Raw genomic sequence first — 57,029 nt, 5'->3', positions numbered from 1 at the left:
AATCGTTCATTGAGCATAAAGTGCTCCCATCTCATTCGACTTTGTTTAATCGGAGCCAGCATGTTTTTCTCAAAACGCTTTTTTCCTTACTTTGTGACGCAGTGTCTTGGCGCACTCAATGATAACATCTACAAAAACGTTCTGTTATTGATGGTGACATACAGCCAAATTGATAACTTACCAATATCCGTTAATCTATTTGTTAATTTGGCGGCAGGCTTATTCATCCTACCTTTCTTTCTATTCTCTGCGCATGCTGGCGCCGTCGCTGACAGCATGGACAAAGCCAAATTAATCCGACGTCTAAAGCTCATCGAGCTGGCTATCATGTCTTGCGCAGCAACCGCTATTGCTACCCAAAGTGCTATGCTGATGCTGGTTCTGCTGTTTATGACAGGCACTCAATCGGCCTATTTTGGTCCCGTAAAATACGCCTTACTACCACAAGCGCTCAAACCAAATGAGCTTGTTAAAGGAAATGCTTGGGTTGAAATGGGCACGTTCCTTTCGATTCTTATAGGTACGCTTAGCGCAGGCCTCCTGCTAGCCATTCCTAATGGTACCTTGATTGCTTCTTGTATCGTGATTGCCTTGTCTTTGCTTGGGTTTATGAGCAGTGTGAACATTCCAGCGATGCCTAGCCAATCGAATGACAAAGCGAAATTTGAACCGATTTCTGGTTTAAAGAACACGTTAAAAGTGGCAAAAAAACAGAGAGGCATTTGGATGTCTATTCTAGCCATCAGTTGGTTTTGGTTCATGGGTGCGACTTACCTGACTCAATTCCCTAACTTTGCGCGTGAACATTTGTTTGCAGACAGTACTGTCGTTTCTTTACTGTTGGCATTATTTTCCATTGGTATCGCGACAGGCTCTTGGTTGTGTGAAAAACTTTCTTTCAACCACGTTGAGCTTGGTATTTTGCCATTCGGTATCCTTGGTCTGACAGTCTTTGGCGTCGACTTGCTATGGGCAGTCCCAAGTTATCCATCACTTCCGGTGCACTTTTATGATGTGCAAAGCTTCGTTGCTGAATCCAAACATCTGCGCGTCATGATTGACCTGTTCCTTGTTGGTGTAAGCGGCGGTGTCTTTATTGTTCCTCTTTATGCGTTCATCCAATCGCGTTCAAACAAATGGGAATGTGCACGTGCCATTGCTGCTAACAACATCATGAATGCGTTGTTTATGGTGGTGTCTGCTTTGGTTTCGATCGTTGTACTCAGCGTACTAGAGCTTTCTATTGTGGAACTGTTTGCCATGATGGCAATAGGTAACTTCTTCGTGGCAATCTATGTCTATCGTCAAGTTCCAGAATTTACACAACGCTTTATCAGTTATTTACTCAGCCATTGTATGTATCGTGTGTCTGTAAAGGGGCGCCAACATATTCCTGAACAAGGTGCTGCGTTAATTGTGGCTAACCATGTTAGCTATGTCGATGCGTTGATTTTGATGGGAACCTCTACTCGCCCGGTTCGTTTTGTGATGGACAAATCCATCAGCGAGCTGCCTGTTCTTAAATATGTTTTCCGTCATGCCGGTGTTATCCCGATCTGTTCTCCACGTAAGTGTGCCGACACTTACCGTCGAGCATTTGAACAGATTGAACAAGCGCTTAACGACGGTGAGGTTGTCTGTATCTTCCCTGAGGGTCGTTTAACGTCTAACGGTGAATTGGGTGAGTTTCGCCCTGGAGTGGAAAAAATCCTTGAACGTAATCCTGTTCCTGTCATCCCTATGGCGTTAAAAGGGCTTTGGGGTTCTTTTTTCAGCCACAAAGACGGACATGCTCTCACAAAACGACCGACTCGTTTTTGGTCAAAAGTGGATGTTGTAATCGGTGAAGTGTTAAGCCCAGCTCCTTTAAATCGTCATCAATTGCAACAACAAGTACAGGATTTACTAGGCTGATACGCTTGCTATACCGATCAAACTTTGCAGCAAAACGTAAATATGCACCACAAAGCACAAGTAGTTCTTTGTTAATTAGAGTAGGATATCTACGACGTCATAAATCTAGGAGGTATTATGAAAATCATCATCTTACATGGTCTTTATATGCATGGGCTGGTCATGCAGCCTCTTAGCCAAAAGCTGCGAAAGCTCGGATACGAAACGCAAGTGCTCAGCTATAACACTGTTGCTATCGATGAGTCTTCACTGTTTGATTCTATTGACCATTCGCTTAATCCACTGACCGCAAACGTGCTCGTGGGGCACAGCTTGGGAGGTTTAATGATTAAGCGCTATCTCGCCAACAGAAAACCAACCACTAGCTTAATCTCTCATGTTGTCGCTATCGGTTCACCTCTTAAAGGCGCGTCCATAGTAGGTCGGATTCAAGATCTCGGATTGGGTGCAATTTTAGGAAACTCACCACATCACGGATTAAACAAACATGATGATGCGTGGGCTTTTCCGCAAAAACTCGGCAGTATCGCAGGAACAGTGCCGATTGGTGCCCGCCCATTGTTGATCCGTAATGACAACACCATGTCGGACGGTACGGTTACCGTAGAAGAGACAAGACTGGACGGTATGCAAGATCATATCGAAGTGAAGCAAACGCATACGAGTCTGATTTACAACACCTTCGTGCCGCAGCAGATTGATCACTTTATTCGCACAGATTATTTCCGTCGATAGCACACTTTTCCATCATACAGATGGAATCGACTTTCCAAGCTATTCAGTTCGCAGTACTATCCTAGCTCCACTTCTTCACAACTTGAATGAAGTGGCACATTTTTAATTGTTCTCAGGGCGGGGCGAAATTCCCCACCGGCGGTATACTTTTTCAAGTGAGCCCGCGAGCGCTCGATTCGTCGAGGTCAGCAGATCTGGTGAGATGCCAGAGCCGACGGTTATAGTCCGGATGAAAGAGAATAAGAATACACCAGTATCGCGAGTAAGATCGCGTTGAATGCTGGTGCGCTTCTTTTTGATCGTATTTTACGACGATCTCTCATACCGCCCTGATTCTGGTGATATTTAGGAGTTAACCATGAATCAGTCATCACTACTTGCCGAATTTGGCGACCCAATTACTCGCGTTGAAAACGCACTTATCGCTCTAAAAGAAGGTCGTGGCGTACTTCTTCTTGATGATGAAGATCGCGAAAACGAAGGCGATATCATTTATTCAGTCGAGCACCTCACCAACGAGCAAATGGCGTTGATGATCCGCGAATGTAGCGGCATCGTTTGTTTATGTTTAACAGACGCTCAAGCAGACAAACTGGAACTGCCTCCAATGGTGGTAAACAACAACAGCGCGAACCAAACTGCATTTACGGTTTCTATTGAAGCGAAAGTTGGCGTAACAACGGGGGTTTCAGCAGCAGATCGCGTGACGACCATTAAAACGGCGGCAAACCCGCATGCGAAACCTGAAGATCTTGCTCGCCCGGGTCACGTATTCCCTCTTCGTGCACGTCCAGGTGGTGTAATGACTCGCCGTGGTCATACGGAAGGTACGATTGATCTGATGCAAATGGCAGGGCTTCAACCTGCTGGCGTACTGTGTGAAGTGACCAATCCAGATGGTACGATGGCAAAAGCACCGGATATCGTTGCCTTTGGTCGCCTGCACAACATGCCTGTACTGACTATCGAAGACATGGTCGCGTACCGTAATCAGTTCGATTTGAAGCTGGCATAAAAATTCAAAGCACATTAAAAAGCCGCGCATTTGAGCGGCTTTTTTTTGATCGATTCCCTTTACGTTTGAGTAGTTATACTTACTTCAAAACAAAAGGAACGACATCATGAAAGGATTACTGAAACTCGCCGCGTACCTTGGCATTATCTCCATGAGTTCGTTTGCTCTTGCGTCTGAGTGCCCCGACATTCTGCAAGGCAAACAGCGCATGTTAAATTCAACAGAAGAAATTGAGCTTTGTGAAGTATTCAAAGGGAAAACATTGCTCGTCGTAAACACTGCCAGCCAATGCGGTTTTACTCCTCAATATGAGCAACTAGAAACGCTATACCAAACTTACAAAGATAAAAACTTCGCAGTCATCGGTTTTCCCAGTAACGATTTTCGACAAGACAAAGGAAGCGAAGAAAATACCGCAAAGATCTGCTATCTCGACTACGGCGTGACGTTCCCTATGATGGCTCGAAGCTCTGTATTGGGCAACGATGCCAACCCTGTCTTTTCTGAAATCAGCACTCAAGCCGGTGTGACTCCGAAGTGGAACTTTTACAAGTTTCTCATCAGTAAAGAAGGCAAAGTCATCGCCACATTTCCAAGCTCAACCTCTCCGACGAGTACTACGCTTACTAATATGATTGAGCAACAACTGTAGGAGTGCAGTTATGGTCACGACACGTTTAACCATGTTACGCCTTGGGTACTTGGGCTTAGTGCCTTTTCTGTTCAGCTTGCTGCTTATCGTGTCTGACACCACCTTATTTAACCTAAGCGGACAACAATTTTTTATTGCCTACAGCGCCGTTATATTGAGTTTTCTATCGGGAGTGCTCTGGGGAAATGGTATCGACCATTACTACCACCGCTTGAGCCGTAATATCCTAGTTCTCAGTAATTTGTTTGTTTTGCTTGCGTGGGGTGCCTTCTTACAAGGGAATACACATTACATCGCGGCAATATTGTTGCTCGCAACCGGATACGCGGCCGTTTGGTATGCAGAAAAGCTTATACGGAATGTCGAACTGGAAGTTGATCCCAAAGGCTATCAAGGCATGAGGAATAAGCTCACCTGCGGCGTCATTTTGATGCATGGATTGATTTTGATTGCATAATCTGGTCTGTCCAGTACTCAGATCACAAAACCAATCAACCCATATAAAACATTGTTCATTTCGTGAATACACATACATTTTGAACACCGTTTTGTTTTAAAGTAGCGCAAACCTACATATATATGTCCGTAAACATTCACAAAGGATATGAATATGTTTTTCCGCAAACTACTGTTTAGTACTGCAATTATCAATGCGACTTCTGGCTGCGTTTCTTACCAAGCGCAACAAGCTGCCACTCAAACAGTAAACAACACGGGCATTGTTCTCACCAATGTGGTGAAAAACACCATCGCACAACCGTGCAATGTCGCTATCACCGTTGCTAGCTTGTTTTATCCGCACGCGATATTCATGACTAGCGTACCAACTCAAGCTTGTACAACCGTACTGAGATAACGAATTCAAAAAAATGGCGACCACTTGGCCGCCATTTTTCATTTCTTTTAATTTATAGCGTTAGCAGATAGTTCACCAATTCGCTGTACTCGGCATAGCTACGGACTTCATTAGGAATAACGATGTACTTGTTATTCACAACGACGCCAGGAACGCCGGTCAGAGTGCTCTCTTTGAACTGCTTATCGAAACGCTTTTGCATCGAACTAACCGCAAAGCTGTTGTACGCCGCGTCAAATTTGTTGCCATCGACACCGTTGTCCGTGAAGACTTTCTTTAACTCATCTTCGTTTTTCGGTGCTTGGCGCTTTTGATGAATTTGCGCGAACATCGCAGGCACCATTTTGTCTTCAACACCTAGCGATACCATGGCTGCGTAAGATTTTGCCATTGGCACTGCCATGTCTGCGCCCATAAACGCCACGTGCACTTTTTCAAAGCGTGCTTCTTTTGGCAAAGCCGGTTTTAAGTTTTCAATCACAGATTCAAACTTATAACAGTGTGGGCAGTAAAACGAAAAAAACTCTGTAACGGTTGGTTTAGTCGCTTTCTCAACGTCCAACACTTTGTAGTGTTTACCTTCTTCAAATTGAGCAGCGTGAGCGCTGAAAGCCAGTAAAAGTGTGCTGCATAGTGCAAGTAATTTCTTCATTGTTTGTTTTCCTTCGGGCACAACGGTGCCGTTTTAAATATAGCTAAGAGCCAGCTAGTGCTGGAGATAAATAAAGAAGAAATCAAACAATCGGAGGTCGGTAAGGCTTATAAACCACAACCACGGCTTTTTCAGTAGGAAGCTTATCAATGAGCGCCAAGCTGTAAGGCAGTAGCATCAATCCATTTTGCGACAAAGTCGTGGGAATTTTCACAATGCAAGAAGAACTGCAACTGGTGTGCGACTTTTGCCCTTTTTCCATCATGTGTTCTTTGTGGTGCGGCTCAACACAATCTGTATTTACGCCGAGTTTTTCTTGAAGTGCAGTTTGCTGCATGGGAAAGCTTTGTGCTTCTATTGATGCTGTCGATGCTTGAACGCTCGATGAAACACTGGTTAGCAGCATAGCCACCAAACAAACCAGAGTAGTCATCAATGTACGATTCAACTTCAACATATCAATTTCTTCACAACACACTGATTTTCATCATACAGAAAGATCATATTCATACAAGTTTGAAGCACGAAGAGTACACGGTTATTTCACTAGCTATACCAGCATGAATCCGATAACGCTTGAAATACTTATGAAACACGAGTAATAGTTAGAGCAGTTTTTGTACTAACAAGGAAAGATTCATGCTTAAAAAGAGATTTTTCAAAACTAAAGATGAAGTTGAAGTCACTTTTGAACTCGATAAAAACCAGTGGGAATCCATTAAAATCGCTGGAGATTTTAATGACTGGCAACCAGAGCCAATGAAACTGGTGAAAAAAAGCGGCCAATTTAAGTTCAAAACACGTCTACCCAAAGAGCAACACATCCAATTTCGTTATCTCCTCGATGAAGTTGAATGGGAGAACGATCCTCAAGCAGATGCTTACGTTCCAAATGGCTTTGGTAGCGACAACAGCGTTGTTTGCACCGTTGAATAAGTTGTAACTTTGATGGGTTGATTAGTGCGGATTTCACCGTATTAACAGCGCATTCTTCTCACTTAAGGCGCACGAGTTGCGCCTTTTTCCCACCAATAAGACAAACTCAAGCAGCAATTATTGTTGCTAATGAACAACAGTGTTTTACCTAAAGTGATATATATCAACAAAAGTTATTTCCTTAGTATGAGTTCATCGCAGCAGACCGCTGCTTTCAACGAAAACTGAGGAAGTAACAAATGAAAAAACTGGTTGTTATTACTGGTGCAAGTTCAGGTATTGGTGAAGCTATCGCACGTCGTTTTAGTGAAGAAGGCCACCCTCTCCTTCTTGTGGCTCGTCGCGTAGAACGTTTAGAAGCACTAAATTTACCAAACACCTTATGTGAAAAAGTCGATGTCACTGACCAAGCGAGTTTGATAACAGCGATTGAAAAAGCAGAAGCTCAATTTGGTCCAGCTGACGTGCTAGTCAACAATGCGGGTGTAATGTTGCTTGGTCAGATCGACACGCAGGACGCCGCTGAATGGAAGCGTATGTTCGACGTTAACGTGCTTGGTTTGCTTAATGGTATGCACTCCGTACTTGCATCAATGAAAGCGCGCAATAGTGGCACAATAATCAACATCAGCTCTATTGCAGGTAAAAAGACGTTCCCTGACCACGCTGCATATTGTGGGACTAAGTTCGCAGTTCATGCAATTTCAGAAAATGTGCGCGAAGAAGTAGCCGCATCAAATGTGCGTGTTACGACTATTGCACCGGGCGCAGTAGAGACGGAACTGCTTTCTCACACCACTTCACAAGACATTAAAGATGGATACGATGCTTGGAAAGTGGATATGGGTGGTGTACTCGCCGCAGACGATGTCGCGCGTGCAGTAATGTTCGCTTACCAACAACCACAAAATGTCTGTATCCGAGAAATTGCGCTCGCGCCGACCAAGCAGCAACCATAATCTGGTGACAACTTAATTTCCCATATACTAAGCAAACGATTTGTTCTATATCAAAACGTTTGCTTTTTTTATATTATTAACTCATCGGATAACCTTATTCTTTACAAGCTTTATTTGAAATAACTCGCAAATTTGTTTAACTTTCAGTGATATCAAATACAGCACACATCACTTACATGAACGAACAAGAAATCAAGCCATCCCTTATCATTGTCGAAGACGATCCAAAACTACAAGATATGCTCGGTGAGTACTTTGTAGAACAAGGCTTCGACGTCCGCTGTATTGATAACGGCACCGACGCGCCGAACGCCATTTTAGACACTCAACCCGATTTAGTTTTGTTAGATTTGATGCTGCCGGGCCAAGACGGTTTGAGCGTTTGTCGTCAAATCCGCGAATGTTACAAAGGCAAAGTTCTGATGCTTACCGCAAGCGATGACGATTTTGATCACGTCGCTGCGCTTGAAATTGGCGCCGATGACTTTGTCACGAAACCTATCAAACCGCGCGTGTTACTTGCTCGTATCCGTATGTTATTGCGCAGGAAAGAAAGCGCTGCTCCAGCGCCAGAAAACGGCTTACAAATTGGCGTGTTGTGTTTAAACCGACTACGTAAATCTTGTACTATGAACCAACAGCCTGTCGCATTAACCGACGGTGAGTTTGACTTGCTGTGGGTACTCGCCACTCATGCCGAGAAAACCTTGTCGCGTGAATGGCTCACCAAAACGTTACGCGGGATTGAGTACGACGGTACAGATAGAACCATTGACAACCGCATCGTAACGCTTAGAAAGAAATTGGGTGACGCGTCTTGCTCACCTCAAAAAATCATTACGGTACGCGGCAAAGGCTACCTACTAATGCCGGATGCATGGAACGCATAAATGAGAAGGATATATCTAGAGAGCTTTTTAGGTCTGATCATTCTTTTTCTCGCCAGTCTGAAAGGTTATGAGCTCATCGTGTATGAGCTCAATACTGATTATGACTACCTACTTCAAGAACACAGTTCGCAAGCTTTCTACGATTTACTCTCTCCTATCTATGAAGAAAAAGGGCTTGAATACACCAAAAGCGAGCTAGAAAAGTTTGCCACGGCAAGCCATCGATTGTTGCAACCTCACACCATGGATGAGCTCCCACCCGAGGTGAAGGAAGTGTTCAATGAAGATCCTACCGCCAACATCGCCTTTGATGATGAACGGGATTTTTGGTTTCGCTTCGACGAGAGCACTCCCTTTTTCAAAATTAGCGACAACCCGAATAGTCCTATCATTCAAGCCGTCAATTTCGACGACAACATGGTGTGGATATTCTTCATCGCTGGTTTCGCGCTTTACTGTGTTTTGCTGATCTGGTTTTTAAGCCGCAGAATTCGTGAACTAGAAAGAGTCACCATCGAATTTGCGTCTGGTAATTTTAAAGCCCGCGCAAGCACGGCCAGCGCCAAATCGGTTGGCACATTGAACAAAAGCTTCAATAACATGGCCGATAAAGTCTCTCGACTCATTACCAGCAATAAAATGCTCACCAATGCGGTTGCTCACGAGCTACGCACACCAATTTTTCGCTTGCAATGGCAGGCTGATTTACTCGCCGACTCCTCTCTAAATGACCAACAGACAAAGTACGTCAATAGCATCGTTGAAGACATTGATGAGATGGAAGAAATGGTCGAAGAACTCCTTTACTACGCGAAAATGGAACGCCCAGAAACAGAGCTTCGGACCGAAAGTCTTGAGCTTAACTCCCTGCTTTTTGACCTAAAAGACAAATGGCAGCAAGAGACGCCATTGCCAATCACCGTTAAAGATACGGATTGCAAAGAAGCCCAAATTAAGACCGACCCCAAACTGCTCAAGCGCGCGTTAGACAACCTACTTCGCAATGCCATGCGTTATGCCGATAGCCAAATCATGTTAGAAGTGACCGAAGATGAAGAACACTGCATGATCAGCATTCATGACGATGGAAACGGTATTGATGAAAAAGACTGGCCTCACCTGTTTGAGGCATTTTACAGCGCCGACAAATCTCGTAATAAAAGCACCAGCGGCTTTGGTTTAGGACTTGCCATTGTAAGACAAATTATGGAATTGCAACGCGGTGATGTTTCTATTTCACACAGCTCTCTTGGTGGCGCCTGCTTCACCGTATCTCTGCCTAAATAACGGGCGAACAACGATAAAAGTTAAAGCGCAGTTCGCTTAGTTTCTGCGCTATCTTCTTCCTCATCCGCTCTTATTACATAAGACGACATTTCGATACAATCCATAGACAGAGACAAGTAATAAAACAGTGTACATTTAATCCATCAATTCACAGAGATAATGGATTCACCCCATGTATAAACCACTTTTACTCGTTGTCCTTTCTTCCTCACTTGCAGCATGTGCATACAACCAAAAGCCTGTTGTAGACATGACGAATGTTGACCAAGCGCAATACGAACAAGATTTTGCCTACTGCCAAGGTTACGCAGAAAAAGTCGACAAAACAGAGGCCGCTAAATCTGACGCAACCAATGGTGCAATGACTGGCGCATTAATCGGTGCCGCGGCAGGTGCTCTTGAAGATGGTATTGGCGGTGCAGCAGTTGGCGCAGTAGCTGGCAGTGCAGTCGGTGCTGGTGCAGGCGCTTTAGGTGGCGCGAATGATTCCACCAAAACACAAGCTCTCGTGCTACGCAAATGCCTACAAAATAAAGGTTACACCGTTTACGACCTTGATTAAGCATTAATCTAAACCACACAACCAAAGTACTTATTCATCAAATCAAACGTGACGTTTTTTGCTTGCACCCATATTCACAAATGTTTCACGTCTAACCGATTAGTCTCAGATCGCAATTTGGTGCATTTCGGTACTAACACACATCAATCAACCAATAATAAGAATTAAGGCCCAATTTTGAAGCCAGGTAAAACAGGAATTCGCCGAGTCATGGATGCGACCGGTTACTCAATTAAAGGACTAAAAGCCGCGTGGACTCATGAAGCCGCTTTCAGGCAAGAACTCGTACTGACTTTGGTTCTTTCTATCAGCGCATTTTTTCTGCCAGTGACCACGCTTGAACGTGTATTGATGATCAGCAGCCTATTGCTGATTTTAATCGTCGAACTTATTAATTCCGCCGTAGAAGCGGTTGTCGACCGTGTCAGCGATGACTGGCATGAACTCAGTGGTCGAGCCAAAGACATTGGCTCTGCAGCAGTATTTGTTGCGCTATTTCTTGCCCTATTTGTTTGGGCGTCGTTCTTGCTTTAGTTTTATTCAAGAAAGTAACTTATGAAGACTGTTGATTCTCCAAAGAAAGGTATCCCATACGTTGCCTTTACTGTTCTACTCGCGCTGTATTTCGCTCTCGTGGTGAACATCCCAATCTATAAAGAACTCATTGGGATTTTCTCTAAGTTAGACGAAGTCAAAATCGGTTTCATTATCACTATTCCGATTTTCTTTTTTGCCGCGCTTAATTTCTTATTCAACCTATTTAGCTGGCCATGGGTTGGAAAGCCGTTCTTTATCTTGCTGCTAGTGGTCTCTAGCTTAGTAAGCTACGCAGGCTATAACTACGGAACGCTGTTTGACTCTGGGATGATCGCCAACATCGTCGAGACCGACTCGAGTGAAGCAAGCTCTTATCTCAGCACGTATTCGGTCGTTTGGACGACGTTAATGGGTGTGATTCCTGCCCTGATTGTGTTCAAAGTAAAACTGCAACCACAACGCGGACAATGGCTACGCTTTGTGCTTACAAAACTGGTCGCGATGCTCGCTTCGTTAGCAGTTATTGCCGTGATTGCGGGGTTGTACTATCAAGATTACGCATCTGTGGGTCGCAACAACAGCTACCTGAAAAAAATGATCATCCCAACGCAATATGTCTACAGCGCGACAAGTTACGTAAAAGAAAATTACTTAACTACGCCACAGCCATATCGTGAAATCGGCACTGATGCACAGCAATCTTCGACCGCTTTACAGCAAGCGCAGGACAAACCGACGTTACTCGTTTTTGTAGTAGGTGAAACCGCACGTACTCAAAACTATCAACTGAACGGTTACGAGCGTGAAACTAACCCCTACACCAGCCAATTAGATGTTATTTCTTTTAAAGATGTGGCGTCATGCGGCACTGCGACAGCGGTATCTGTACCATGCATGTTTTCTCAGTTAACGCGCAATCAATTTGACCGTAAACAAGCTGATAACCAAGACAACGCGTTAGATATCATGCAACGTGCAGGTATCGACCTACTGTGGAAAGAAAACGACGGTGGCGATAAAGAAGTCGCGCATAAGATCAAAAAAATCGAAGTAGACAGAAAGCAACAAAACGCACTGTGCAACGGTCAAACTTGTTACGACATGGCACTACTGAGTGACTTTGACCAAGAAGTGTCGAACATGAACGGTAACCGAGTTGTAGCCATGCACCTTATTGGCAGCCATGGCCCAACTTACTTCCAACGTTACCCGAAAGAGAAAGCATTTTTCCAACCAGATTGCCCACGTGCAGACATTGAAAACTGTAGCGTCGAAGAGATCGTAAATACCTACGACAATACCATTCGTTACACAGACTTTGTCTTGGAACAAACCATCAACAAACTTAAGGCGTTAGAAGACAAATACAACACTGCGTTGATTTATGTTTCTGACCACGGTGAATCGCTTGGTGAAAGCGGCATGTTCTTACATGGTATGCCTTACGGACTTGCTCCGGATTTCCAGAAACGAGTACCGCTTATCATGTGGATGTCGCCAAGCTTTAAGCAAGCAAAACACATCAACACGGATTGCTTGTCCAAAGAAGCACAAAATGCAGGTAAGTACTCGCATGACAATGTGTTCCACTCTTTGCTTGGTATTATGGATGTAAAAACCCAAGCCTACGACGGTCAGTTAGATATCTTCAAAACCTGTCGAACCGTATCCTAAGTAGTTAGAAAAAGCCTGATTCAAAATGTGAGTCAGGCTTTTTTATGACAAGCCGTTTCTGCCAACCTCTTTTTCGCTCGTTATAATCAACGCCTAATGAAATCGAAACAGAGCGAACAACATGAAAATCGGTATTATTGGCTTAGGCGATATTGCGCAAAAGGCTTACCTTCCTGTCATTACTCAACTTCCTAATGTTGAGCTGGTCTTTTGTACCCGAGACGCCGAAACCCTCTCTTCACTAGCTCAGCAATATCGCATTAAGGAAAACTGTCAGGACTACCGACAGCTTACTGCGTTTGGTGTAGATGCGGTGATGATTCATGCCGCAACTCATGTTCACTTTCAAATCGCTGAATATTTTCTAAAACAAAGCATTCCTACTTTTGTCGACAAACCTCTGGCGGACAGTGCCCAACAGGTAGAGCAACTCTATGAGATTGCAGCTATCGCCAATCAACCACTTTATGTTGGCTTTAATCGCCGACACATTCCGCTCTACAACGACTATTTGCCAAACGTACAAAAAGGCGATGTCGCTAATTTGAAGTCACTGCGTTGGGAGAAAAATCGCCACAATCTGCCGGGAGAACTCCGTACGTTCATCTTTGACGATTTTATTCACCCGCTAGACAGCGTAAATGTTGTAGCAAAAGCCGATTTGCAAGACGTCTACATCACTCACCAATTTGACGGCCAACAACTCGCACGTCTGGATGTGCAATGGCAACATGGTGATACCCTACTACACGCTTCAATGAATCGTCATTTTGGCATAACAAACGAACGCGTTCAGGCATGTTATGCCAACCAAGCATTTGAGTTTGATTCGTTTGTGGAAGGTAAATTGTGGCAGGACAATCAAGAACGTAAGTTGAACTTAAAAGATTGGACACCAATGCTCACGAGTAAAGGTTTTCACGCTATGCTATTCGATTGGTTTAAGGTTGTTGAATCAGGCAAGCTGGATACAAGCACAGTGCAACGCAACATAGCGAGCCACCAGCTTGCAGAGCAGATCTATCAACGCCTAGAACAAGCCGTGCATTGCAATTAATCCCTATAACCAATCTATGCATGAAACGCATACATTAATTCACTTTTTGTCATTTGTTTCATTGACTAATCGTCACTAAACTTCGCGCTCATTTTTCTACATGAGCGCACAATGCATGCTTTTTTCTCAATCCATTTTCGCTCAGGTGTTGAGAATGTCTATCATGTTGGGGCTATCTCTAATCATCGTCCATAACTCTCCGAAGTTGCTGGAAATATTAGCAGAACAAGCCATCAACAGCGGTTGTCACCAAACAACGGGAGACAACGAACACCATGATCATTCTCATCACCACCATCATTAATAATGAGCAAACTATGAGTATTTTCCGATTTCCAGTTCTTGTTTGGCTTGGAATAGGGATTTTGATTATTTGTCTAGGGATCAGACAATCTTTCGGTATTTTTATGATGCCAATTTCAGACTACTTTCAGACCGGGCGCGAGTTCTTTAGCTTTGCTATTGCCTTGCAAAACTTGTTGTTTGGCGTATTCCAACCTTTTGTCGGCATGGCGTCAGACCGTTGGGGCGCGAAGCGTATTATCATTTTAGGTGCCTTTTCTTACGCTTTAGGTCTTTACCTTACTTCTATCGCCATTGAGCCAACCATGATGTATCTATCACTTGGCATTTTGGTCGGTTTTGGTTTGAGCGCAACCAGCTACGTCATTGTGTTAGGGGCGGTCGCAAAGGTTGTCCCTGCACAACATGCAGCTAAAGCATTTGGTTTAACTACCGCTGCGGGATCGTTCGGTATGTTCGCCATGATCCCTGGAGCACAAGTGCTTTTGAGTGATTTTGGCTGGCAAGGCGCACTTCAAGCATTCGCTGTACTGTGTAGCTTTATGGTGATGTTTGCATTGTTCATGAGAACTGCGAAGCCACAAGCAAGTAACCATGCAAATGTTCAGGAAGACACACAAACCCTAAAAGAAGCATTAAAAGAAGCTTTCTCTCACAGAGGTTATTGGCTGATTCATGCAGGTTTCTTTGTGTGCGGCTTTCACGTGATGTTCATTGCAACTCACTTACCAAGTTATCTGGCAGATAAAGATTTACCAGCCTCAACCGCCGCAATGGCACTGGCGTATGTTGGCATCTTCAACATTTTTGGTTCGTACTTCTGGGGTGTTATGGCGGACCGCTTCAATAAACGCCATGTTATGTCTGCGCTGTATTTAATCCGCACGGTAGTGATTGGTGCTTTTGTGACTCTACCTGTCACCGAGCACACCGCAGTCATCTTTGGTGGTGCAATCGGCTTCTGTTGGTTAGGCACCGTGCCTCTCACATCTGGATTAGTCCGCCAGATTTTTGGGGCTCGTTACCTATCAACACTTTATGGCTTGGTATTTTTTACTCACCAAGTAGGAAGCTTCTTGGGGGCTTGGGTCGGTGGTCGCATCTACGATTACTACGGTTCATACGATCCAATCTGGTGGTCAACCGTCGTTCTGGCACTCCTCGCCGCTTTGATTCACTTACCGATCAATGACAAGCCAGTATCGCGCTTGAATTTGGCAACCGCCTAACCAGAAAGGCTCTTAACGTCTAACGTTGAGAGCCTTTTTGTCAACAGCTCAATGATCTCCGCTTTCCTTTATCAAATGAGTATTCTCATCAATGATTTCTTATTTAAGATAAAGCGCACCCATTCATCCTCTGTTAAGATTTGTGTGACATACTTTGTAGAAAGTTATAAATCAAAAAGGGTTTTAGATGAGAACACTTGGCAACATCATCTGGTTTTTATTCGGTGGCGTATTCATGGGATTGCTGTGGTGGCTATTCGGTATTCTTGCGTTCATCAGCATCATCGGGATTCCGTGGGGGCGAGCTTGTTTCGTCATGGGTAACTTTTCGTTTTTCCCATTCGGCAAAGAAGCCATTTCGCGTGATGAACTAACCAATGAAATGGATATTGGCACGAGTCCGCTAGGCGTCATCGGCAACGTACTTTGGTTTGTGTTTGCAGGTTTGTGGCTGGCAATCGGTCATATCCTATCCGCCGCAGCGTGTTTCGTTACCATCATTGGTATTCCGTTTGCACTTCAGCACCTGAAACTGGCCGTAATTTCCCTCGCGCCTATCGGTAAAACTGTTGTAACGTCAGAAGAAGCGGCAATCGCTCGTTACAACATTAATCGTTAAGGTTATGTATCCTCTGAGCTTTCGGGCTCAGAGGGCAACGCCTGTTAAAAGTAAGCCTATTATTGCTACAGCGTATTCGATAATGGTTGATTGTATGCTCATACCGTCACCTTTAGGTTTATATCTTACCTAGCTCTGCACTGCTTCCAATTTATCCTTTATAATCAATTATATTTGTAGCCCATCACTTGAGTTGTTCAACACTTCAACTACAAACATCTCAACTCAACTTCCCTCTTACAAATTTTTAAAGCCGAACTATAAGCATAGCCAAAAGTAATCGACTTTGAGGAGAGATCTACGCGGTAAACGGAAGAATATTGGTCAGGAATCTTACTTTTTCAGGCCCAAGAACAACTTATGGTCGTATCTTTTTTTAACCACAAAATGAGCACATCAAAAGGCAAAGAACACTAAGGATTGAATAAATCAACAAACATTGATTGTGACGTAGACTAATTTATTTTGTTTGTCCTCTTCCCCTACCACCCCATATCATCCCCACCACAAACGCTCTTTGATATTTTTATTTGTAGTTCTGCCACCGACGTAAAAGTACGCCTTTTCATCCCACAATTTTGCTTTTACAACCGACCAGAACGTTCTGAGTCATTCAATGACTCAGCATCTATTCATGCAGGAATATATCGTGGATAAATATCAAGCGGCTTACGCAAAGCGTCTCTCAAAACTAAAAAGTGATAATAGTTCACCTAAGGCAATAGCTCGCCTTTGCGCTTGGGATTCGTTTTTTAACCAAGAGTTTGAACTTCAAGATCTTGAATATCAGATGGCCGATGCTGCGCGTCAGCGTTACGAGCAATCCAATGTAAAAAACGACATTTCGTTTAAAGCCTTCAAACACGCCTTCTACAACGAATCCATCGAGATCTATAACTTGACCGATGGCGCAGCCATTCAAAAAGTCTTTACGCCATTAATTATGCTTGCCACCGCTTGGATTGTGTTTGTGTGCTCTGTATCGAACTAAGCACGCAAATACACTCCAAGAGGGATGAGAATCATCATGCCTAAGATAACGTTACTTCTGCTGGCCACTACAATTGGTATTGGCATTACGGGCGCTGCATTTTGTGTTGGTGTGACTTACGCATTTACTCAGTTACCGTTAGAAAGCTGGTTTCTAAACCCATAAATACAAAAAAGCAGAACTCGATGCGAGTTCTGCTTTTCATTGTTTATTTGGCCGTAACTCGGATGAAACCTAGAATTCCCGGTTCATTTTTTCCAAACACGATAGAAAGGTTGATTGCTGCTCTGGCTCAATATGACGAGTAAGATCACGCACAAGATCAAGGTGCAACTGGTTATGATGGCGATGAATTTTCTCACCTTCTGGTGTGAGCCTCACAACGATAGCACGGCGATCTTCCGGATGAGGGCAACGTTCTATCAAATTCGCGTTCACTAACTTTTCGATTTGTACCGTTAACGTTCCGGTCGTGATGCCTAACTTTTCCGCCAGTTCTTTCATGCGCAGCGCACCATGGCCGCCCAGCACTTCAATGGTATGGACTTGGGCCAAAGAGTAGCCGGTTTCTTTTACGACTGACTGTTCCCAAGAAGACATCTTGTCATAGAACTCGGTCAGCATTTGATTCAACTTTTCTAGTTCGCTCATCGTCAGCTATTTTGTAACTCTAGAGTGAGGTGATGAATCTTATCAAACTTACTCAGTAATTGCTTAAATTCACTCAACGTTTTATCACTGTGATTATGTAACACAATCGCAGCCGAGTAATGATGTCCGCTCACCTTCCAAACATGCAGATCCAGCACGTCTGCGTATGGCTCAATCGTCTCTCTGATTGCCTGTAGGTACTCGTGATTAATATTCTCATCTAATAAGACTGGTGCGGTTTGCTTCATCAAACCGAGAGTCCATTTACCAATCACCAAAGCACCAACGATCCCCATAATGGCATCTAACCAAATCCATCCGTAAAACTTACCAATAATAAGTGCGACGATCGCCAACAGTGACGTTAAGGTATCTGCCAAGACATGAAAATACGCGGCGGCAAGATTGTGGTCATGGTGCTCGTGCGAGTGTCCATGCGAATGGTTATGATCATGTGGGTGGTCGTGATCATGATGATGGTGATCATGCAGCAGCAACATACTTGCTAAGTTAACCACCAAACCAATCACTGCGACCATAATCGCTTCGTTGAATTGAATACTCTCAGGGTTAAACAAACGGTGAACGGATTCCACCATCATCATTAGCGCCACCATGCCCAAAGCAATCGCGCTCGTAAAACCACCTAAAACACTGACCTTCCCGGTACCAAACGAAAAACGCTCATTGTTCGCATTTTGCTTAGCATAGCGATAAGCGAACAAGGTGATGCAAAATGCCGCTGCATGAGTGCCCATGTGCCATCCATCGGCGAGTAAGGCCATAGAGCCAAAAAGCGTGCCCGCAGCAATCTCAACCACCATAGTGACAAGCGTCAGAATGAGAACATAAAAAGTTCGCTTTTCACCTTTATGGTTATGAGAAACAAAATCGTGCGTGTGTTGTGCTATTGCCATAGATAAATCATATCCCTATTGCTCATTTTGTTTGATAATCAAAATATTTGATTTAAATTTAGTTTGACTATCAAACAAAGTCAACATGGAAAACTAAGAAAGGCGTTCATCACTGCACTCAAGATTGGCCAATCTGATGCCTCCCCGCATGAACATATGCGGCCTTGTTTGGGAATCAGCCGCTTATACGTTAAGCTGCCGTTACTCAACTAAAAGATAGAAAGCGGATAAGCAGATGGAACATGTAGGTTCTCGTGCACTGATTGTTGAAGGCGGCGCAATGCGAGGGGTATTTTCTTGCGGAATACTCGACCATTTTTTAGCTGCGGACTTTTCTCCCTTCGACAGCTTTTGGGGCGTATCGGCTGGCGCAAGTAATCTTGCCGCCTATTTGGCAAAAATGCCGGGCAGAAACCTAAAAATCTATCTCGATTACAGCCTAAGAAATGAATTCATCACCCCCAGCCAGCTCATACGCGGTGGTGATGTGATGGATTTAGATTGGATGTGGCAAGTGACACTTGAAGAGTTAGGCATTGATAAAGAAGTGCTCGCTGCTGATCCGCGTCCTTTTTTCCTTGTCGTCACTCGTCAAGATACTGGACAAGCAGAATACCTCACTCCGGACGTCGATATGTTAGCGGAGACCATGAAGGCCAGCAGCGCCCTGCCCGTACTCTATCGTAATGGCGTGCTCCTTAATGGCACTCGATATGTGGATGGCGGCGTTGCAGATGCCCTGCCAATTGCCGAAGCCATCAAGAGAGGAGCGACGAAAATCATGGTCCTGCGCAGCCAGATCGCCAGTTACCGGAAACCAAGATCAAAGTTCAGTGCCATCACAAAACGTATGCTGAAGGAAACGCCAGCTCTGATTGAGCCTATGCTGACACGTGACGTTCGTTACAACCAAACATTGGAACTGATAAACAACCCGCCACCAGGCGTTGAGATAATCCAAGTGTGTCCACCAGAAACGTTTAAGTTAAAACGCTTAAGCCGCTCACCAGAACCTTTGCGAGAAGCATATGAACTGGGAATTGAGGCTGGCAAACAAGCCATAGAACGTTGGAATTCAGTGTAAAGAAAAAAGCCACCTCGATTAAACGCAAGTTAATCTAGGTGGCTAACGCAAACTCGATGGCAGTGGATTATCGATTTGCTTCGCTACGAGCCCAATAAGCAGGCTCAAATACATTCAGCGTAATACTAAGACATCGGTCAAAATTGGCTGTTCGCTGTCGTTCGCTTTAATAGGTTTCGAACAGCCCTGAGTTGTAGTCCTGAATCGCTTGTTCAATTTCTTCGATACTGTTCATGACAAATGGGCCATAGTGAACCACCGGCTCATTGATTGGTTCACCTATAAAGAGCAGGACCCCACTGTTGTCTGCCGCAGTAAACTTTGCCGCCTCTCCTTTTGATAACAGCGCCATCTCACCTTGTTTTACAGTGCGTTGATTTATCTCGACACTCCCTTGGTACGCATAAATCATCATGTTATGGTCAGCGTCCAAAGCTAGCTCAAGCGTGGCTCCTCTATGAGGCCGCCAATCAGCAACAGTTGCCACAACACCAGTTTGAGTCAACGGCCCAACAATTCGTTCTCCCGCAATCATCAACTCACCAGCAATGACACGAACAAGCCCTGTCTTTGCAGTGTCAAATTCCGTGATCGTCTCTGGTTGAAAATCGTGGTATTGAGCGGGTTTCATTTTGTCTTTTGCTGGTTGATTAATCCATATCTGAAAACCATGCAGCTCACCGTCTTGCATAATTGGCATTTCACTGTGTATTACTCCGCGACCTGCCGCCATCCATTGTGCGCCACCAGAGCGCAATTCGCCAACATTGTTCATGTGATCACGATGTTGAAAATGACCTTTCAGCATATAAGTCAGCGTTTCAATCCCACGATGAGGATGAGGAGGAAAGCCACCAATGTAGTCAGAACGTTGATCGGATTTCAGCTCATCCATCATTAAAAATGGTGAAAAACTCGTGTTGTTAAAACCTGCAACTCGACGAATTTTAACACCATCACCGTCAGCGGTAGGTTGCGATGGAATCAACTGACGAATTGCTCTGAATGTGCTCATACTTCTTCTCCTCGTTCGCCTTGGTAGCTGTCTGCAAATCGCGTTTCAGCTCAGGCTATCGACATGGTTTTATTTTAGTTTGGAGAAAAATAATCATGAGCAGAGCGATTCGAGCTACTTATTCAAGTTTTTCGAACAATAGGAAATCGGTAACAAACACCATTGGTCATTTTTAATCCAGACCAAGTGCCCGGCGATTGATGATAAGTTCTCTCTTATCACATAAACGTTTTTGAATTTATTTGAAAATAAATGTAGCTATTTCTTAAACAAGGTGTATAGTGGCGCTTGGCTCTTCGAAGAGAGCTGTTAATGCTACATTTAGTTTAAGTTCCTTCTCAGTAAAATCTTGAATCCCCATTCAGACACCTGCGTACAACTTCCTCTTGATTGACATTCAATAGCTTAAAAAAAGATCCACCAATAATTTATCATTAATGTTTTTAATTCAGAGGTTTTTATGTCTGCTAAAGTAACTGGTTCAGTAAAATGGTTCAACGAAACTAAAGGTTTTGGTTTCCTATCTCAAGACAACGGCGGCCAAGATGTATTCGTACACTTCAACGCTATCGTTGCTGACGGTTTCAAAACACTGACTGAAGGTCAGAAAGTAAGCTTCAACGTAGAGCAAGGTAAAAAAGGTCCTCAAGCGACTGAAGTTACTCCTCTATAAGACTGCTTTTCTTGGTGCAGCATGTCCATGCTGCACCAAATCTCTCTCCTTCAAAAATATCCTCTCAACATAAACTCAGCCTAATTTCAGGCATTGCTTAGTGCTACCCAAAATAAATGGGTCAGTACCGCTTAACTTATTATTTAAAGGAAAAATCATGTCCTCAAGAAGAACAGGCCGTCAAAGGCATTGGTATCAATTACTTAACAAAGAAAAAATCGTCAAAAAACAGGAGAATAAATGTTAGAAATTGAATTTAATTTACATCAACCTAAAACCACTTGGAGAGCTAAAATATATCAATTGAATAGCGATATACTGAAGCGACATATATTGCCAAAACTTCAATATCGTAGTCATCTGATTGACTTCCAATATTGTGAAAAAACCTGCTCAGGCACTATTCTGTGTGACTCAGGTTCAAAGTTAGGAAGTTTTATTATCAAATAATGCTTTTTTAAGGCATTAATAATTCTCATCAATATTTTGGAAGATATCCAATGGCTAGAAAAAGTAAAAAGCAAATTGATAAGGAAAAGAAAGAATCTGAGGAAAATGCTGCCGCTGTAAAACAACGAACGCGCCGCCGTATCGAAGATATTATGGAGCAAAGAGCGTTTGATAAAATGTTTGATCTTTAACTCTGATTCCTACCTCTTCAAGCTTGTTGTGCAAAGGTAACCGCCACCTACCTTTCCACTCCGCTTTCCAATCAGTTTGCTATCTCTTAGCCAAAAAATACACTTCTTAAAATAACCTTCTCCACACCCAAATTTTTCTTCATCTTAAGCTTCACGCTTTGCTTCATCACTGTAAGCCAACTTTAGTGTGCGCTGAAAAACAATCCAAGTTCGAACATCCACTCGATATCTATCAAACTCTAAAAACGTACCGCACTCTCATTTTCTGACGGGTCTAGATATATTGATAAATTTACGTATAATCGCAAGCGTTTGCTTCGTATAACCCCAATGATATGGTTTGGGGGTCTCTACCAGTTCCCGCAAAGTGCTGATTACGAAGAGTTGAGATCACTGTGGATCTTACTCTTTGTGATAGCGTTCGATTTATTCCTATCTATACCTATTCTTAGAGTAACTGCATCCACAATACACATAAGGTGGAATATGAACGCATTTATTCAAGGTCTTCCAAAAGTAGAGCTGCACTTACATATCGAAGGTTCACTCGAACCAGAACTCATGTTTAAACTTGCCAAGCGCAATGGCATAGATATTCCTTATTCGTCACCAAGCGAATTGAGAGAGGCATACCAATTTGAAGATCTGCAATCTTTTCTCGACCTCTATTATCAAGGCGCAAATGTTTTACGCACAGAGCAAGATTTTTATGACCTAACGTGGGAATACTTGGAGCATTGCAAAGCAGACAATGTGATTCATACCGAGATATTCTTCGATCCGCAAACTCACACTGAACGTGGCATTAACTTCGACACCGTACTCAACGGCATTTCTAGAGCGCTGACAGATGGCCGCGAAAAATTAGGCATCACATCGCAGATCATCGCTTGTTTCCTTCGTCATTTGTCAGAAGAAAGCGCGATGGAAACACTGCAATCTGTTTTAAAGCATCGCGATAAAATCATTGGAGTGGGGCTAGATTCATCAGAAAACGGCCATCCACCAGCTAAGTTTTTACGTGTCTTCCAGAAAGCGAAAGAGGCAGGCTTGCTTACCGTGGCACATGCCGGAGAAGAAGGACCAGCGCAAAATATTACCGACGCGATTGAAATGTTGGAAGTGAGCCGCGTTGATCACGGCGTTCGCTGCGTAGAAGATGAAGCTCTAGTGGGATCTCTAATTGAAACCAAAATGCCACTGACCGTTTGCCCGCTGTCTAACATCAAACTTTGCGTGTTTGATGAAATGGGACAACACAACATCGTAGAGCTTCTGCGTAAAGGCGTGGCGGTAACCATTAACTCTGATGACCCCGTTTACTTTGGTGGCTACATGACCGATAACTTCCTTGCAGTGAATCAAGCACATCCAATGAGCAAAGAAGAACTGGCGAAATTCACGCTCAACGCTATCGATGCAAGCTTCATCGACAACGAGTTGAAGGCTCAATATCGTCATCAAGTCGAACAATATGTTGCACAACATTCATCGATGTAATGCGGTATACCCTTACAAACCCTCTGTGGTTAAAACGGGACTTAAGCGCTAGACTGAAAAAGCTCAACAAAGCACTTAATAAAGGAAGAAAATCATGATTCAACAAGGCCAAGCACTACCTTCTGCAACCGTAAGTGAACTGACTGCCGATGGCATGGTCAACCACGATGTGACCGAACTGTTCGCGAACAAGAAAGTGGTGTTATTCGCGGTTCCTGGCGCATTCACTCCAACTTGCTCAGAAGCTCACCTACCAGGCTACGTAGTACTCGCAGATCAATTAAAAGCCAAAGGCGTTGATTTAATTGCTTGTGTGGCGGTGAACGATGCATTCGTAATGAACGCATGGGGTGAAGCTCAAAACGCTTCTGAGATTTTGATGCTAGGTGACGGTGATGCTAGCTTTACTAAAGCGCTAGGCTTGGAAATGGATACTGGCGGCTTTGGCGGCGTTCGCTCACAACGTTACGCGATGATCATTGAAAACGGCGTAGTAACAACACTTAACGTTGAAAAGCCAAGTGAATTTGAAGTAAGTAATGCAGAAACTATTCTTGCAGCACTTTAAGAAAACACAAAACGGAAGCTCAAGCTTCCGTTTTTTTCAGGCGATTAGCGCATTCTCACGACACTAGTTTGTTGCTTACGTTGCATCTCTGCAAAAGTCAGTACAAACGGAGATGACTGCTTCACGTGGCTTGGCAGCGACGAAAGCGCATTGTAGGCTTCTTGCTTCGATTTAAAATCACCAGCTGTCACCGTATACCAACGTGTACCTCGGCTATTTTTCCAGTTAACCCATACAGGGTGTTTAGGGTCGATATAGCGAATGTATTCTTTCACATCTTTTTCTTTCTTCAGCGCTAGCACCTGCATGGTGTAGTGGTTGGGATTCAGGTAGCCGTATGCATCTTGAGACGACATCACACCCACACACTGCCCATTATCGATAGGTTGATGAGGCATAGCGCAGCCCATGAGCGAAAAAATCAATGTCAAAGATAAAATCTTGTGCACGTGTCACTCCATTTTTGTTCTGGTTTGTTTTCTCTCATACCCATCACGCACAAATGGTTGTGCAAAAACATCACTGAAGGCTTGGACTAACAACGATTTGTGAGGATTGGGATCACATCCAATATCGAAAGCTACGGCATCGTTATTCTTTGGCGTCGTTTTTAATAAAAAGCGATGGGAGAGCAAGAATAACAACACGTTTTAGCTTCTTTGGACATTACGAGTTGTTCAAAAAACTAAGGCGACCATTTAGGCCGCCTTAGTAAATTGATTTTATAAAAAACCTTTAAAACCAGCTTGCTACCAGTCGCTTAAACCAATCCAGAATACGTTTAAAAATCCCGCCTTCTTCCACTGGTTCGAGTGCAACTAGCTCGGTCTCTTTCACGACTTTTCCATCCACTTTGTATAGCACCTTGCCAACTACCTGATCTTGAGCAATTGGCGCAAGTAAATCACCGCTGTATTCCACTTCCGCTTTAAGTTTGTTTACGTCACTTTTAGGCAGAGTGAGATAAACATCGCGGTTCACACCAACTTTTAACTCATCCTTTTGCCCCATCCAAACGCGAGCGTTTGCGATATCAGTTCCTGCGGCCGTTGGCATCAAGGTATCGTAGAATCGAAAACCGTAACTAAGAAGTTGCTTACTTTCTGATTCACGCACACTTTGGCTCTTCGCCCCCATGACAACTGCGATAAGGCGCATGTCGCCATTGGTGGCTGACGTCGCCAAACTGTAACCTGCACCACTGGTATAGCCCGTTTTCATCCCGTCAACGTTCATGCTGCGATCACGAAGTAAACCATTCCGGTTGTATTGAGTAATGCCGTTGTACGTAAAAGACGTTTCGCTGTACATCGGATAGATATCTGGCAGATCACGAATGATTGCTTGACCCAACTTAGCTATATCATGCGGTGTTGAATACAAACTATCGCTATCTAAACCGTGAGGGTTAGTAAATGAGGAATTCGTCAAACCAAGTTGACTCGCCCAACTATTCATTAAGCTAACAAAGCCTGCTTCGCTGCCAGCGACGTGCTCTGCAATGGCAACACTAGCATCGTTTCCTGACTGAACCACCAATCCTCGATATAAATCAGACAGAGACACAGATGTGTTTACTTCGATGAACATTTTGGAAGAATCTGGGAAGTTTTTCGCCCAAGCGTTGCGACTAATGACAACTTGATCATCGAGACTGATATTGCCAGCGTTTACTTCTTGTCCTGCAACATAAGCAGTCATCAGCTTAGTTAAGCTCGCAGGGTTTAATCGCTTGTCTGCATCGCGCTCTACCAACACTTTACCTGTGTGATAGTCCATCAGTACATAACCGCGAGAGCTTAATTCAGGTGCATTAGGGACAACTGTTGGTGCAGCAAAGGCAAAGTGAGAGAAGGTAACAAGGCCGGTAAGGAAAGTCGTGTTGAATAAGGTAATTTTTCTCATAGTGACATCTAATCTTATTAGCAATCTGTGGCTTACAAACTAAGTCGAGTATATTGAAACGCCATACAGTTACAGCAGCTATGTTACGATTCGTTACCTTTACTCAATGTTTGTCGAGAAGAATGAGAGATGAGTAGAAATTTTCCGTCCACACATGTGATGCCCAAACGAGATCACGAAAGAACGGCCCCACGTCAATGACAGCTAGAATCCACATTTCTAGATACAGATAAGCAGATCACTCAAAACAAATCGTTCAAAATATGAAAAAGCACCCGCACAAACGGTGATGTCAGGGAGAGTACCTGTGCGGGCTTAAAAGGACAATTCAACCCAATAATTACAGAGCTGAAAAACTAGGGGTAATGAAAATCGGATAATCCAAGATCTTCAGTTGCGCTTATATTACTCACCTTACGTTTTATCTTGTTAGCTTCGCGTCAATACCAGAGTAATAGAGACGTGATACACAAAAATTGGGATTGATTTTATTGACGACGAATAAAATAAAAAATATCGAAGAGAAAACTCGGCACTGGTTAATTACATTTATAATAACCCTAAATCAAATTTATGATTTCGGATGTTTTTACCTTAAATAAACATCGTTAAATTTTTAATTTTCATTTTCTTTCATTCAGTCAGAAAGCGAAGAAAAGTACAACTTCCCTTTCTTAAAACTCAATGATGTCTTACGTGTTTTTTTGGAACTTTTACTTTCTGGATCAATAAATTGAGTATAGCAATGAGGGACTAAACACCCACTTTTCGCTCTAAACGATAAACCACTGTTGTTTAGATTGACACGCTGTTTCTTTACCACTAGGGATTCCAAACAATGGTTATCCTTAATTTGGGTGGCAATTCGATCGCGTACTCCTACCCAATACGCCTTAAACGACGACATCATAAATATCCTCTTTAATGACATGAATAACATACACTTGAGCTTTATTCCGTCACGACGAAGCAGGTCATTATTCCATATAAAAATTAATGGAAGGAATTAATAGCCCCTACTTAGATATGGTTTGGCTCTTTTTCATTTAAGAAATACGCTTTCATCTCATAATGTATAGAGATGCATATAGTTAACACTTTATGACTATTAATTAGAAAAGCGTAAGACGAAATTGTGCATATTCCATACAAAAACAAAGGATATGTCAAAGGTTAATTAGCAATTAATCAGTTATAAAACTCAAAACTAAAATTCATAACTGGCTATTATCAATAAAGACAAAAATAAATAATATCGACTTTACCATTTATAGATTTAGATTATATCAACATACGCAGTTTACTATTATTGAAAAATACATAATCAATAAACATACGAGCTATCTATTAATGATTATTTAGGTCTTAGTAGAGAATATTGAGGAACAAAAAAGCGCACCTTTAATGGTGCGCTTAACATCTTTTCGTTTAAGGTTTCAGCTTCAAAACATTATCAATGTCTGTAGCACTGTGGCGCTCAGCTAGTTGCTCCCACTCTTCACCCCATGAGCGGTTAACAATACGACCACGTTTTACCGCTTCACGCTCATCAATCGCTTTCGCCCAACGCACAACGTTTTTGTAGCTCTCCACATCTAAAAACTCTGCTGCATCGTATGCGCGGCCCAACACCAAGTTACCGTACCAAGGCCAAGTTGCGATATCGGCAATGCTGTACTCATCACCACCTAAAAAGGCGTTGTTTGCCAGACGTTTGTCCAGTACATCCAGTTGACGCTTAACTTCCATCGTAAAGCGGTTGATTGGGTACTCGAATTTCTCAGGCGCGTACGCGTAGAAGTGACCAAAACCGCCTCCTAGGTATGGTGCAGAACCTTGCAGCCAAAATAGCCAGTTCATTACCTCGGCACGCTTCGCGCCTTCTGTTGGTAAGAAGTGACCAAACTTTTCTGCCAAGTAGAAAAGAATGTTACCCGATTCAAACACGTTGATAGGTTCATCACCTGAGCGATCAACCAGCGCCGGAATTTTAGAGTTTGGGTTTACAGCTACAAAGCCAGAACCAAATTGGTCGCCATCGCCAATCTTGATCAAATACGCGTCGTATTCGGCTTCCTTTACGCCTGCCGCCAAAAGCTCCTCAAACATGATCGTCACTTTCTGACCATTAGGAGTCCCCATTGAGTAAAGCTGGAATGGGTTCTCTCCAACTGGCAACTCTTGCTCGTGACGTGCGCCAGAATCGGGACGATTAATGCTCGCCCATTGGCCGCCATTTTCACTGTCGTTAGTCCAAACTCTTGGTGGTGTGTATTCGTTAGCCATTGTTATTCCTTATCGTGTTTGAATGCACCTGTAGGCTGGTTCAAATCGCTACCAGCAGCAATGCTTAAAAATCCCCACCTTAAATTGGCTGGGCATAATCAAGATATTAGGTCGGAATCTTCAAATAAAAGCCCTTCCATCTCGATTAATTAGAACCTTTGGTTATGGGAATTTCTTTCACGATATAAGCAAAAACGTCGCGGTAATGTGAACTAGGTTCGAGATGCCAACAATGAGGAACAGATAAGGTTTAGAGGCCCATCCAACATATCGTTCTTAATCAAGCTTGCATCGTAGCAACAGCTAATCGACAGCGCAAAACCATGTAGGTAATCTGCCAATAGATCCAAACTGTCTTGCTCTACTTGCTGGGATAAACCCAAAGGTTGAACAATCAATTGATAGCGCTCAGTAAACACTTGAGCAGGTCCGTGGGATGTCATGCTCAACATAGTTTGCAACAGCCCGTTATACTCACGTAGCAGCTCAATATAACTAGCGCACAGGTGTTTGAGTTCGTTTTGCCAATCTTCATTCGCTTGCGGTTGATAAATGTCTTCCACCAATGATGTCGTTAACGCTTCAAGCAAAGCATTTTTGTTTTTGAAATAGTAATAGATCGCCATAGGATCCACATCCAATTGTGTCGCTAGCAGACGAACACTTGGTATCTTTCCGTCTTTTTTCATCAATAATTTAGCCGACTCCAGGATGCTTTCTGCACTCAGTTGTGACTGCTTTGCGGTCGGTCTTCCGCGTTTCTTTTCGTTGACAGACATTTGATCTTCTCGATAAACTCAGAATTATTCTACATTGTAGAATTAATTTTAAACCAACCTTTAACTTGGCTCAAGCATCACCATTTTGATGAGGTACTCATGGCAAACATCGTATTTATTGCAACCAGTCTGGACGGTTACATCGCAGATAAACAAGGCAAACTCGACTGGCTACAATCCGTACCAAATCCAGACAACATTGATACTGGCTTCGTCCCACTAATGGAGCGTATAGATGGCTTGGTAATGGGTCGTAATACATTAGATGTCGTACTGAGTTTTGGTTGCGATTGGCCGTACAGCAAGCCCGTGTTCGTACTCAGCAATACCATGACAGAAGTTCCACAGGGCTACGAAGACAAAGTTTTTTTAGTAAAAGGCGAGCTAAAAGATGTACTTGCTGACCTAAATACAAAAGGCTTTAACGAGCTTTACATCGACGGCGGCGTGACGATTCAAAACTTCCTCAAAGAAGATCTTATCGATGAAATGGTGATCACTCGCTTCCCTATCCTACTTGGCGGCGGCGCACCTTTGTTTGGTGATTTGCAACAACCACTCAATTTTAAAGTGACCAAGAGCGAAGTGGTGCTAGGCACCTTAGTTCAAACGACTTACGTGCGTGAAAGGTAATCTACCTAGATAATTTAAACAAAAGAAAAACGCCCTTCCTAGAGATAGGAGGGGCGTTTGTTGTGTTAAGTACCTGTGTTCAGCATCGCTCATTTTTGGACGAGGTCAGCGCAACAAATTTATGTCGCGCAGTGAGCCTAATGGCTATTCATGATGCCGTTGGTACTAGAATAGAATTAGAGTGAAGCTCATACCTAGTCTCTAGATTTTGTTTTTCTATGAAACTCTTTTCTTTCTGTGAGTAAGGATTTTTCGCTTTCAAATCAAGGAATATACCTTGATAACGCCACCCCTTACGGCGAAGTTCACTCACCGATTGCTCTCCACTTTGTAGCTTTCTTCCATACCTATCTCTGACTGTCACAATAACTTTGGTATTGTCCGGTTGCTCATCATATCCGTACCATATTAATGCCTCGGATTTTTCACCCAATATAAATGGATCATCGTTTGGGATATTTGAGCATTGAACAACGGTAAACGTTTGGTTCTCTCTGTCTTTTTTGTCGCGTTGGTGAGATAAGTATTTTAAGCCAGCAACAGATTTGAGTTTGTAATTGTAAGCGGCAGAATCATATTCAAAGTACGAGTCATCGTAATGTGGATACATGGCTTTTTCAAACCAATCCCCGCTTGGGTTATCGACAAATTTAATCTCTGGTTCAGCGTGACTTTCAACAAAAGAAGGCGTGTATTGATAGGTCACTTCAAAGAGATGCTCTTCCATGTCCGGCTTGGTAAGTGAATCAAAAGCTCGCCCCACAGATTTCTTGATTTTGTTAATCGAGTCAGGATGAGTTAAATAGATTTCAATTAAACCATGCCCTGCAATGTCTGCTGTGCTTGGCGCTATAACGGTATTCGGTACAGGGACAGAGCCAATTCCCGTTAGTTGCAGGCCATTAATAACAAGGTCAGAGGTTGATAAAATATAGTCACTATCAGGGGTTAATGTTGGCGAGGCCGGCGCAATATGAACCACGTGAATATTATCAGCGTCGTATCCTAATTGAGAAACAACATACTTGTAAGATTGGTTCACCCATAAGTTTCCTTGCGAGTGAGCAATATAAATTAGCTTTTTGCCTTTCCATGTATTGGAATCATTGATGAGTTTATGCTGCATCTGAGTTTTTTCAGTATCAGGTGAATCAATCGAAGTACTCAAGAGCTGCAAAAACTCACGAATCATCGTATTCATACCTTGACTGACAAGGTCGGAAACAAACCCTTTAAACCATGAAAAAGTCGCACTAATTTTTTGGATGATGGAACTGTCCTGACGTCCGCTAACGATTTCCCAAAACGCTTCCCATCGGTCAAATTGCTTTTGACCCAACTCTTGTGTTCTTTGATCAAAAGTTTCAGCAAAATCAGCTAAGACATTCAACCCGTTACTTTCAATGTAAGAGTCATTGTAGAACAGTTGATATTCAACTGGCTCACCGTTGAATTGCTTGATACCAAGGGTTGATTCTATTTTCTTCTGCCCTTGTTTAGCTCCTTTTAGTGTCGTAGCTACACCATTAAAAAAGCCGATTGTGTAGCCTTCAATATCGCAGGAATTGGCACTGACATGCGCGGGGAATATCGTGAAAATCAAAAGGGCACCTGTTAGCTTATTCACAGTATTGCTCCTCAGCAGGGAGCAATGTACTGACTGAACCATCTAGCAACTGATTGTAAGTAAGATAAGCCACCGTTCTAGCTTTAGTGTTGTATGTTAGTGCTGCGATTGTTTTTGACGTATCGATTGAGTCATCCACTGGGATACCGACAAAATCTTTGCAAGCGAGAACTTTATCGAACTCGTCGCCTATCGCCATAGCTTTGTCAATATTAGCCTCAGTCTTCTCACTCCAATCGTAATATAGGTTTTTCTGAGTTTGACGTGCATCTTGCTTCAATGCATTGCGCACTGGCTCTGACACTTCTAACGCATTGATGAATGCCTCGATATCGTCGCGTATTCCGTCTTTATTTTCATCACGACCTGTAAGGGAATCACTTCTGTCTAATGTGTAATCAAATTTTCGATATAGCAGAGCAAATTGGTCATCAATTGTAGGTTGAGCCTTTAGCTCTTTAGCAATATCCGGCGTTTTTTTAAAACTTTGGTGTGGTTGATTGTGATTTGGGTCTGGAGTCGGAGTGTTTTGCTGGTTACAGCCAAAGAGAATAAGCAGGCCAAGTAGCGATAGTTTTTTCATATGAATAATCCATGTTTTTTATGGATATTACATGTGCGCTTTGCGGATAGACCAATTGCGTTTTGTTATACCGAGTAAATAACTGGCAATTTAACTCTCCATGTTTGTATGCATTTATCTTGAGATAAAAACGCCCTTCACCTGAGCAAAGAGCGTTTTTTACTTGAGGTTATGGTTCGAACATTAAAGCACCAAACCGCCATCAATCTTGAGCACTTGTCCGGTTATAAACGCACTTTTATCAGAGACCAGAAACGCAACGCCATTGGCGATATCTTGCACCGAGCCCATGCGTCCTAGGGGCGTTTTACTTTCCATCATTTGAATGACTTTTTCTGGCAGGTTCTTCGTCATGTCGGTGGTGATAAAGCCTGGCGCGACACAGTTGACGCGTATCTGTGCACCCTTTCTTGAAAGTTCTTTCGCCCAGCCTTTGCTCATTGAGATGACGCCGCCTTTACTTGCGCCGTAGTTACTTTGCCCAATATTGCCATCCGTACCCACGATAGAAGAAATGCTGACAATGCTACCTGCGCCCTGCTCTAGCATTACTGGCGCGACGCGTTGAGTAAGTAAGAACACAGCCTTTAAGTTCACATCGATTACGCTGTCCCAATCTTGTTCTAGCATGTCTGGCAGCAATGCATCGCGAGTAATACCCGCATTATTAACCAGCGCATCGATTCTTCCATGCTGCTCTACAATACTGTCTACCACTTCGCTAACAGCAGCGGCATCGCACAAGTTAACTTGATAACTGCTTAGCTGTGCTGACTGGCTCCATTCCACAGGCGAGATATCCAGCCCAACGACGTGGAATCCATCTTCGAGTAATTGTTCGCAAATGGCCTGCCCTATACCGCGAGCAGCCCCTGTAACTACGGCGACTTTGTCGTGTTTCATCTTGGTCTTCCTTAAATGTTGAGATTACAAACTTGCTTGATCCTAGGCGCTTATCGTTATGTGGGTTTGTGCTTCTCATACGCAAAGGATTTTATTTCGTTAATGAAACTATAGGAATATTCTGGAAGTCTGATGTGAACGAATCAAGACAACTTGATGATGTTTCTGGCGGTTCTCAAGTTGAATGCTGAAACATAGAAATGGGGCAAGACACTAACCCATTGAATAAACGCAAAAAGCACCATTACCGCCAATGGTGCTCTGTATTAACTCTTCATCTGTAACAACACGATTTTTCTCAGCGGTGAGAAGATATTAAAAACTAAACCCATCATAAACAGCGTAATAACAATCGTTGCACCACTAGGCAAATCATACTTTGCAGAAGCTGCTATCCCCAACAAAATACCAATTGTTCCGATACCTAAACTGGCGGTTAAAAAACGTCTACCTTTAAGGCTCGCAGCGCATAAAGCGGGAATCACCAACAAAGCAAACTCTAGGTAAATACCCGTCAGTTTGACCGTGATCGGCATCAAGATAGCGAAGATGAGATAAAAACCGCTACCACGCATAAATTCGGGCTTTGTACGTACTAGCAACAACATCGCACCAGTGATTACCGTCAACGGCCAAACATCTTGCCATGTCGACCACAGTAGCTGACCATTCAAAATCCCTTGAATGAAATCAGCACCATGTGGGTCTTTGCTAACAAGTAACACCGCCAAAGAGGCAGATACCACAAACAAGCTGCCAATCATCGGCTCAAGATGCGGATGATTTCGCTTTTCTAATGCAGCAATCAATCCGCATAACAATAACGACATTATCCAAGGGCCAAGCATTGCACCAAGCCAAGATTCCGATAACCAAGGAATCCTCACGTACAAAGTAGATGAGTTTAGCCAATAATGACTAAGCGCCGCACCCAATGCTGCGACTTGAGCCACCGCAAGGTCGATGAAAATGATCTGCCGCTTTAATACTTGCTGGCCCAGTACGACGTTACCAATTAGCGCAATCACGCCGCACAAAATAGCCGGCGCTAACCATGCGTATTCAGTCATGATCAAAACTTCACAGCACTAGGAGAAACAAACACATCGAGTAACTCGGCAATCACTTCATCGTACAAATCATCTAAGTTCTGCTCCTTTGACACCGTCAAAGGCAATTGGACGACAGGTTTGTTTGTTTGTTGTTGCAACCACATTGCGGGGCGTTGATCTTGGTGAGACGAATACACAATCGCATCAAACGAACTTGCGTCCAACTTGGTCAGTGATTGCAGATGCGAGGTCGTCGGCGATACCCCTGGTTTCGGTTCAAGATCCGCGACTTGAACCATACCTAGCCAATCAAATAAGTATCGGTAAGTGGAATGATAGCCCACAACTTGCTTACCATTTAACGGCTTAGCTTTTGCTTCCCATTCGTTGAGTTTTTTTCGCCAATGCGCACGAAACTTCATCCCATTGAGCTGGTAGGTTGGCGCATTTTCAGGATCAACCGCTTGCAAACGCTTCGTCACAACGCGCGAAAGCGTAATCATGTCATTCGCAGCAAACTGCACGTGCGGATTACCATGCGCATGAATGTCACCCATACTGCGATCCACATGTTGATGTGTATCCAGCATACGTACAAAACTGGCAGCGTAAATCATGCTTTTTGCCCCATTTTGCACCGCAGCATTTGAGCTTCGTGCCTGTAGCATAGGCAACCACCCTACTTCCAGCTCTGCTCCAGAACACATAGCCAAATCGGCTTGACGCATTTTCGCAATCAACGAAGGGCGAGCTTGCACGTAATGTGGATCTTGTTTATCGGTAGTAGCAGAATAGATATTTGCTTCTGGAGCGTGGCGTTGCAATAAAGCTTTCCATTCCGGCTCACAAACAAAAATATCCAAAGCCCATGTTGGAGAAGAAACAATGGCAGCAATCGCTGCCATTGTGCCTAAACCTTTAGAGATAAAGGTTAATGACTTAGAACGCATGAGCACCGTGCGCCCCAAAAGTCATGACGTATTGCAATGTAAAGACGTTCTCTTTTTCTTTGTCTTGGTTTTCTGCACGCGTGTACTGCGCACGAACAGTACCAAAGTGCGAAGAATCCCACGCAATCATCGCATCGACTTCTTTATCATTTAGCGCAGTGAAATGCATGTGGTCACCATGAGCATGACCATCGTAGCTTTCCGCTTCGCCGTAACGAACGCCAGCAGACCAGCTAGGGTTAAATCGGTATACACCCGAAACGTAATATGCTGTTAAGTTATCAGGGGATTCAGCTTCATCTTTAAATTTGCTGTCGACCACACCATCCAACAACATGTACTCGGCAGAAAACGTAAAGTTGCGGTACTTGTAGTTACCATCCGGGGCCCATTTCCAAACAAAATCAGCACCATAAAGATTCGCACCAGTAATCGCAGCAGCGTGGCTATGTTCATGGTCATGACCGGTATCAGCATGATGATCGTGGTCAGCAAATTCTTCCACCTTGCCGTTCTTGTTTCGCAGGTAACTCAAGCCAAATTGCCAACTAGAAGAATCTGAAATGTCGCTACCTAGTTTTAATGTTGAGGTAAATACACCAACGTCAGAACCCTCATCCACTGCCGACATCTTGCTGCCACTTAGCGCCTCAACACCAAATTTCACAAACAGATCTGTCGGAAGAACAAGGCTCGCTCTCACGCCATCATCATAGTAATGCGAACCAAGAAACGTTCGGTACGCTAATGGACGCTCAACAAAACTATCGGTATGCATGTGTTGGTTGTTCAAGTAACCAAAATCGGAAAGAAAACGCCCCACTCGGACATTAAAGCCGTAAGGCAAAGCCAAGGTTTCGATAAACGCTTCTTCCAACATCAGTTCGGTGTCGTCAGCATGGCTTTCCAGCACTGTCGTCAAAGCGCCATGGAATTTGTCGTCAATGTTTGCAGACAAACTAAGCTCAGTATGACCCAAGCCAAACCCTTCCTCTCGCTCTGAGTTATGACGTTGTCCATCTTGGTAATATCCGTCCAAAACGACACCAATTTGTGGATTCGACAACGTATCGGCAAAAACAGGGGATGCAAAAATGCTACCGATGACTAGAGAAACCAATTTTTTATTCACTACCTTTTCCTTTTTGTTATGTTATAACATATTATTTTAGCTGTTATAATATAACAATTATCATTACACAAGGAATAATTGAAAATAGAACCCATTTGTATTCAGAAAACCGTTGAACATTACTTAACCAACCATTGCATCAAATTACGTTTTTAAACGTATAATTGGATCAAGCACCGATAAAATAAGTAACGGTATTTCAGTATGTTGAATATGGATTTTTCTCAAAGGGTCGTCATCGAAACAGGCTGTCAAAATTGGGTTGCTAGCCCCTCTCAAGGAGTGTGGCGTAAGCCATTGGAGCGAGAGGCAAAAGAATCTGGTCACGTAACCAGTGTAGTGAAGTACGAAGCAGGATCGCGCTTTTCTCCTCACCTTCACCCTTACGGAGAAGAAATTTTAGTGCTCGATGGTGTCTTCTCTGACGAAAATGGCGACTATCCCGCAGGTTCTTATCTTCGTAACCCACCCGGCAGTCAGCACGCGCCGTTTAGCGAGAAAGGTTGTGTCATTTTGGTCAAGCTCAATCAATTTGATCCGAACGATCTTAAAACTGTTCGAATCAATACTCGAGAAACAGAATGGTTGCCTGGTATTGGCGGACTACAAGTGATGCCGTTACATGATGTTAAGCACGAGCATGTTGCGTTGGTGAAGTGGCCCAAAGGCGAAAAGTTTCAACCTCACAGACACTTTGGTGGAGAAGAAATTTTTGTGTTATCTGGCGAGTTTAGGGATGAGCTAGGTATATACCCAACACATACTTGGTTGCGATCACCTCACATGAGTGAGCACTTCCCTTTTGTAGAGGAAGAAACGGTAATTTGGGTGAAAACAGGACATTTTCCGCTCGGTAGTTAAATGGAAATGCGAAACTTTAAGGGCATAACAAACAAGTAAAATCGGCTCGTTAATACGAGCCGATACTCATTGCTTGGTTAAGAACCCATAATTCGGGAGTGCAGCCAGTCTTTTAGCTCCGCTCGATTATGCTTGAGCACATTCATGGCGTGGTCGTCTATCGGGCTGCCTTGCAGCTCTAATACACGAATCTCTTTATCTAGTGCGTTATAGTTTTTAACGTTTTCAGCAAATGATGCATCGTTTTGGCTAAGCTGAGTGATGGTATCCAAATGTTCTGGGAATTCATGGGTTAATGAGTGATTTTCACCTAACATAGAGACCTCTTGAGTGGCGTTATTGACATTTGTCTTGCTTGTTTTTTAAGCAATCCAATATTAACCATAGCACTTCATTCGGGGTGATATCGTCGAGTTGACCACACTTTTACGCAACGTATTTAATTTACAATATCTTAACTATTTGGTATTCAAAAGCCCCCGTCTCCTGGTCAAAATCTCATCATTTTCTACTACATTTAATAGACTTCCCACTAAGAAGGTAACCCCAATGAACACCATAAAATTCAGCCTAGTTGGTGCAGCGGTGGTAGTAGCGCTCTTTGGCTGTAACTCTGACAGTAATACCATCACCACGACAACTCCTGTGACTCTATCCGTCTCTGATGCGCCTATAGACGACGTTTCCGAAGTGGTCATCACTTACAGCAAAGTTGCTTTCCTTCCTCTTGATGGCGGATCACCACAAATTTTTGAGGTGTATAAAACCGATGAAGAAGGCAATTACGTGGATGAAAACGGCGATCCAATTCCTGATGGTGAAGATCCTCTGCCGTTGAGTGTTAACTTGCTCAACTATCAAGGCAGTGATGTCCAAGAGCTGGTTGAAGATGAAGTGATTCCTTCTGGCAACTACAAGTTGTGTGTGTTTGCCAATGATGGCGATCACCCCGACTACCCATCGTATGTGATTGATGAAGCAACAGGAAACCAAATCCCACTGACCGTCAAAGGCGATGGTGCTTGTCCTCAAGGCGTGGGTAAAGAGCCTAACTCTGGGGTATTGTTCTTTAATAACACCTTTGCGGTTAATCCTGATAACAATGAATTCGTGGTCGAGTTTGATCTGCGTCGAGGCTTAAAAGACGGAACGGGTCAAAACGAAGGGTACAGTATTCAACGCACTTCGGTGACCTTGATCAACACCGTTACGACAGGTGAAATTCAGGGCGATGTCGCCGCACAAACCTATGCAGATTGCGAAGTTGATACGTCCAGTGCAAACGACTATGCGCACGCCGTTTACTTATATGAAGGCAGCGTCGCCAAAGAGGACATGGGGCCATTTGCTGGCGAAGACGGGAAAGCCACACCAATTGCAGCAGCCAACGTGGTTCCGGATATAGAGCAAGTCAATTACGAATACGAGTTTGGTTTTGTAGAACCCGGCACCTACTCGGTTGGCTATACCTGCACTGCAAATGATGACTCGGAAGAAGGTATTGTCGCCGGAGAAACCTTCAGTATTTATCAAGCAACAAGTGGGTTAACGGTATCGGCTGGTGCTGATACGGATGCCGATTTCTAACCACCTATCAAGAGATTCTAAAAATAAGGCAGAGCTTGTTTTGGGCTCTGCCTTTTCGTCCCATACGACTGCACTCTTTTCGCCAAGCCGCGTGTTTCTGATGCTTAGAAAAAACTGATGGGTAGATAGAAATCCAGCTCAAACGCCTCATCATGGCTGAGGAAATGGTTTTTAAGATAATGAACATAAGCGGGCGTGGAACGTTGCTTAAAGCCTGAGTTAGGCAACCACTTCTCTAATACCATACTCAGTTGAGGAAGAAGCTCACCATATACTCCCGTTAAGCGAAAAACAGCATGTAAACCACCCGGAATCGTCATTTGATTCACGACACCGCGTACTTTGAGCGGCCTATCAATCGCCATACAAGCCACATAACGACACTTGTCGAGCTCAACCCAAGCAGGGTTGGAGTGATGCAAACCATATTGAACCGAAAAGTCTCGATTCTCAGAACTTGCCCACGCTTTCAAAATCAGCCACGCATTGCGAATGGAACGGTTATAACCCTCATGTCGAACATACGCCGCAAAGCGTTGTGGGACTTCCATAATTTTTGGTTCTGGCAACTCGCGTTTCGCAACCCGATGATAACCCGCTGCTACTTCCGGATCCTTCAAATACGGTTTTTCTGCGACTTGTAAATCATGCTTTCGCCACGCACCAGGTGACATAGCGAACGTCGCTTTAAACGCTCGGCTAAAAGAAGATACCGAGTTAAAGCCGCACTTGTTAGCAATGTCTAGCACCGATGAGCCGGTATCAAACATCAGTTGATTGGCGGCGTATTCCATTCTGGTACGGCGGATATATTGATGGATGGATTCCCCCACGACATCTTTAAAAATACGATGGAAGTGTTGTTCAGAATAGGCTGCTACATCTGCTAGCTCTTTAGCTGATAAATCTCTGCTAATGTCCTGGTGAATGTAAAACAGCACGTCATTGATTCTGGAAACTTGTTGATGGCTCACGGAGTAAACTTTCGCTCAAATAGCATAAATGGACATGTTTAACAGCATAAATGGACACACCAAGCTTGGCAATTTACCTATACTATTTCTGACATAAAAAAAGACAATTACGAGAAGCACAGCACATGGAAATCGCACAGTCATTACAACAAACTAAGTCATCCTACATTCGAGAGATCCTCGCAGCAGCGAGCGATAAGAACGTCATTTCTCTTGCGGGTGGCTTACCGGACGAAAAAACCTTCCCGATCGACTTGATGAAACCGACGCTCGAAAACCTCGCGAACATGCCAGAGGTGTTTCAATACGGCGCAACAGCAGGCTACGCACCGCTACTTAACTTTTTGACCGATTATTACCAACTGCCAGAATCTCATTTGGCGATGATCACAACGGGTTCTCAGCAAGGGCTAGATTTGATTGCGCGTGCGTACGTGAATCCGGGCGATAAAGTGGTGATGGAAGCACCAAGCTACCTTGGTGCTATGCAAGTATTCGGTTTAGTGCAAGCCAACATCGTGACCGTTTCGCAAACCGAGTGTGGCCCAAACCTTGAAGAACTCGAGCAATGCTTTGCCACGCAGCAACCAAAAATGTTCTACGCCGTGCCCGATTTTCACAACCCAACGGGCGTATGCTGGGCGCTAGAGACTCGCCAAAAAGTTGCCGAGCTTTGTATCCAATACGACGTGGCATTCATTGAAGACGCACCATACCGCGAGCTGCGTTTTTCTGGTGAAGCACTACCGCTGGTCTCGGATTTCTGCCCACAACACTCCATCGTGTTGCGTTCATTCTCCAAAATCGCCTCACCAGGCTTGCGTATTGGTGTGGTTACCGGCAAACGCAGTTACCTTGAGCCACTCATCAAAATCAAACAAGGTGCAGATCTGCACTCTAGTATTCCTATGCAAGCATTGCTGCATGGTCTACTTCAACATGACAATTTCGAAACACACATTTCAACCATCTGTGCGCTTTACAAATCGCGTTACGATGTCATGTTTGCTGAGCTGCAAAAGCAGCTGCCAGAAAGTTGCGTACTAAAACCTGTCGATGGTGGCATGTTTGTCTGGGTCGAAATTCCAGAATGCGACACGTTCGAACTTGCGAAGACCCTTCTCGCAAACTGGGTTGCTGTGGTGCCAAGCCCGGTATTTTATCCGGAAGGTTCTAAGGTAAAAGCCGCTCTGCGTCTTAACTTTACCAATGCCACACCAGAAGAACTGACGACTGCTGTCACTCGACTTGCGGATGTACTTAACGCTTTGTAATTGAGCGCATGCGTTAGAACCTGCCTTTGAGATTCGAAAAAAGTCTCAAAGGCAGCATCAAAAAAGTTCCCCAAAAAAATTTATATTTTTCCTTCAAATCAACTCTCTACAGTAAGTGCCTGTTTTCTCTTGATCCTATCACTCATATAAAAATGAGAACCTAATCACGTATTTGATGGTTAGAAAAGTTACGTCTATCTTTCAGACAAAAGACATCAACTTCGCAGCATTAATGCTCTCAATTTCAGACACTTTACTCAGTCGTGGCTTAGCGATTGAGAAAACGACTAAAAAGCATCTGCGGGCATACTCACTACGAAGGATTGACCAAAACCATTCTGAATGTCGCGAGCCAGTCGCTTGATTGGCAATTACGTCAGTGAATCGCACCAAATGACAGAGGGGTTATCAGGATGAACACTCGAACCACGACAGGACTCGTCACCACTGGCTGGTCCGTTATCTTTTCACTTTTTACCGCATTCGCCGCGTATGCGAGTACGTCTCCAAACTGTAGTGACGTATTAGCGGGCAACACAACCGCCGTATCGCAAAAAATGATGGTCTTATTGGGCGAAGACATCACCAAATCCAACCGCATCACCACAGTGATTCCCGCCCAAAACAATCCATTTGTGACCGAAGAACTGGTCTCGGTTTCCAATGACGTGTCGCCCAATGGACGTCTGCCACAAAAGACTTTGGAAGAGATCCGAAAAGTACGCTCAGATTTAGAAAAAGCCGCACAGGAAGTAAGCCGATTACAGAGCACTTTTGAAGTCGCGTTCGTTAGCTTGATTGATGGCTACTGCCAGTTCTCGAATCACGAACTTACTCAGCATGCCAAAATCGACTTTGACCATTTGGAAGGTCTAACGCTGTATTCAATCCCAGCGCTGTTGGCAATGGTGGATCAATCGTACGCGATGGCTGAAAACCGCCTAGCAAACGAGCAAAACCAATTGAGCAACATTGAAAAAGAAAAACAGAGGCAGAAACAGCAAGCAAGTGCTGCGGCAGCCGCTCGTTACCAAGACGGTAACGTGTTGGTGAAAGTCGAGAATTTTGATGGTTCTAACGTGATGTTTTCCGTCACAAACGTAGGTTCTCAAGGTTCATTACAACCAAACTTCAACACTTTTAGCGCCTATCGCACCGAAAGTGGAGAGTTGGTCTATAAGTCAGAATCTTTGCTGCATCTGGCTGATACGGCAGGCAACACGCTGCAAACGATGGGCATTGCCGAGCTTTCATCCAAAGGTGGAAACAGCTTGTCGATCTCTCCAGGAGAAACTCGAAAATTCGTCACCAGTATTGCTTCGGAAGTCGCGCCGCACGCGCAATTAAGCTTAGAGTTTCCGGCCAAAGTGCTCAATACAGAGCGAGATTTCACGCTGTCGTTTTCCGACTCTATCGCGGTAGCAACGGCCAATGTGAATTAACGGCGAGAGAGAACATGACGAACAAACCCATGTTTGTTGAGCACATCAAAGACAGGCGAGCGACGCCTGTCTTTCAGTTATGAGCAAGCAAATCGCTACTGTTTGCACTTGTAAGCGTTTGCAAACATCGTCACTGACGTAGAAAAGCTTAACGGTTGGTATAAATACAAGGTATCTGCGCCTAAATCTGCCGCCTTGATGCGCATTTGGTTTAGTGTACCCCAAACCATGTCTTTATCTGCGTGAAGCCAGTAGTCGTAAAAGTGCCCTTCTGAGCCGATCACGGTCCCCATTAGTTCACAGTTTTCAATCGCATTCACATTATCCCAAAGCACCTGTACTTGCTCAGATTCTTGAGTTGGGAACGTCACACACCCCGTTAATGATGCCGCTAACGCGAGACACATCACTCGCTTTTTCATATTCATATCGCCAAAAAATTTTATAGATGGCGGATTTTATGAATTGCTTATGCGATGACCAACAAAATATTTCTATCGCGCGTTCAAGTAGAACTAATAGACAACGGAAAAACCAAAAAGTGGCCACGCAGCTAACGAGCAAAAACCTCGCAATCACAGACCTAGCAATAAAACCGTATCTGAGATAAAACAGTAACGATTAAATACATACGAGGGATAGAGTTTTGGTTGCTAAGAATAAGCTAATTCGCTACACAGCTACGGAAGTCGCTGATGCATTTGAAAAAGAAGATGAGCTCATTAAACAAGTTCAATCCAACCAACTCTCACAAGTGCTATTACTTTGGCAAGTAAAAAGCCCGACGCTAGTGCTTCCCGCGGGCAAGAAATGGCCAGAGTCTAATGAATTGGAACATGCGTTAAATACGTCTGGCTGGAAGCTCTTTTCTCGTAAAACCGGTGGTGCACCAGTCCCTCAGGTACCGGGTATTATCAATCTATCCCATATCTATCACTGGCCAGAAGGTGAGCCTTACAACATCAAAAAAGCGTATCTCGATTTATGTGCAATATTAACGGTTTTCTTTAAACAGCTCGGCGTGAAAGTGGATATTCATGCTACGCCTTATTCCTACTGCGATGGCGAGTACAACCTCAACATTGTCGGACAAAAAGTCGTGGGAACCGCGCAGCGTGCTTTACTTAAAAAAGGCGGCGGACAAGTGGTATTGTCACAAGCATGCATTCTGATTGATGCCGACGTCGAGAAGATTGTCGAACCAGTACGATTATGTAATCAGCTTTGTGGTCATGACGATGATATTCGTGGTGATGTCCACACACCGCTCTTCCATCATATATCCGACCGTCCATCGGTAGATTCGCTCTTTCAGCAATTGACGAGTGCGTTTTTAACGCATGCAAAAGCTGAGTAATGAAAGGAGCAAGCCTCACGCTTGCTCCGAACAGCTTCTAGCTATTGGATATAGTCATTTCGTTCGCTGCCTTTCTCCGAGAAGTACTCGATAAACTCAAACAGCATACCGTGGTCTTCTAGATAGTAGACGTTCTTTCTAAATGGGTGTTCGTCGCCTCGGTGGTCGAGCTCATAACCTGCTTTGCTTAGCCTTTCGATGAGGGCTTCTACATCCGGCACCACAATCCCTATGTGTTTAAAACCTGTGAAGTGTGATGTCCAATGAGTAGCGTCGCCTTTTCCTCCTGACGAGATGGCAATATAAGAATGATCATCACCTACGTGAAACCACTCAATCGGTCGGCCAAACCAATTATCTATTTTTCCGCCCCCGCGTACTTTCCATTCAGGGATAGCGGCGGTCAAAAATTGGATCATCTTTTGTGCGTCAACGACTGAGATATTGGCGTGTTCTACATAACTGTTCATGAATGTTTTCCTTTGGGTTCTTGTTTTTTGTTCTTAATGCAACTCTAGAACCTCAAGCTAAGTTTAGGTAAAGCACCTATTTTTGCCTGCCAAAAATAAATGAGATCCAGTTCAAATATTTATCCATGACGGAATTAGTTGAAGCCTGCGCGTAAAAGCCTCAGAATGTCGCACTTTTCGCACCGATTTGTTTTCGGCGCGTTGTTATCTAACTCTACAATTGAGAATCATACATATGGGTTTTACCTCGTTAGGTCTATCTGCTCCAATCCTTAAAGCTATTCAAGAGAAAGGCTACGACACCCCTTCGCCAATTCAGGCAAAAGCAATTCCTGCTATTTTGGAAGGGAAAGACGTAATGGCAGCAGCGCAGACTGGTACAGGTAAAACTGCAGGCTTTACGCTACCGATTCTTGAGCGTTTATCGAACGGCCCTCGCGTTCGTGCTAACCAAGTGCGTGCACTTATCCTGACGCCAACGCGTGAACTTGCGGCTCAGGTGCAAGAAAACGTGTTTATGTACGGCCGTCATCTTCCACTAAGCAGTGCGGTTGTTTTTGGTGGTGTGAAGATCAACCCGCAAATGCTGCGTCTTCGCAAAGGTGCGGATGTGTTGGTAGCAACACCAGGCCGCCTGATGGATTTGTACAACCAAAATGCAGTGAAGTTCGACCAACTAGAAGTTTTGGTACTGGATGAAGCAGACCGTATGTTGGATATGGGCTTTATCCGTGACATTCGTAAGATCCTAGCTCTGCTACCCAAACAACGTCAGAACCTACTTTTCTCGGCGACTTTCTCGGATGAAATCCGCGACCTTGCGAAAGGCTTGGTGAACAACCCGGTTGAGATTTCAGTGAACCCGGCAAACTCGACGGCGAGAACGGTTGAGCAAAGCATCTACCCAGCAGACGTGAAGAAGAAAGCTCCGATGTTGGTTAAATTGATCAAAGACGGCGATTGGAAGCAAGTGCTGGTGTTTACGAAAACAAAACACGGAGCAAACCGTCTAGCGAAGTTCCTGATCGAACAAAACCTACCTGCTGCTGCCATCCACGGTAACAAGAGCCAAGGCGCGCGTACCAAAGCACTGGCGGATTTTAAATCGGGTGAAATTCGTGTGTTGGTCGCGACGGACATTGCTGCACGCGGTATCGATATTCCTCAATTGCCGCAAGTGGTGAACTTTGAACTACCTAAAGTGGCAGAAGACTACGTTCACCGTATTGGTCGTACTGGCCGTGCTGGCGAAGTAGGTAAAGCGATTTCACTGGTGTGTGCGCTGGAAGCATCTGAGCTGTTTGCGATTGAACGTTTGATTCAAGAAGTGCTACCACGTAAAGAGTTGGAAGGTTTTGCGCCAACCAATGTAGTGCCAGAATCTAAACTGGATACTCGCCCAATCAAACCGAAAAAACCTAAGAAGCCGAAAAAACCAAAAGCGCCAAATGCTGCGGGTGAAAACGCTCCAGCAACCGAAAAGAAAGCAGGCAATGGTGCAAACAAACCTAAGCGTCGCTTCAACGGTGGTAACAACGGCAACAAAAACAGCACAAACCAAGGCGGTGCGGGCAAGCCTAAAGGTAATCGTGAAGACCAAGGTCGTGCACACAGCAAACCAGATGACCGCAAACCTAACGGCAACAAGCCAAATGGCAATAAACCGAATGGAAATAAACCAAACGGTAATAAGTGTGGCAACGCTGGTAAACCGTCTGGTAACCGCAAGCCAAACAATGCTAAGCCTGCAGGAAACAAACCATCAGGCCAGCGTCGTAAGCCTCGTCCGCAAGCTGCAAACTAACCTGTAAACGGCCCCCGATAGCAAATACAACAAAGCCGCTGATAATCTCAGCGGCTTTGTTTTTCTTAGAACACAGTTTTTTAGAACACAGCTTTGTTAAAACAGCCTACATTAAAGGTGTGATTCGAATATCTGCGATTTGCGCTTCGTTCTTTTCACCCTCAATACCACCAGCGTAGATGTAGGTTTCATTCGATGTGAGGTAACTCATATTGAAGTGGTCCTTCAGCGCGATCTGATAGGTTTTCCCCTGCTCCAACGCCACTTCAATTGGCGTTGAGTAACGCATACCTTGGTTTTCACCAATATGGCCCATCTGCAAGTAACCTTGACCAACCACTTTACCTGCATCATCCAATACCTCTAACAATTTCACTGTGTTCGTGATGCCGGTATTAAGTTGTCCTAGGTTATTGTTGTACCAAGCATCGAACTGGTAAGTGCCCGTTACAGGAGCTGTAAACGACTCTGCACCTTTTACGAGGCCACTGTCTTTGCTCACCGTAACCACTGAGACATTGTCTTTGAGTGGCTGATATTCGCCATCAAGTTTGATGCGGATCTCTTCACCGACACAAACCGGTTGGCTTGGGTTAGAACGGAAGCCTTTATCGTTAATGCTTTCAGCCAAATAACAAGCAAAACCAGTTGGCGTATCGGAATAAGATTGAGCAATCACGTTCTTTTGAATCAGCTCGCCATTGCGATACAAGTTCACGTTGTACTTGCTCGTCACGTCAATCGAAACCGAATTATCAACGCTTTTTACCACCAATGTTGGCTCTTGCGGAGAATAAACGCGGCTATCTTCACTCACATACGGTTTCACCCCAGAAACTAAAGTAATGCTGCTATCTACATTCACAAGCGCGCCCAGTGTCACGTGGAAATGCCCCTCTTCGTCCATCGCGACATTTTCAACTGGGTAGTAGCCTGTTTCATCTTTGCTTACTTCAGGCAAGTCAATCGTTACCGAGTAGTTCTTTCCTTTGAAGGCAAAGTTTTCCAACGTAATTTGTTCAGACTGAGCCAACAAGTTATTGCGCACCCAACTTGTGATAAATGGCTTCACTTCCAACTTACCTGTTTCGGTATGGATGCCGAATAAGGTCTCTACCACCATGTTCAAGTAGCCACCCACAGACCAAAGCTGACGTTGAGAGTTAATCACTGGGCCATCCAAGCTTGGATCTTCACCATGATCACTATGGATGATGAATGACTTACCAGAAAGCCACTCTAAGTTCTCCATGTTGGATAAGTTGGTTGCCGTACCACGAACCAACGATTGAATGGCATTGTTCGCTGCTGCCACGTTTTGTGTTTGATGCGCGGCGCGCAAGCTGTACGCGGTAACAAATGGCCAAATTGCGCGGTTATGGTACACAGGCACGTCTGGTTGTTGAGGGAAATAAACCGGCACGCCAAACTCACTGTGTGGGTAATTGGCCATGATTTGTTTCGCCTGCGCATCACTTGCCACACCACTGATGATCGCCAGTGCTTCGCCCAACATGTCATATTTGTCGACCGCGATGTCTTTGCCATTATCAAACAAATAACTTACGTACATACCGCGTTCGGCATTCCAAAACTGCTCGTTGATAGCGGTTTTTAGCTGTGCAGCCCACTCGGTGTATTTGACCGCGTTGGTTGAATCGTACTTCTCTGCCAACTTAGCCGCGAGCTGAATCGCACGGTAATGAACCACGTTTGTCGATAACGCTTTGCTGCTACCAATCGCATTGACATCGTTTGGCGTCCACGTTGAATACGTTTGCTCACGCCAATCAAGGAATGATTGCTCACCAGTGTATAAACCAGATTTCGCATCAAAAGCCGCCAGGCGATCGGCTTCAAGTGTATTACTGATAGCGTTATATGCGCGCTCGGCAAACTGGTTGTACTCTTCTCCATCCAATGCCGAAAGTAAGCGTTCTGCACCAAGCGCCCAAGTCGTGCGGTCGGTACTAATTGGCCAGCTACCGCCCGTGCCCGTATCTTGCACAATCTGCTCGCCATCGTATTGCTGATCGGTAGTATCGCGGAAAGCGGACAATTTGAAATTCAAACCATTTTGCACGCGAGTTGGATTCATCAATGCAAGCGAAAGGTCTGCTGCGTACGCCAAATCACGCGTCCACACGTAATGCCACTTCGCCCCCGTCTCAAAAACTTCCGCTTTGATTGGGTTGTTGTAGTTGTAATTGCCGTCTTTGATTTCAGAAACGGCAAGCTGGTCTAGCTCTTTCATCGTCAACGCAAACAACGCATCAAACGCGACATCGCCCGACACCACTCGCGGCCCTGTTTGTTCATTAATCACTAAGCCTTGGTCGAGCGCATCACGCAATTCTGTCGTCGTTGAAATACCAAATTCACGCAGCTCAGCTTTAGGATCTTTCACCGAGAAAATCACGGTATCACTCGAGTCATCGTAATTGGCGAACAGTTTCACTTCTTTATTCTGATGCCCTTCATGCACCATTGCAGGGTCGAGAATCGCATCAGAGTAGTATTTTTCCGCTTCTTCTTGCGTTGCTTTCGTCACAGTCATTGTCGCGCAACTTTCATCGGCAAAGCTCACAGAAAACTTGTAATACCCTTTGTCTTCAAACGTGATCTCAGAGTTGCAATCATCGTTCATACACGCGTCATTCGTGTCTGGTTTTGGCAGGTACTCTTGAGCTTTATCGAACGCCGCGGGCTCCTCAAAATAGGTGTATTGGATCTGCCAACCCGGATCAGCAATCTTGAACTGATTACTACCTCGAGCGACGCGCAGTACGGTTTCGTACTCGTTATTACCCAAATAGTTTAGCTTGGCATGCTCTGCCGTGCCCCAATCCCCATTTAAACCACGTAAATATAAGTCGGCTGAAATAATTGGTTTGTCGACTGACACTGGCGCATCAGAGGAATCTGACCCACATCCAGCAAGACCAATACAAGACGCGACAGCAAGCGCAATAAAACTCGGTTTCATGTTCATCCCTTAGATTGTTGTTTTGGCGACAGTCTAAAGAACACCTTTTTGAGGGGAAAATAGGAAGTCAGGAGCGAGCTATAGATAACATCTATACGTCAGACCCCAACAGTGATGTAGATCTATGAAATGCGCATAATTTCAATCAAATGAGATTACAGATTTGTGATTTATAAATGAAATTGTGCAAAATACCCCTCGTTCTTAGAGGGGAAAGAAAATGGACAAATCTCTGCAGCAATTTTTACTGGTTGCACGCTGCCAAAGCATCAGCGCTGCGGCAAGAATGGCAGGGTTAAGCCAACCAACGGTAACAAGCAATTTAAAGAAGCTGGAAGAGAATCTCGGCGTAACGCTGTTTGAACGCCATCCTAATGGCATGGTGTTGACCGAATACGGACGCATCCTCTATCGCCATAGCAACGCGATGCAGCATGAATACAACCAAATGATGCAAAGCATTGATGAACGGAAACAGTACCAAGTCGGAAAAATTAAAATGGGTACTGGCGATGCGTGGTGGCCGCTATTCGTCAAACAAGCACTCAATGAACATCTGACCAAGCAGCCTTCGGCATCTACGCACATCGAATTTGGCAACCACTTAGGCTTGATGGATTCATTAATCAACGAACAGATTGAATTCTTCATCGGCCACGAGATTGTCGGCTTGTCGTCTAAATGCGATGTTACGTTTATTCCGCTATTTCAAACGGTTGATGCCTATTTTGTTTCCTCAAACCATCCACTGCTAGGGAAAACCGTCACCGAAGAAATGCTGCACGAATACCCCGCTCTTTCGGTCACTTATGACGCTAAGAAATTCGCTCACGTCATCGATAACCCAATCCCGAAACAAAATGAACGCGAAAGGCAGCAACTGGATGACAGACCGACTTACGAAGTGGATTCTCTGCTCGCCAGTATTGATGTACTGAAAGAAAGCGTCGCGGTGATGTCTTATACCCGCCATCTGCAATCGTATTTGGAATCCTTTGGCTTACGATACTTAACCATGGAAAACGAACCAAACCCTGGCACCGTCGGGATTTATCGCCACCGCCGAGAAACCTCGGAATCGCATCTAGATCTGATTGCTGGTATCACTCAGCGCGCTAAATTGCTCAACTAGAAAGTCCAAAAACAGGCGAACTCTTTTCGGTTGATATTGGCGGCTCTGATAAATGACATGCAGATCCGCTTCAGCGCCTTGCGAGAAGGCGCTGAAGTTTTTCATATACCCATCCAAAACCGTTACTAAACGTTGTTGTTTGAGGTCTTGCTGAATATCTAAAATCGATTTCAACGCAATCCCCGCCCCCTCCAACGCCCATTGTCGAATCACTTCACCATCATCAGAAAAGCGCTTTGGCGTGACCGTGATCGTTTGGTGAGACTCTTCATCTTTAAAGTGCCACGTTTTTAATTCTTCATTGCTGCGCACCATGGCTAAGCAGCGATGATCCGCGAGATCTTGAGGACAGTTTGGGATACCTTGCTTCGACAAATAATCAGGTGACGCGCACAGCACACGTTGACTCGACGCCAGCTTGCGCGAAATGAGATTGCTGTCCGCTAACTCACCGTAACGAATCACTAAATCGAGCCCCGATTCAGCCAAGTTCGATAAATTGTCATTAAGATAAAGATAAGGCGTCACATCCGGATATTGCTCAGAAAAAGCCGACACCATCGGCGAAATAATTTGTTTGCCAATATCTCGTGGAGCTGAAATTTTCAACGTTCCGCGCACTTCCGAAATACCAGTTTGAAGTAAGTTTTCCGTCTCTTTCACGCTATCAATGATGTTCAGACAAGCTTGATGGTACATTGCCCCTGCGTCCGTGAGTGATACGTGGCGTGTGCTTCGGTTGAGCAGCTTTACACCATAGCGTTCTTCTATCGCTTGCAGCCTTGCCGTTACCGTCGCCGGAGACAAACCTAACTCCCTTCCCGCCGCTGCCAGACCTTGATGTTTAACGATGCTGACAAACAACGTCATATCCGAAAACTTATCCATCTTTGCGCCCTTATTATTTGGAAAAACTGAACAATCAATTCAGATATTACCCAATTATCAAATTAAATCGAATCCATATACTGACCCTATCGACATTGTTTAGACCCAGAACGTTATGTGACAGGGCAAAGTTAAACGCCGTAACGCTGTTCAACGCACAACAACACGCCCTGCCCAGCCAAGAGATAGGAAACAAAAATGAAACTGTACATTTATGAACATTGCCCCTTTAGCGCCCGCGTCCGTTTTGTTGCAGGCATACTGAATATTCAGCTCGATGTCATCAACATTGCTTATGACGACGAGAGCACCACCACAAACCTCATCGGCGCAAAACAAGTTCCTCTTTTGATCAAAGACGATGGTGAAGCCATGGCGGAAAGCTTAGACATCATCAACTACTTCCTTGAATTGGCATCTTCCAGCGAAAAAAGCCAACCCTCAACACCGGTTTTAGACTGGCAAAAACAAGCGTTTTTACCGCTACAAAAAGTCGGGTATCCGCGTTGGTCAAACATGACGTTACCGGAATTTGCAACAGAAACCGCTAAACAAGCATGGCGTGAAAAAAAAGAAACCGAAGCGTTAAATTTTGAAGCTTTGATTAACGATACACCTGCGATTGCGAAAGAAGTCGCCGCTTTGATAGAACAAACTAAACCCTTCCTCAACCTAAGTTCAGAAAAGCAAACATCACTAGTTGATCAAGCCATTATGTTCTCCATTTTGCGCGGTTTCTTCAGTGCTTCCGAAGTGCAATGGGATCCAGCCGTACTTCACTGGATGGCAACCGCTCGGAAAGCGACCAACGTGCCAGTGCTTATCTGAGGAGCGCAACATGAAACAAAGAACAAATAAGCTGTTTGAACCAGCTCAACTAAAAGCGTTGTCACTACAAAACCGTATTGTCATGGCACCAATGACTCGCGCACGCACCACTCAGCCGGGCAACATCCCGAATGAGATGATGGCAACGTATTATCAACAGCGCGCTTCTGCCGGGCTGATCATTTCCGAAGCCACACAAATTTCGAACGATTCTCAAGGCTACTCGTTCACCCCTGGCGTTTACACCGATGCGCAAGTGGCGGGCTGGCAGGGTGTGACCCAAGCGGTCAAATCACAAGGCGCAGCGATGTTTTGTCAGCTATGGCATGTGGGCAGAGTGTCTCACCCAACATTCCAAAATGGTGAACAGCCTATCGCACCATCTGCGCTCGCTCCGGTAGAGACGCAAGTTTGGATTGCAGATGAACAAGGCAACGGCAATATGGTCGATTGTGTTGAGCCACGCGCAATGACACAAGCGGATATCAACCGAGTTGTCGGTGATTTCGCGAACGCAGCCAAACGCGCCATTGAATCGGGTTTTGATGGTGTAGAAATCCACGGCGGGAATGGGTATCTGATAGACCAGTTCTTAAGAACCAATTCAAACCATCGAACAGACAACTACGGCGGTTCACGAGAAAACCGTATCCGTTTTCTTATCGAAGTAGTGGATGCAGTTATCGCCGCTGTTGGTGCGCATCGAGTTGGAGTGAGATTGGCACCATTCATTACGTTTAAAGATATGGACTGCCCAGATATCGTGCCAACGATCTTAGAGGCATCAGAACAGCTACAGGAGCGCGACATTGCCTACTTGCACTTGTCCGAGGCCGATTGGGCCGATGCACCAACGATTCCCGAGACGTTTCGAATCGAACTTAGAAAGCGATTTCGCAACGCTATCATTGTCGCAGGTCGCTACAATCCTCAGCGAGCAAACGAAGTGTTAGAGAAAGGCTACGCGGATCTTGTCGCATTCGGACGACCATTCGTAGCAAACCCAGACTTGGTCTCTCGCTTGCAACATCACCATCCGTTGGCAGAACTCGATGGCTCAACGTTGTTTGGCGGAAACGAACGAGGCTACACCGATTACCCTGCTCTGCAACAGGAATGCGCAGAACAGGCCTAACAAAAAAAGCCCCAACCTAGCTGCTACGGTTGGGGCTGTCACCAAACTAAAATTGGTTTTAGCTAGCTTAATTTGGCTAAGAATTAAATCACTTCTAACGCGCCGCAGCGCCAAGGTTCGATAACGACTTTGATGTGGTCATTTGGCGTCATTAACTGTCTAAACACATCTTCCACACCATCGATTCCCACTTTGGCGGTGAGCATTTTCTGCCAAGGCAACTTATGTTCGGCAATCGCTTGTAGGCATTGCTCAAACTCGTGCGGTTGGTAGTAGTAAGAGAATCTCAAATCGAGCTCTTTTACCGTCGCGTACGCGTAGTTAATGATTGCGGGTGTCGTATGGATACCCGAGATGACGATTCGCGCTCGGGCAGGGGCGCGGCGCAGAAAATCGTCAATCAAAGTATGTTTGCCCACACACTCGTAAATGACCAGACGTGAGTTCATCGCGTACTGCTCACCAACGGCGATCTCGTCTTCCTTGGTCGGGTTGATCAATCGATTTGCGCCAAACTCACTAGCAAGTTGCAGTTTCTCTTCCTGAAGATCGACCGCAAGAATATTGCTGACGCCACGTTGTTTCAGTGCAGCAATCACCGCCAGCCCTATAGGACCGCAACCGACAACCAGCGCGGTTTCTTCCGTTTCGATTTCACTGCGATTGACCGCGTGCAAACCGACCGCCAGTGGTTCGGTCAATGCCGCCGCCTCAGACGGCATTCCGTCTGGGACAGGTAGCAATAACGCTTCATCAAGCAGGAAGTACTCAGAGTAAGCGCCATAAGTACCCGGAGTAACACCAACGCCCGCGCCATTTTGACTGAGCAACATCGGCACTGAGGTGACTCGGCTACCAACAGCCAACGTCTGCTGAGTATCAGATCCGTATTCGACAATTTCCGCGCAGAACTCATGCCCTAACATCACTTGAGCGTGCTCACCGGCTTCATCAGGCATCAACCCGAGCTGGTGGAATACATCAAATACCTCATCGGCGTGTCGAGTAATGTGAAGGTCGGAGCCACAAATGCCACAAGCGAGACTACGAACCAACACTTGTCCCGCTGCGGGTTTGGGGATTTCGACTTGCTTCAGGCGGACACTACCATCTTGCATTACGATACTGTTCATCTGTTGCATGGGGTTACTCCGCTAGCTCATCGCTGAGGCCAGCAATCGCACCCGGTTTGATGTAGCGCGCGGTAAAGCCTTGTGCTTTCGCTGTTGCAATAACAACTTGCTCAATCCAACCTGCATCCATGATGTTGATGAAGTTACCTTCTTCGTCAAAGTTAATGTTTGCACCTTGGATCACCATAAATCCGTCGGCACCGCCTGAGCTTTCAGGGCAGTGGAAGGTGTGAATCGAACCGCCTGGTTCATATAAGTAGCTGCCAGCTGTTTGGACTTGGTCTGGATACTCGATGTAGTGCCAAGCGCCGCTCAGGGTATAGAAATGCACCACACCTGTGTGGTAGTGCTTAGGCAGAGTGATACCCGGTTTGAATTTGGCGCGAACCACCCAAGTACCGTTTTCTGGGTCTAGAAACAACGGGTAAACATCAACACCCGGTAGCGCGTCTTTGATGATCGACTCTTCATTGGTATTAAGAGTTAATAGGAAATCTTGATGCTGAATAACTTCTGGTAATGACATAACTTACATCCTCGCTATTGCTGTAATGGGACGTTCTCGCCTATCCCATGAGTGGGTACTTAAAATTCTCGAAACCGTCAGACGCACTGACGGTGCAGCCGTTGATACAGTTGGCTTTCTCGCTGACCAAAAACGTCACCACGTTGGCGATTTCTTCTGGTTGAGTGAAGGTTTGGCGCATCTGCTCTTTGCGGATGTGATTCCACAGGCCAATTTCGTCGTATTGTCTTAACATTGCGGTATCAACGCGTCCCGGTGCGATAGCGCAGACACGGATGCCGAGCGGCGCCAGCTCTAACGCAGCGCATTTGGTCATCATGTCGACCGCTGCTTTGCTGACGTTGTAGGTAAAAGTCATCTCAGACGCCATTTGTGCGTAAACCGACGATGTATTAAGAATTACGCCCGGTGTGCCTTGCGTTTGGAATTGTCGCCCGGCGGCGAGAATGCCATAGTAGACACCGTTTTGATTGACCTTTGAGATCGGTTCAAAATCGGCAACTGGGTCGTGGTCAAGCAGAGGTTTCGGGGCGCCGATGCCCGCGTTGTTGATCATGATATCGAGCGAGCCAAACTGTTCGGCCGCATGCTTGACCATGGCTTCCACTTCTTGGTATTCGGTGACGTCTGCAACAAATGTTCGTAGCTGCTCTGCATTGAAGTCTTGATACACATTGAGTGATTGAGGGGAAATGTCGACAGCAAGTACTTTCGCGCCTTGTTCCAGCAGTTTGTGAATAATGGCTTGGCCAATTCCACCTGCAGCGCCGGTGACAATCGCGGTTTTATTGATAAGTTCCATACGGCTTCTCGTCCATGTGTTGTTGTTATCAAAATGTAACTTAGATCAACTCATTGACACTCACTTGACCTTTTGCGAAGTAAATTTGATATATTGCGATTTACAAGTTGTTAACATTTGAAAATCGAGACATGCATATCGTAAGAAGTGGCGCCGCCGATAAATTTGATAGCTTGGTTTCCGAACTAGGGCAGAATCCGGTTGAGATTATGGCTGCCGTCGGGCTGTCTGCGGCGCAATTTCGCGATCCCGATACCTATCTCGCTTATCCAAGGTTGGCTGAATTGCTGGAGGAAGCGGCTGCTCGTTGTAAGCAACCGCTGTTTGGCGCGTTGCTCGCCGAGCGGCAAAACCTGCAAAGTTTGGGCGATTTGCCGATGCTGGTTTCTCGCGCAGAAACGGTCGGTGAAGCCTTGGTACGGGTGAATGATTTTCTCTATCTGCATTCGTCAGGAGTCACTCTCAACATGACTCCACAAGATGATTGGGTACGGTTGTCGCTCAATATTGATGTGCACAGCGCACGCGGTATCGCGCAGTTGATGCAGTTGAGTGTGTCGCATCTGGCGATGTTTATTGCCAGTTTGCTTGATATTGAAGCGAGCCACTTCTCTTTACACCTGACCCAACACGCAAGCTTCGAGGCAGAACAGAGCGAATTTGCCCAGCAGAACAAACTTCGTTTCGGTGATAAGTTTGACGGTATCCTACTTAAAGCGAGTCTGCTTAACGCTAAGAACCACCAAGATGAAGACGCACTAGAGCGCCATTTTCAGCAGCACCTCAAAGAGCTGCAAACCCGTTACCCCAACAATCTCAGTGACCAAGCGGCAAACATGATTGGCCGTTTGCTATCGACTGGAGAATGCAGCGTGGAGCGTGTCGCCAGAGCATTGGATTTACACCCGAGGATGCTGCAAAGCAAGCTAAAGCAGCAGGGCACGAGTTATCGGCAGCTGTTGCAGCAAGTGCGTCAGGATTTCGCCGAGCAGCGTTTAAGTGAGAATATTCAGAGTATTACCGATATCGCGTTGCAACTGGGCTATGCAGAAACTTCGGTATTCAGCCGCCACTTTCGCAGTTGGACGGGAAAATCGCCAAGGCAATGGCGGTTAGATAAAATGGCGGCTAGATAAGCAGAGTTAAACGGGTGAGCAGACCATGTTTTGTTGGCAATTCTTGAGGCTTTTCTCGCTTAAAAAGCCACTCCCCTTTCTTTGCAGAGAATGACTGGTTAAAATGCAGAAAATTGCGCACTAACTGGATTAAACATGGCGAAACTTACCCTTCAAGAACAAATGCTAAAAGCGGGCTTAGTTAACGAGAAAAAACTAAAGAAAGCGAAAAAAGGCTCAAAGAAATCACGCGTTCAAGCACGCGAAGTTAAAGCGGCGGTTGAAGAGAGTAAACGCCAGCAGGTAGAGCGAGACAAACAGCTAAGCCAACAACAAAACGCAGAGCGTCTAAGCAAAGAGATCAAAGCGCAAATCAATCAACTGATTGAGATGAACAAGATCGAGCTAAAAGATGGCGACATCAAATACAACTTTACACACGGTACACTAGTGAAATCACTTTATGTAGATTCACTTATCCGCGAACAGTTAATCAAAGGCATTTTGGCTATTGCTATTGTCGGTGAAAGCTACGTTGTCATCCCGCGCGGAGTAGCGAATAAAATTGCTCAACGTGACGAATCCGTCATCATCGAACAGAAAGAAGCAGAATCTGATATTCCGGCAGAAGACGATCCATACGCAGATTTCGTCGTTCCAGATGATTTGATGTGGTAAAACGCATTCTAAAAGACCGCTGTATTCGCGGTCTTTTTTAATTTGTATCAGAAAGTTTTCTATGATTCCTATTGGCTTACGTCCATTTTCTTTTTACTTAGCAAGATTTAGATATAAGTTACTATTTTCGTATTTTGATAAACTACTTTCAGATAAAAACTCATATTAACATTGGCCATCCGTTTATTACCAGCTCACTTAGTGCACTATTTGAATAATAAATTGATACATTAAGATATCTATTCGCCTCTTTCGTAAACACACTCATTT

The 57,029-nt window shown here is 44.7% G+C and carries 61 protein-coding genes and 2 riboswitches; of the genes, 37 read left to right on the top strand and 24 right to left on the bottom strand.

The features are described 5' to 3' along the window. Positions 1–60 precede the first annotated feature (60 nt). The 6 genes from BIW15_RS13585 (at position 61) to BIW15_RS25130 (ending at position 5,172) form a co-directional block, all read left to right on the top strand. Positions 61–1,914: an MFS transporter gene (locus tag BIW15_RS13585; protein WP_020841869.1), complete on the top strand. Its 1,854-nt coding sequence runs from the start codon at positions 61–63 to the stop codon at positions 1,912–1,914. 117 nt (positions 1,915–2,031) lie between these two features. Beyond that, a complete protein-coding gene (locus BIW15_RS13580; protein WP_015313450.1) occupies positions 2,032–2,649 on the top strand; it encodes a hypothetical protein in 618 nt (205 codons plus the stop codon). A gap of 104 nt (positions 2,650–2,753) precedes the next feature. Then, positions 2,754–2,894: riboswitch (FMN riboswitch) on the top strand. A gap of 113 nt (positions 2,895–3,007) precedes the next feature. Continuing rightward, a complete protein-coding gene (gene ribB / locus BIW15_RS13575) occupies positions 3,008–3,664 on the top strand; it encodes a 3,4-dihydroxy-2-butanone-4-phosphate synthase (protein ID WP_025533109.1) in 657 nt (218 codons plus the stop codon). A 106-nt stretch (positions 3,665–3,770) separates the two neighbouring features. After that, the gene (locus BIW15_RS13570) at positions 3,771–4,316 is read left to right on the top strand and encodes a glutathione peroxidase (protein WP_005499347.1); all 546 of its coding nucleotides are present in this window, start codon (positions 3,771–3,773) and stop codon (positions 4,314–4,316) included. A 10-nt stretch (positions 4,317–4,326) separates the two neighbouring features. Continuing rightward, positions 4,327–4,773, top strand: a complete 447-nt coding sequence (locus tag BIW15_RS13565; RefSeq protein ID WP_077281166.1) for a DUF3429 domain-containing protein — start codon at positions 4,327–4,329, stop codon at positions 4,771–4,773. Between the two features lie 153 nt (positions 4,774–4,926). After that, entirely contained in the window at positions 4,927–5,172 is a 246-nt protein-coding gene (locus BIW15_RS25130; RefSeq protein ID WP_005463406.1) for a hypothetical protein, read from the top strand. A gap of 52 nt (positions 5,173–5,224) precedes the next feature. On the opposite strand, the gene BIW15_RS13555 is transcribed toward BIW15_RS25130, so the two are convergent. Next, entirely contained in the window at positions 5,225–5,824 is a 600-nt protein-coding gene (locus tag BIW15_RS13555) for a thiol:disulfide interchange protein DsbA/DsbL (protein ID WP_005477286.1), read from the bottom strand. Between the two features lie 82 nt (positions 5,825–5,906). Next, the gene (locus BIW15_RS13550; RefSeq protein ID WP_005499351.1) at positions 5,907–6,281 is read right to left on the bottom strand and encodes a hypothetical protein; all 375 of its coding nucleotides are present in this window, start codon (positions 6,279–6,281) and stop codon (positions 5,907–5,909) included. Between the two features lie 182 nt (positions 6,282–6,463). On the opposite strand from BIW15_RS13550, the gene BIW15_RS13545 reads away from it, so the two are divergent. From BIW15_RS13545 to BIW15_RS25340, 13 genes are all read left to right on the top strand, one after another. Further along, on the top strand, positions 6,464–6,760 hold the full coding sequence (locus BIW15_RS13545) for an isoamylase early set domain-containing protein (protein WP_005477072.1): 297 nt from the start codon (positions 6,464–6,466) through the stop codon (positions 6,758–6,760). A gap of 239 nt (positions 6,761–6,999) precedes the next feature. Beyond that, a complete protein-coding gene (locus tag BIW15_RS13540; protein WP_005485124.1) occupies positions 7,000–7,719 on the top strand; it encodes an SDR family oxidoreductase in 720 nt (239 codons plus the stop codon). Positions 7,720–7,895: 176 nt separating this feature from the next. Beyond that, positions 7,896–8,609, top strand: coding sequence for a response regulator (locus BIW15_RS13535; RefSeq protein ID WP_005463399.1), 714 nt, complete (start codon positions 7,896–7,898; stop codon positions 8,607–8,609). Next, entirely contained in the window at positions 8,610–9,896 is a 1,287-nt protein-coding gene (locus BIW15_RS13530; protein WP_077281165.1) for an ATP-binding protein, read from the top strand. A gap of 172 nt (positions 9,897–10,068) precedes the next feature. Then, entirely contained in the window at positions 10,069–10,458 is a 390-nt protein-coding gene (locus BIW15_RS13525; RefSeq protein ID WP_005463395.1) for a hypothetical protein, read from the top strand. 177 nt (positions 10,459–10,635) lie between these two features. Further along, a complete protein-coding gene (locus BIW15_RS13520) occupies positions 10,636–10,992 on the top strand; it encodes a diacylglycerol kinase (RefSeq protein ID WP_005463392.1) in 357 nt (118 codons plus the stop codon). Positions 10,993–11,013: 21 nt separating this feature from the next. Next, positions 11,014–12,669, top strand: coding sequence for a phosphoethanolamine transferase (locus BIW15_RS13515; protein WP_029825422.1), 1,656 nt, complete (start codon positions 11,014–11,016; stop codon positions 12,667–12,669). A gap of 121 nt (positions 12,670–12,790) precedes the next feature. Beyond that, positions 12,791–13,726 carry a Gfo/Idh/MocA family protein gene (locus BIW15_RS13510; protein ID WP_077281164.1) on the top strand — a complete coding sequence of 312 codons (936 nt, stop codon included), beginning with the start codon at positions 12,791–12,793 and terminating at the stop codon, positions 13,724–13,726. 154 nt (positions 13,727–13,880) lie between these two features. Further along, the gene (locus BIW15_RS13505; protein ID WP_005499370.1) at positions 13,881–14,030 is read left to right on the top strand and encodes a hypothetical protein; all 150 of its coding nucleotides are present in this window, start codon (positions 13,881–13,883) and stop codon (positions 14,028–14,030) included. Between the two features lie 13 nt (positions 14,031–14,043). After that, on the top strand, positions 14,044–15,258 hold the full coding sequence (locus BIW15_RS13500) for an MFS transporter (RefSeq protein WP_025500857.1): 1,215 nt from the start codon (positions 14,044–14,046) through the stop codon (positions 15,256–15,258). Positions 15,259–15,445: 187 nt separating this feature from the next. Then, a complete protein-coding gene (locus tag BIW15_RS13495) occupies positions 15,446–15,877 on the top strand; it encodes a YccF domain-containing protein (RefSeq protein ID WP_005463381.1) in 432 nt (143 codons plus the stop codon). 649 nt (positions 15,878–16,526) lie between these two features. Continuing rightward, positions 16,527–16,868, top strand: a complete 342-nt coding sequence (locus tag BIW15_RS13490; protein WP_179115288.1) for a hypothetical protein — start codon at positions 16,527–16,529, stop codon at positions 16,866–16,868. Between the two features lie 36 nt (positions 16,869–16,904). Further along, entirely contained in the window at positions 16,905–17,033 is a 129-nt protein-coding gene (locus BIW15_RS25340; RefSeq protein ID WP_005477316.1) for a hypothetical protein, read from the top strand. Between the two features lie 69 nt (positions 17,034–17,102). On the opposite strand, the gene BIW15_RS13485 is transcribed toward BIW15_RS25340, so the two are convergent. Together BIW15_RS13485 and dmeF are read right to left on the bottom strand one after the other, a co-directional pair. Continuing rightward, positions 17,103–17,519: a MarR family winged helix-turn-helix transcriptional regulator gene (locus BIW15_RS13485; RefSeq protein ID WP_005463375.1), complete on the bottom strand. Its 417-nt coding sequence runs from the start codon at positions 17,517–17,519 to the stop codon at positions 17,103–17,105. Between the two features lie 2 nt (positions 17,520–17,521). Continuing rightward, entirely contained in the window at positions 17,522–18,436 is a 915-nt protein-coding gene (dmeF, locus tag BIW15_RS13480) for a CDF family Co(II)/Ni(II) efflux transporter DmeF (RefSeq protein WP_015313458.1), read from the bottom strand. Between the two features lie 235 nt (positions 18,437–18,671). On the opposite strand from dmeF, the gene BIW15_RS13475 reads away from it, so the two are divergent. Beyond that, positions 18,672–19,520, top strand: coding sequence for a patatin family protein (locus BIW15_RS13475; RefSeq protein WP_020838085.1), 849 nt, complete (start codon positions 18,672–18,674; stop codon positions 19,518–19,520). A gap of 166 nt (positions 19,521–19,686) precedes the next feature. Here BIW15_RS13475 and BIW15_RS13470 read toward each other — a convergent pair whose 3' ends face one another. Continuing rightward, on the bottom strand, positions 19,687–20,535 hold the full coding sequence (locus BIW15_RS13470) for a pirin family protein (protein WP_025588798.1): 849 nt from the start codon (positions 20,533–20,535) through the stop codon (positions 19,687–19,689). A 460-nt stretch (positions 20,536–20,995) separates the two neighbouring features. On the opposite strand from BIW15_RS13470, the gene BIW15_RS13465 reads away from it, so the two are divergent. The 5 genes from BIW15_RS13465 (at position 20,996) to BIW15_RS13445 (ending at position 23,917) form a co-directional block, all read left to right on the top strand. Further along, complete coding sequence (locus BIW15_RS13465; protein WP_005463371.1) at positions 20,996–21,208, top strand: cold-shock protein; 213 nt, start codon at positions 20,996–20,998, stop codon at positions 21,206–21,208. Positions 21,209–21,448: 240 nt separating this feature from the next. After that, positions 21,449–21,658 carry a hypothetical protein gene (locus BIW15_RS13460; RefSeq protein ID WP_021484467.1) on the top strand — a complete coding sequence of 70 codons (210 nt, stop codon included), beginning with the start codon at positions 21,449–21,451 and terminating at the stop codon, positions 21,656–21,658. Positions 21,659–21,708: 50 nt separating this feature from the next. Continuing rightward, positions 21,709–21,849: a PA3496 family putative envelope integrity protein gene (locus tag BIW15_RS13455; RefSeq protein ID WP_005463370.1), complete on the top strand. Its 141-nt coding sequence runs from the start codon at positions 21,709–21,711 to the stop codon at positions 21,847–21,849. A gap of 297 nt (positions 21,850–22,146) precedes the next feature. After that, positions 22,147–22,246, top strand: a riboswitch (purine riboswitch). 89 nt (positions 22,247–22,335) lie between these two features. After that, entirely contained in the window at positions 22,336–23,349 is a 1,014-nt protein-coding gene (locus BIW15_RS13450; RefSeq protein WP_077281162.1) for an adenosine deaminase, read from the top strand. Between the two features lie 94 nt (positions 23,350–23,443). Next, positions 23,444–23,917, top strand: a complete 474-nt coding sequence (locus BIW15_RS13445; RefSeq protein ID WP_005477269.1) for a peroxiredoxin — start codon at positions 23,444–23,446, stop codon at positions 23,915–23,917. Positions 23,918–23,961: 44 nt separating this feature from the next. Here the strand turns inward: BIW15_RS13445 and BIW15_RS13440 are convergent, their stop codons facing one another. The 4 genes from BIW15_RS13440 to BIW15_RS13410 form a co-directional block, all read right to left on the bottom strand. Then, the gene (locus tag BIW15_RS13440; protein WP_005499396.1) at positions 23,962–24,366 is read right to left on the bottom strand and encodes an SPOR domain-containing protein; all 405 of its coding nucleotides are present in this window, start codon (positions 24,364–24,366) and stop codon (positions 23,962–23,964) included. A 286-nt stretch (positions 24,367–24,652) separates the two neighbouring features. After that, on the bottom strand, positions 24,653–25,822 hold the full coding sequence (locus BIW15_RS13430) for a D-alanyl-D-alanine carboxypeptidase family protein (protein ID WP_077281161.1): 1,170 nt from the start codon (positions 25,820–25,822) through the stop codon (positions 24,653–24,655). 1,428 nt (positions 25,823–27,250) lie between these two features. Further along, the gene (yghU, locus tag BIW15_RS13415; RefSeq protein ID WP_077281160.1) at positions 27,251–28,108 is read right to left on the bottom strand and encodes a glutathione-dependent disulfide-bond oxidoreductase; all 858 of its coding nucleotides are present in this window, start codon (positions 28,106–28,108) and stop codon (positions 27,251–27,253) included. Between the two features lie 212 nt (positions 28,109–28,320). Further along, positions 28,321–28,887 (bottom strand): TetR/AcrR family transcriptional regulator, encoded by a 567-nt coding sequence (locus BIW15_RS13410; protein ID WP_077281159.1) that lies wholly within the window; start codon positions 28,885–28,887, stop codon positions 28,321–28,323. A gap of 99 nt (positions 28,888–28,986) precedes the next feature. Between BIW15_RS13410 and BIW15_RS13405 the strand changes: the two genes are divergently transcribed. Continuing rightward, a complete protein-coding gene (locus BIW15_RS13405) occupies positions 28,987–29,520 on the top strand; it encodes a dihydrofolate reductase family protein (RefSeq protein WP_020841854.1) in 534 nt (177 codons plus the stop codon). Positions 29,521–29,668: 148 nt separating this feature from the next. Here the strand turns inward: BIW15_RS13405 and BIW15_RS13400 are convergent, their stop codons facing one another. From BIW15_RS13400 to BIW15_RS13375, 6 genes are all read right to left on the bottom strand, one after another. Next, the gene (locus BIW15_RS13400; RefSeq protein WP_179115286.1) at positions 29,669–31,147 is read right to left on the bottom strand and encodes a hypothetical protein; all 1,479 of its coding nucleotides are present in this window, start codon (positions 31,145–31,147) and stop codon (positions 29,669–29,671) included. Further along, positions 31,140–31,730: a chromosome partitioning protein ParA gene (locus BIW15_RS13395; RefSeq protein ID WP_077281157.1), complete on the bottom strand. Its 591-nt coding sequence runs from the start codon at positions 31,728–31,730 to the stop codon at positions 31,140–31,142. Before BIW15_RS13395 ends, BIW15_RS13400 begins: the two co-directional genes overlap by 8 nt. 183 nt (positions 31,731–31,913) lie before the next feature. Next, positions 31,914–32,633: a beta-ketoacyl-ACP reductase gene (locus BIW15_RS13390; protein WP_025505730.1), complete on the bottom strand. Its 720-nt coding sequence runs from the start codon at positions 32,631–32,633 to the stop codon at positions 31,914–31,916. 266 nt (positions 32,634–32,899) lie between these two features. After that, positions 32,900–33,703 (bottom strand): metal ABC transporter permease, encoded by an 804-nt coding sequence (locus BIW15_RS13385; RefSeq protein WP_024702089.1) that lies wholly within the window; start codon positions 33,701–33,703, stop codon positions 32,900–32,902. Between the two features lie 2 nt (positions 33,704–33,705). Then, complete coding sequence (locus tag BIW15_RS13380; protein WP_179115285.1) at positions 33,706–34,635, bottom strand: metal ABC transporter solute-binding protein, Zn/Mn family; 930 nt, start codon at positions 34,633–34,635, stop codon at positions 33,706–33,708. Beyond that, complete coding sequence (locus BIW15_RS13375) at positions 34,625–35,767, bottom strand: hypothetical protein (protein WP_029832290.1); 1,143 nt, start codon at positions 35,765–35,767, stop codon at positions 34,625–34,627. Before BIW15_RS13375 ends, BIW15_RS13380 begins: the two co-directional genes overlap by 11 nt. A gap of 204 nt (positions 35,768–35,971) precedes the next feature. Here BIW15_RS13375 and BIW15_RS13370 point away from each other — a divergent pair, with 204 nt between their 5' ends. Beyond that, the gene (locus BIW15_RS13370; RefSeq protein ID WP_179115284.1) at positions 35,972–36,628 is read left to right on the top strand and encodes a cupin domain-containing protein; all 657 of its coding nucleotides are present in this window, start codon (positions 35,972–35,974) and stop codon (positions 36,626–36,628) included. A gap of 77 nt (positions 36,629–36,705) precedes the next feature. Here the strand turns inward: BIW15_RS13370 and BIW15_RS13365 are convergent, their stop codons facing one another. Then, complete coding sequence (locus tag BIW15_RS13365; protein ID WP_005479911.1) at positions 36,706–36,945, bottom strand: YdcH family protein; 240 nt, start codon at positions 36,943–36,945, stop codon at positions 36,706–36,708. Between the two features lie 232 nt (positions 36,946–37,177). On the opposite strand from BIW15_RS13365, the gene BIW15_RS13360 reads away from it, so the two are divergent. Next, positions 37,178–38,215: a DUF4382 domain-containing protein gene (locus BIW15_RS13360; RefSeq protein WP_179115283.1), complete on the top strand. Its 1,038-nt coding sequence runs from the start codon at positions 37,178–37,180 to the stop codon at positions 38,213–38,215. 104 nt (positions 38,216–38,319) lie between these two features. Here the strand turns inward: BIW15_RS13360 and BIW15_RS13355 are convergent, their stop codons facing one another. After that, complete coding sequence (locus BIW15_RS13355; RefSeq protein WP_025543224.1) at positions 38,320–39,189, bottom strand: GyrI-like domain-containing protein; 870 nt, start codon at positions 39,187–39,189, stop codon at positions 38,320–38,322. A 125-nt stretch (positions 39,190–39,314) separates the two neighbouring features. On the opposite strand from BIW15_RS13355, the gene BIW15_RS13350 reads away from it, so the two are divergent. Further along, positions 39,315–40,463, top strand: a complete 1,149-nt coding sequence (locus BIW15_RS13350) for a PLP-dependent aminotransferase family protein (protein ID WP_006741414.1) — start codon at positions 39,315–39,317, stop codon at positions 40,461–40,463. A gap of 413 nt (positions 40,464–40,876) precedes the next feature. Further along, positions 40,877–41,905, top strand: coding sequence for a hypothetical protein (locus BIW15_RS13345; RefSeq protein ID WP_025530269.1), 1,029 nt, complete (start codon positions 40,877–40,879; stop codon positions 41,903–41,905). Between the two features lie 95 nt (positions 41,906–42,000). On the opposite strand, the gene BIW15_RS13340 is transcribed toward BIW15_RS13345, so the two are convergent. Further along, positions 42,001–42,327 carry a DUF4156 domain-containing protein gene (locus tag BIW15_RS13340; RefSeq protein WP_020834976.1) on the bottom strand — a complete coding sequence of 109 codons (327 nt, stop codon included), beginning with the start codon at positions 42,325–42,327 and terminating at the stop codon, positions 42,001–42,003. Between the two features lie 224 nt (positions 42,328–42,551). On the opposite strand from BIW15_RS13340, the gene BIW15_RS13335 reads away from it, so the two are divergent. Further along, positions 42,552–43,262: a lipoate--protein ligase gene (locus BIW15_RS13335; RefSeq protein ID WP_077281153.1), complete on the top strand. Its 711-nt coding sequence runs from the start codon at positions 42,552–42,554 to the stop codon at positions 43,260–43,262. 41 nt (positions 43,263–43,303) lie between these two features. On the opposite strand, the gene BIW15_RS13330 is transcribed toward BIW15_RS13335, so the two are convergent. After that, entirely contained in the window at positions 43,304–43,732 is a 429-nt protein-coding gene (locus BIW15_RS13330; protein WP_021449393.1) for a VOC family protein, read from the bottom strand. A gap of 235 nt (positions 43,733–43,967) precedes the next feature. Here BIW15_RS13330 and BIW15_RS13325 point away from each other — a divergent pair, with 235 nt between their 5' ends. Continuing rightward, positions 43,968–45,536, top strand: coding sequence for a DEAD/DEAH box helicase (locus BIW15_RS13325; protein WP_069540632.1), 1,569 nt, complete (start codon positions 43,968–43,970; stop codon positions 45,534–45,536). Positions 45,537–45,642: 106 nt separating this feature from the next. Here BIW15_RS13325 and BIW15_RS13320 read toward each other — a convergent pair whose 3' ends face one another. Next, a complete protein-coding gene (locus BIW15_RS13320) occupies positions 45,643–48,522 on the bottom strand; it encodes an amylo-alpha-1,6-glucosidase (protein ID WP_069540633.1) in 2,880 nt (959 codons plus the stop codon). Between the two features lie 220 nt (positions 48,523–48,742). Here BIW15_RS13320 and BIW15_RS13315 point away from each other — a divergent pair, with 220 nt between their 5' ends. After that, positions 48,743–49,654 (top strand): LysR family transcriptional regulator, encoded by a 912-nt coding sequence (locus BIW15_RS13315; RefSeq protein ID WP_077281152.1) that lies wholly within the window; start codon positions 48,743–48,745, stop codon positions 49,652–49,654. On the opposite strand, the gene BIW15_RS13310 is transcribed toward BIW15_RS13315, so the two are convergent. Continuing rightward, positions 49,607–50,542, bottom strand: a complete 936-nt coding sequence (locus BIW15_RS13310) for a LysR family transcriptional regulator (RefSeq protein WP_015312940.1) — start codon at positions 50,540–50,542, stop codon at positions 49,607–49,609. The genes BIW15_RS13315 and BIW15_RS13310 overlap by 48 nt on opposite strands. A gap of 198 nt (positions 50,543–50,740) precedes the next feature. Here BIW15_RS13310 and grxB point away from each other — a divergent pair, with 198 nt between their 5' ends. Together grxB and BIW15_RS13300 are read left to right on the top strand one after the other, a co-directional pair. Further along, positions 50,741–51,370 (top strand): glutaredoxin 2, encoded by a 630-nt coding sequence (grxB, locus tag BIW15_RS13305; RefSeq protein ID WP_077281151.1) that lies wholly within the window; start codon positions 50,741–50,743, stop codon positions 51,368–51,370. Between the two features lie 10 nt (positions 51,371–51,380). Next, entirely contained in the window at positions 51,381–52,505 is a 1,125-nt protein-coding gene (locus BIW15_RS13300) for an alkene reductase (RefSeq protein WP_077281150.1), read from the top strand. A gap of 83 nt (positions 52,506–52,588) precedes the next feature. On the opposite strand, the gene BIW15_RS13295 is transcribed toward BIW15_RS13300, so the two are convergent. Genes BIW15_RS13295 through BIW15_RS13285 form a run of 3 tightly spaced genes read right to left on the bottom strand, consistent with a single transcriptional unit; the run spans position 52,589 to position 54,966 of the window. Beyond that, a complete protein-coding gene (locus BIW15_RS13295; RefSeq protein ID WP_077281149.1) occupies positions 52,589–53,647 on the bottom strand; it encodes a zinc-binding dehydrogenase in 1,059 nt (352 codons plus the stop codon). Between the two features lie 4 nt (positions 53,648–53,651). Continuing rightward, positions 53,652–54,164 carry a 2,4'-dihydroxyacetophenone dioxygenase family protein gene (locus tag BIW15_RS13290; RefSeq protein ID WP_005479856.1) on the bottom strand — a complete coding sequence of 171 codons (513 nt, stop codon included), beginning with the start codon at positions 54,162–54,164 and terminating at the stop codon, positions 53,652–53,654. 40 nt (positions 54,165–54,204) lie between these two features. After that, positions 54,205–54,966 carry an SDR family NAD(P)-dependent oxidoreductase gene (locus BIW15_RS13285; protein WP_077281148.1) on the bottom strand — a complete coding sequence of 254 codons (762 nt, stop codon included), beginning with the start codon at positions 54,964–54,966 and terminating at the stop codon, positions 54,205–54,207. 131 nt (positions 54,967–55,097) lie between these two features. On the opposite strand from BIW15_RS13285, the gene BIW15_RS13280 reads away from it, so the two are divergent. Together BIW15_RS13280 and BIW15_RS13270 are read left to right on the top strand one after the other, a co-directional pair. Then, on the top strand, positions 55,098–56,102 hold the full coding sequence (locus BIW15_RS13280; RefSeq protein ID WP_077281147.1) for an AraC family transcriptional regulator: 1,005 nt from the start codon (positions 55,098–55,100) through the stop codon (positions 56,100–56,102). 135 nt (positions 56,103–56,237) lie between these two features. Beyond that, positions 56,238–56,759 (top strand): DUF2058 domain-containing protein, encoded by a 522-nt coding sequence (locus tag BIW15_RS13270; protein ID WP_021449383.1) that lies wholly within the window; start codon positions 56,238–56,240, stop codon positions 56,757–56,759. Positions 56,760–57,029 lie beyond the last annotated feature (270 nt).

Origin of the sequence: Vibrio sp. SALL6 (genome assembly GCF_002002385.1) — a bacterium.
Taxonomy (GTDB): Bacteria; Pseudomonadota; Gammaproteobacteria; order Enterobacterales; family Vibrionaceae; genus Vibrio; species Vibrio parahaemolyticus.
Note: the sequence above shows the minus strand (reverse complement) of the source record. Positions and strands in the feature narration are given on the sequence as shown.

Coding starts and splice junctions, on each gene's coding strand:
- grxB (WP_077281151.1), top strand. CDS start 50,741: ATGAAACTGTACATTTATGAACATTGCCCCTTTAGCGCCCGCGTCCGT.
- BIW15_RS13570 (WP_005499347.1), top strand. CDS start 3,771: ATGAAAGGATTACTGAAACTCGCCGCGTACCTTGGCATTATCTCCATG.
- BIW15_RS13495 (WP_005463381.1), top strand. CDS start 15,446: ATGAGAACACTTGGCAACATCATCTGGTTTTTATTCGGTGGCGTATTC.
- BIW15_RS13365 (WP_005479911.1), bottom strand. CDS start 36,945: ATGTTAGGTGAAAATCACTCATTAACCCATGAATTCCCAGAACATTTG.
- ribB (WP_025533109.1), top strand. CDS start 3,008: ATGAATCAGTCATCACTACTTGCCGAATTTGGCGACCCAATTACTCGC.
- BIW15_RS13315 (WP_077281152.1), top strand. CDS start 48,743: ATGGACAAATCTCTGCAGCAATTTTTACTGGTTGCACGCTGCCAAAGC.
- yghU (WP_077281160.1), bottom strand. CDS start 28,108: ATGGCTAACGAATACACACCACCAAGAGTTTGGACTAACGACAGTGAA.
- BIW15_RS13385 (WP_024702089.1), bottom strand. CDS start 33,703: ATGACTGAATACGCATGGTTAGCGCCGGCTATTTTGTGCGGCGTGATT.
- BIW15_RS13360 (WP_179115283.1), top strand. CDS start 37,178: ATGAACACCATAAAATTCAGCCTAGTTGGTGCAGCGGTGGTAGTAGCG.
- BIW15_RS13410 (WP_077281159.1), bottom strand. CDS start 28,887: ATGTCTGTCAACGAAAAGAAACGCGGAAGACCGACCGCAAAGCAGTCA.
- BIW15_RS13395 (WP_077281157.1), bottom strand. CDS start 31,730: ATGAAAAAACTATCGCTACTTGGCCTGCTTATTCTCTTTGGCTGTAAC.
- BIW15_RS13500 (WP_025500857.1), top strand. CDS start 14,044: ATGAGTATTTTCCGATTTCCAGTTCTTGTTTGGCTTGGAATAGGGATT.
- BIW15_RS13345 (WP_025530269.1), top strand. CDS start 40,877: ATGAACACTCGAACCACGACAGGACTCGTCACCACTGGCTGGTCCGTT.
- BIW15_RS13270 (WP_021449383.1), top strand. CDS start 56,238: ATGGCGAAACTTACCCTTCAAGAACAAATGCTAAAAGCGGGCTTAGTT.
- BIW15_RS13320 (WP_069540633.1), bottom strand. CDS start 48,522: ATGAAACCGAGTTTTATTGCGCTTGCTGTCGCGTCTTGTATTGGTCTT.
- BIW15_RS13310 (WP_015312940.1), bottom strand. CDS start 50,542: ATGGATAAGTTTTCGGATATGACGTTGTTTGTCAGCATCGTTAAACAT.
- BIW15_RS13475 (WP_020838085.1), top strand. CDS start 18,672: ATGGAACATGTAGGTTCTCGTGCACTGATTGTTGAAGGCGGCGCAATG.
- BIW15_RS13515 (WP_029825422.1), top strand. CDS start 11,014: ATGAAGACTGTTGATTCTCCAAAGAAAGGTATCCCATACGTTGCCTTT.
- BIW15_RS13540 (WP_005485124.1), top strand. CDS start 7,000: ATGAAAAAACTGGTTGTTATTACTGGTGCAAGTTCAGGTATTGGTGAA.
- BIW15_RS13555 (WP_005477286.1), bottom strand. CDS start 5,824: ATGAAGAAATTACTTGCACTATGCAGCACACTTTTACTGGCTTTCAGC.
- BIW15_RS13330 (WP_021449393.1), bottom strand. CDS start 43,732: ATGAACAGTTATGTAGAACACGCCAATATCTCAGTCGTTGACGCACAA.
- BIW15_RS13535 (WP_005463399.1), top strand. CDS start 7,896: ATGAACGAACAAGAAATCAAGCCATCCCTTATCATTGTCGAAGACGAT.
- BIW15_RS13340 (WP_020834976.1), bottom strand. CDS start 42,327: ATGAAAAAGCGAGTGATGTGTCTCGCGTTAGCGGCATCATTAACGGGG.
- BIW15_RS13295 (WP_077281149.1), bottom strand. CDS start 53,647: ATGCAACAGATGAACAGTATCGTAATGCAAGATGGTAGTGTCCGCCTG.
- BIW15_RS13450 (WP_077281162.1), top strand. CDS start 22,336: ATGAACGCATTTATTCAAGGTCTTCCAAAAGTAGAGCTGCACTTACAT.
- BIW15_RS13485 (WP_005463375.1), bottom strand. CDS start 17,519: ATGAGCGAACTAGAAAAGTTGAATCAAATGCTGACCGAGTTCTATGAC.
- dmeF (WP_015313458.1), bottom strand. CDS start 18,436: ATGGCAATAGCACAACACACGCACGATTTTGTTTCTCATAACCATAAA.
- BIW15_RS13545 (WP_005477072.1), top strand. CDS start 6,464: ATGCTTAAAAAGAGATTTTTCAAAACTAAAGATGAAGTTGAAGTCACT.
- BIW15_RS13370 (WP_179115284.1), top strand. CDS start 35,972: ATGTTGAATATGGATTTTTCTCAAAGGGTCGTCATCGAAACAGGCTGT.
- BIW15_RS13470 (WP_025588798.1), bottom strand. CDS start 20,535: ATGAGCACATTCAGAGCAATTCGTCAGTTGATTCCATCGCAACCTACC.
- BIW15_RS13405 (WP_020841854.1), top strand. CDS start 28,987: ATGGCAAACATCGTATTTATTGCAACCAGTCTGGACGGTTACATCGCA.
- BIW15_RS13350 (WP_006741414.1), top strand. CDS start 39,315: ATGGAAATCGCACAGTCATTACAACAAACTAAGTCATCCTACATTCGA.
- BIW15_RS13580 (WP_015313450.1), top strand. CDS start 2,032: ATGAAAATCATCATCTTACATGGTCTTTATATGCATGGGCTGGTCATG.
- BIW15_RS13505 (WP_005499370.1), top strand. CDS start 13,881: ATGTCTATCATGTTGGGGCTATCTCTAATCATCGTCCATAACTCTCCG.
- BIW15_RS25130 (WP_005463406.1), top strand. CDS start 4,927: ATGTTTTTCCGCAAACTACTGTTTAGTACTGCAATTATCAATGCGACT.
- BIW15_RS13460 (WP_021484467.1), top strand. CDS start 21,449: ATGTTAGAAATTGAATTTAATTTACATCAACCTAAAACCACTTGGAGA.
- BIW15_RS13445 (WP_005477269.1), top strand. CDS start 23,444: ATGATTCAACAAGGCCAAGCACTACCTTCTGCAACCGTAAGTGAACTG.
- BIW15_RS13430 (WP_077281161.1), bottom strand. CDS start 25,822: ATGAGAAAAATTACCTTATTCAACACGACTTTCCTTACCGGCCTTGTT.
- BIW15_RS13290 (WP_005479856.1), bottom strand. CDS start 54,164: ATGTCATTACCAGAAGTTATTCAGCATCAAGATTTCCTATTAACTCTT.
- BIW15_RS13550 (WP_005499351.1), bottom strand. CDS start 6,281: ATGTTGAAGTTGAATCGTACATTGATGACTACTCTGGTTTGTTTGGTG.
- BIW15_RS13300 (WP_077281150.1), top strand. CDS start 51,381: ATGAAACAAAGAACAAATAAGCTGTTTGAACCAGCTCAACTAAAAGCG.
- BIW15_RS13390 (WP_025505730.1), bottom strand. CDS start 32,633: ATGAAACACGACAAAGTCGCCGTAGTTACAGGGGCTGCTCGCGGTATA.
- BIW15_RS13455 (WP_005463370.1), top strand. CDS start 21,709: ATGGCTAGAAAAAGTAAAAAGCAAATTGATAAGGAAAAGAAAGAATCT.
- BIW15_RS13380 (WP_179115285.1), bottom strand. CDS start 34,635: ATGCGTTCTAAGTCATTAACCTTTATCTCTAAAGGTTTAGGCACAATG.
- BIW15_RS13525 (WP_005463395.1), top strand. CDS start 10,069: ATGTATAAACCACTTTTACTCGTTGTCCTTTCTTCCTCACTTGCAGCA.
- BIW15_RS25340 (WP_005477316.1), top strand. CDS start 16,905: ATGCCTAAGATAACGTTACTTCTGCTGGCCACTACAATTGGTATTGGC.
- BIW15_RS13325 (WP_069540632.1), top strand. CDS start 43,968: ATGGGTTTTACCTCGTTAGGTCTATCTGCTCCAATCCTTAAAGCTATT.
- BIW15_RS13530 (WP_077281165.1), top strand. CDS start 8,610: ATGAGAAGGATATATCTAGAGAGCTTTTTAGGTCTGATCATTCTTTTT.
- BIW15_RS13510 (WP_077281164.1), top strand. CDS start 12,791: ATGAAAATCGGTATTATTGGCTTAGGCGATATTGCGCAAAAGGCTTAC.
- BIW15_RS13585 (WP_020841869.1), top strand. CDS start 61: ATGTTTTTCTCAAAACGCTTTTTTCCTTACTTTGTGACGCAGTGTCTT.
- BIW15_RS13465 (WP_005463371.1), top strand. CDS start 20,996: ATGTCTGCTAAAGTAACTGGTTCAGTAAAATGGTTCAACGAAACTAAA.
- BIW15_RS13285 (WP_077281148.1), bottom strand. CDS start 54,966: ATGGAACTTATCAATAAAACCGCGATTGTCACCGGCGCTGCAGGTGGA.
- BIW15_RS13565 (WP_077281166.1), top strand. CDS start 4,327: ATGGTCACGACACGTTTAACCATGTTACGCCTTGGGTACTTGGGCTTA.
- BIW15_RS13280 (WP_077281147.1), top strand. CDS start 55,098: ATGCATATCGTAAGAAGTGGCGCCGCCGATAAATTTGATAGCTTGGTT.